Origin of the sequence: Synechococcus sp. RedBA-s (assembly GCF_024345495.1) — a bacterium.
Lineage (GTDB): Bacteria > Cyanobacteriota > Cyanobacteriia > PCC-6307 > Cyanobiaceae > Regnicoccus_A.
The window spans coordinates 1-55,028 of record NZ_JAGQBF010000002.1 but is presented as its reverse complement, the minus strand read 5'-3'; the positions used below and the strand labels follow the sequence as shown (position 1 = coordinate 55,028).

Sequence of the window (55,028 nt, the reverse complement as noted above, 5' to 3'; positions counted from 1 at the left end):
GGAGGGACTGCAGCACCAACACCGAGAGCGCTCCATCGAAGCTGGCTCCGGGGTCCAGATCCTCCACCGTGCTTTGCCGCCAGCTCAGGCCAGTGGCCGCTTCACCGAGACGCTGCTGGGCGGCCTTGAGCATCGCCTCGGAGGGATCGATCGCGCTCAGCCCCCAGTCGGGGCGCTGGGCCAGGGCCTCCACCAGCTCGGCTCCGGTGCCGCAGCCGGCCACCAGCACCTGGGCGCCGGCCTTGCCGGCCAGAGGTGAGGCCGCCAGCAGGGCGACACCCAGGCGGGCAAGGCTGGCGTAGCCGGGGATCAGCCCCTGCACCACCAGGTCGTAGCCGGAGAGTTCGCCGCTGTTCGCTGCAACCATGGCCCTGTGCGCTCTCGTTGTGATCGTAGGCAGCGGCGGTCCAGCGGCCGGACCAACAACCGTTGCAGGGCTGGAAAGCCACGACCCCCAGCCAGGTAAGTTGGTTCGCGTCAGTAGCCGATGCGACCCGTGCCCACCATCCGCTTCGATAATGAAGACCAGAAGGTTGGTTGCATCGAGGGGGCCAACCTTCGCCAGGCGGCCCTTGATGCCGGCATCAATCCCTACAAGGGTCTGAACAACTTCAACAATTGCGGCGGCCTGGGCCAGTGCGGCACCTGTGTTGTCGAAGTGCTCGAAGGTGCCAAGAACCTCTCGCCCCGCAGCGATGTCGAGCAGGTCTACCTCTCGGATCGCCCTGCCAACTTCCGCCTCAGCTGCCGCACCAGCGTCAACGGCGACGTCACCATTCGCACCCGGCCTGACGCCGCCGTGGGCAAGGGCTCCAACAGCCTGGTGGGTGCCCTTAAATCGCTGGTCGGCCGGAAGTGAGCCCGGCCGGCTCCTCCTCCGCCGGAGGTCGGCCGCTCCTTTACAGCTACGCGAAATGCTCCACCTGTCGCTCCGCCCTCCAGTGGCTGGCTGCTGAGGGTCTGGAGGTTGATCTCGTTGACATCACCGTGTCCCCCCCATCCCGGGAGCAGCTGGAGCAGGTCTGGGCCAGCCTGGTGAATCCCAGGCGGCTGTTCAACACCAGTGGTGCCAGCTACCGCGCCCTCGGTGCGGCTCAGGTGAAGGCCATGTCTGCAGCTGAGGCGATCACGGCCCTGGCCGCTGATGGTCGCCTGATCCGCCGACCCCTGCTGCTGGCTGAGGGCGTGGCGGTGCTCACGGGCTTTGATCCGGAGGCGTGGCGGCAGGCCCTGAAGCCTCTGCTGCCGGCGGCACCGTGAGCTGATCCAGCTCCCGGATCAGGGCATCGATGCCTGTGCGGTTGATCTGGGCCAGGTAGGTGAGCTTGAGTTCCTCCAGCAGGGCGCAGATCAGCTGCTGGCTGCGCTCCAGCACCGGACCGCGCTCAAGGGCTTCCGCCAGCTCGTCCCAGAAGCGATCGACGCAGTCGCGCAATAGGTCGATCTGGCGATTGTCCTTTCGCTGCAGCCTGGAGCCGGCGCCCCGCGAGAGCTCCATCACGCTCTCGACCATGCCGGCGGCCAGTTGCTGGGTCAGTTGCTGCTCCACCTGCAGCAGCAGTTGCAACTGGCGCAGCCCCGGCGGCACCGCCATCGACTGGAGCGATTGCTGCAGGGCATGGGCCAGGACAGCCTGCAGCTGGGGCGCGAGCCGAGGACCCACATCACTGAGCAGCAGTGGACCCCAGATCCGCAGCAGCTCCACCAGCTCCTGCTCGTCGTTGATCGAAACGCTCTGATGGCTGCGCAAGCGGCGAATCCGCTGGGACCACTGGGGCGAGCGGATCAACCCCTGGGCCCCGTCCATGAGCTGCAGGGCCAGCACCTCGAACAGCTCCACCGCCAGGAGGGCCACCACAGCCCGGCTGATCACGGCTCGCAGGGGCTCCATGTTCACCAGGCCACTGGTCTGAAGCCGCTCCACCACAGGGATCAGGCGCAGCAAGCGCCAGAACGGCATCAGCAGTGGCAGATCGGTCCAGCGGCGCAGCAGGGCATCCCCCCAGCTCAGGCCCGGCAGGCGGCGGCGCAGCCGTGCCGCCCGCAGCAGGATGTCCGCCAGGAAAACGCTTTGGAAGAGGATCAGATCAAAGCGCCAGAAATTGTCGGTGGGACGGCCGTTCTCATCGATCGAGCGCCAGTAGTTGGTGGCCACCAGAGGCAGAAGCTGCTGCTGCCAGAAGCGGCGCTCCTCGCTCCAGGGCTGGCGGCGCAACCAATCGTCGCCCAGGAGCTGTTGAACGGACTGTTTGGCCGAATCCTGGTCGGCGTGCTCGCGCAGCCGGTTCTTGATCTTCTCCAGCGTGCCGGAGCCACCCGAGGCAAGGAAAGGGTTGTCATCGATCATCTGATCGGTGAGCGCCACCTGACGTTGGCGCAGGTCGCTGGCTGTGGATCCCGCCAGCAGGGCGCGGTCCATCTCATCGAAGGCCTCCAGGTAGGCCTGGGTCTCCCGGTGGGCCTCGATTCCCTTGACCCGGTCGTAGTACGGCGTGATGTTGGGCAGGAAGCTGAGACGCAGCACCAGCGGTGCCGAGGGCAGTGGATAGAGGTTGCGCTGCAGCCAGAACGTGCGCAGGGGCACGTAGGTGATGTCGAAGCACACCCAGAGCAGGTTGAAGCTGGCCCAGAGGGCGACGAACTGATCCCAGCGATGCCCGAGGCGGAACGCGTCTGCCGAGGACCTCAGATGCCAGCGCGGCCGGACCATGGAGAACAGCGTCGATCGCCCCAGGGTAGGCAGGGGGTTCCCTCCGCTCCAGAGCTCTAAGGTGGCCGGCTCCAGCAGGTGTGCATTGAGCGCCGAGGACTCCCCAACACCGACCACGCCAGCGGGGGCTCCTGATCCCGCTCCGGAGAAGGGGCCCCAGCCGCAGGATCGCTCCAGCCAGGGACAGGAGAGTTCCTGGGCCTTCTGGCGCAGCGTGCTGCTCACCCTCGGGGTGGCCCTGGGCATCCGTCAGTTTCTGCTGGAGGCTCGCTTCATCCCCTCGGGCTCGATGTTGCCCGGCCTGCAGATCCAGGACAGGCTGCTGGTGGAAAAAATCAGCCTTCGCAGCCGCGCCCCCCGGCGGGGAGAAATCGTGGTCTTCCACTCCCCCTTCCACTTCGATCCAGCTCTGCAGGCCAATCGCAGATCCAACCCCCTGGGCTGCCTGCTGGTGAACCTTCCGGTGATCGGCTCAATCCCTGGGCTGCAGGAGCCCGCCTGCGATGCCTACATCAAACGGGTGGTGGCGGTCCCCGGCGACCGGGTGGTGGTGGACCCCCGCGGGCACGTCAGCATCAACGGCCAGGCCATCAGCGAGCCCTACGTCCAGAATTTCTGCCCTGTCGATAGCCAGGGGATCGGCCCCTGCCGCACCCTCGACACCGTGGTGCCACCCGGGGCGGTGCTGGCCCTTGGCGACAACCGCGCCAACAGCTGGGACGGTCGCTTCTGGCCCGGTGGTCCCTTCTTGCCCCGCAGCGAGATCATCGGCCGGGCCTTCTACCGCTTCTGGCCTCTGAACCGCACCGGCCCGCTGGGGGATCCAGACCCCCTCAGCGGGGCCCCAGCCAAAGTTCCGGCAACAGCCCCGTCGCCAGCACCCGTCCCCTGAGCTGCTCGCCCCTCAGGGGCTGGTTGGCGGCCCGGGAGGCGTAGGCATCGGCGCTGGGGATCCACTCCATCTCGGGGTCGAACAGCAGCCAGCGCCTGGAGCCAATTCGGAGCTCGGGCTCCTGGAGATCCAACAGCCGGGCCGGTCCCCAGCAGAGGGCCTGCCAGAGCGCCGTGGGGCTCCAGCCCTGGTCGCGCACCAGTTGCTGCCAGAGCAGCGGCAGCACGAAGCGGTGCCCTGCCAGGCCAGGCCGTCGTTGATCCAGGGGCAGCAACTGTTCTTCAGGATCGAGGGGCTGATGGTGCACCGCCACGGCGCTGATCACCCCGTCGGCCAGGGCCGCCACCAGGGCACGGCGATCCTCGGGGGTGCCCAGGGAAGGCACCAGCCGCCAGCCTTCAGCCAACGGATCGAGGCTGCCGCTGTCCGCCACCAGATGCCACCAGCAGACCGTGGCCATCGGCGCCGGATTGGCCGCACGCAGCAGCTTCACACCCGCGGCGGTGGAGAGATTCGCCAGGCAAAGGTTCACCCGGGGCAGGCAGGCCGCCAGGGCCAGCAGGTTCTGCAGCGGGATGGTTTCGCTCAGGGGTGGATCCAGGGGCCAACCGGCCCGTAGGGCCTCCACCCCCTCGCGCACGAAGCCGCCGTGATCCAGGCTGGCGTTGCGGGGGGCCAGCAGCACAGGGCGATCCGCGCATTCACCGATGCTCAACCCCCGCTCCAGCAGCGGCAACGGCGGCAGCTCCCCCTCCTCCGCCAGGCCGAGGGCACCGGCGGCCAGCAGGTCGGCATGGGCCGAGAGGTCCTCGCCGCGGCCGCCGAGGCTGAAGCTGCCCCACAGGGGTAGCTCGAAGGGGGGCGCCGCCGCCAGGCGCAGGCATTCGGGGCGATCACGCCAGTTGCGGGCCCGCGGCAGCAGCGCCACGGTGCCGTAGCCGGCCGCTGCGGCTGAGCGCACCAGGCTCTCGAGGGTTTCAGCGCGGCCGTCCTCAGGCTCCTCCAGAACGCTGTGGGGATCCACCAGCGCCGGTGCCAGCAGCCAGGAGCCCGCAGCCAGAGGGGCCAGGCCCAGGCGAGCCGCCCCCTCCCAGGCGCTGGCTCCAATGGCCGTGATCACGCCCTGCTCCAGCAGCACATCCGTGCGCAGCAGCGGCTGGTGGGGGCCCTGCAGCAGCTGAACATCCTTGAGCAGCTGGCCACCCTGCTGCAACGGGGCCGTCATCAGAGGGCGCCGGCGGCGGTGCGGTCGATCACGCCACCCAGGTGGGTGGTGAGGTTGAGGCAGGTCACCACCGGCAGGCCTCGATCGGCTTTCTCCGGCGCCGGCCAGTCGATCACACTCACGCCACCATTGCCCTGCTTGACCATCCAGATGTCGGCCGGAGTGAGGCCGAGGAGGGCACAGAGGATCGTCTTGTTGACGGCGTCATGGGCCACCACCAGGGCGGTCTCCACCGGCTCCAGACTCTCCGCCAGAGCACGCCAGCACGCCAAGGAGCGGTCCCAGACCTGCTGAAGGTTTTCTCCTTCAGGCATCTGCACGGTGTGGGGGGCAATTTTCCACTGCTGCAGCAACTCCCCCCACTGCTGGGAAATCTCCTCCTCCAGGCAGCCTTCCCACAGACCATGGCCGATCTCCACCAGGCCCTCCTGGCTGCTGAGCCTCACCCCGGGGTGGGCCGTGAGGATCGCTTCGGCGGTCTGGCGGGGCCGGGCCATCGAGCTGGTGAAGGCCTTTTGGATCGGCACCTCGCTGAGGAAGTCGGCCGCTGAATGGGCCTGGGCCAGACCATTGGCATTGAGGGGGATGTCGATCTGCCCCTGGAAACGGCCCTGGCGGTTCCAGTCGGTTTCGCCGTGGCGCACCAGCAGCAGCCGCGCCCCTGCTCCCTTCGGGGGAAGTCCAGCGCCGAGGTGAGTGATGACATTGAGCGATTCGATCTGCACCTGCACGCCGCCGCCCACCTGACGCTGCAGGTTGAACACCGAAAGGGAGGCGTTATCAAGACGCAGTCCTTGAAAGCGGCTGGCGGGGAGCCCCAGCAGCTGCAGCACCAGGCAGCGCAGGATGGCGCTGTGGGCCACCGCCAGCACCGTGATCAACCCATTTCCGGACTGATCGAGGTGTTCTCGCTCCAGGCGATTCAGCCAGCGGCGGGCCTGATCCATCAGCTCCGGGATCGGCCGGAAGCGACTGCCATCGGGGCGTTCCAGTTCCAACTGATCAGGAGCTTCCCTCCAGAGGCGATAGTCCTCGGGGAAACGTTCTTTCACCTCTGGGCCCAGCAGACCGCACCAGGGGGCCAGATCCACCTCAAGCAGATCGTCGTCGAGCTGGGCGCGATGGCCGCCCCCCTGGGCCTCCAGCAGCCGGGCGGCGGTGGCGGCCGCCCGGCTCAGGGGCGAGCAGTAGACAGCATCGAGGTGCAGGTCGGCGAGGGCTGCCCCGGTGAGACGGGCCTGGCTCTGACCCTCCTCAGTGAGCGAGGAGAGATCATCCCGGCCCTGAATGCGACGCTCGGTGTTGAAGCTGCTGAGTCCATGGCGGACGAGCAGGAGCCGAAGGGGCACGGGCCTGGAAACCGGAAGCGCCGCCATCGTATGGGAGGTGGCTCAGCAACACCCAGCCCGACGCACGGCCATCCGCCGCCACCAGTGCTCTGCGGGCACAGGGGAGAATCGGGCCATTGCGAGGAGTCGGGGTGGCAACAGCTGGGCGAGGACGGGCTGGGTCGCTGAAAGTGGGGCTGGCCATAGTCAGCCTGGTGCTGAGCCTGTTGCTCTGGCTCAACGGGCTGCTGGAGAGCCTGGACCGCCCATCGGTGGGCAACGATCTGGCCCGCCGCCAACTGGAGCTCAGTGCCCTGGCTTCCCCGGTGGTGCCACTCTCCCTGCAGCCGCTGCTGGTGGGAGCTGATCCGGAGGGCCTGCTGCTCGCGGAACTGGATCAGCAGGCCAAGGAGGGAGGCGACAGCACCACGGCCTCAACGACCACCAGGAGTGCCGGTGAGCGGGAGGCCAGGATCAGCCTGCTGGAGCGAGCCCTGCTGCAGCTGCGCCAGGGGCAGTCGGCTGCTGCCCGCCCCCTACTACTGCAATTGCAGCGGTTAGTTGGCACCGATGATCGGGACCTGATCGAGCAGCTGCTGCTGCTGCCCCAGGGCGGCAGCAGGCCCGCCGAGATCCAGGGGATGCTCGAAGACCCGCTGGTGCGCAGGCTCAGCTGTCAGCTGCTGTCGTCCGCCAGCGACTGCTCCCAGCCGGCCGCCGAGCGGCGGGCCCTGCTGCAGCTGCTGGGCATCAATCTGCTGCCCGCCCTGGCCCTGCTGGCCGGGCTGCTGCTGCTGCTGCGGGAAGGCTGGCGGCGCTGGCGAGGCCAGCAAGCCCCTCTGCCGGCCCTGGTCGGCCCTGACCTGGGGGTGATCGATGTGGTGCTGCTGATCGCTGGCGGTTTCGTGCTGCTGGGCGAAGTGCTCACCCCGGTGCTGCTGAGCCCCCTCCTGCAGGCGGCCCTCAAGGCGCTGGTGATCCAGCCGCCCGTCGCTGACGGCGTCACGGTGCTCAGCATGTACCTCGGCCTGATGGCGGCGCCGCTGCTGATCCTCTATGGGCTGCTGAGATCGGCAGGAGAGGCTCCGGAGGGGGGCTGGCTGCAGTTCCGCTGGCGGCCCCTGGGATCAGCCCTGCGTAAGGCGCTGAAGACTCTGCTGATCGTGCTGCCCCTGGTGTCGCTGGTGGGCTGGCTGCAGCAGCTGGTCTGGAGCGATGTCGGCGGCAGCAACCCCCTGCTGGAGCTGGTGCTGCGCAGCGGAAACGGCCTGACCCTGGCCTGTTTCGCCTTTACGGCGATCGTGTTGGCCCCGCTGTTTGAGGAGACCATCTTCCGCGGGGTGCTGCTGCCGGTGGTGGGCCGTGAGCTTGGTCCTGTGCCCGCTGTGTTGATCAGCAGTGCGGTCTTCGGCCTGGCCCACCTGAGCCTCGGGGAGTTCCCGCCCCTGTTCACCCTGGGCCTGGGGCTGGGCTGGCTGCGCCTCAGCAGTGGCCGGCTGAGCACCTGCGTGGGGCTCCACGCCCTCTGGAATGGACTCACCTTCACCAACCTGCTTTTGCTGGCTCGCTGATCGTCGCCTTGCTGCCCCTTGCGCCCCATGGTTCACTTGCGAAGATTCGTCAGGTCCCGATGGTTGCTGTTCCATCGCCCCAGCCCTTCTTCAAGCGCCGTTCGCTTGAACTGATCCAGGGCTCCTTTTCCGCCCGGCGCGTGCTGCGTCAGGCCCCGTGGCTGGCGGGTCTGCACAGAGTTTCCGACGGCCTGCTCGTGGCCGCTGGCCTGTCGATGGTGGGGCTCACCGCCCTCACCCTGCATTGGCAGGGTGAGTGGACCCGCAGTTTTGAGCAACTGGAGTCCACCCAGGTGCTGGAACACCGCCTGCAGGAATCCACGGCCGTGCTTGAGCAACACCACCTGACGGTCGCCCGCCGTCCGGGCCTGCTCGTGCCCACCAGCCTTCAGAGCCTGATCCACCTGCCCTCCCCCAGCCCCCAGGCTCCTGTGAGCCGGCCTAAGCCCACCACCGCCAAGATCCAGCCCAAGACGTTCAATCTGCAGTCCTTCGATCCCCGGGCGGTCGGCGTGGAACTCACTCGCATCAGCCTCAACTCCCAGATCGTTCGGGCCGGGTACTGAGGGTGGTGCGACGCTCCGCCACCGGTTCACCCCCCATCCGCCTGCATGGGGCCGAATTCAGCCCCACTGAGGTGGCCGATCATCGCAGCAGCCGGCGGAGGGTGGTCCAGCTGCAACCGGTGCCGGCAGGGCGTTTGCTCACCGTGTATCTCACCCTCTGCCTCGCCATGGTGGGTCTGGCGGGTCGGCTGGCCTGGCTGCAGGTGAAGGAGGGCGACCGGCTGCAGCAGCGGGCACGGGCGATCCAGACCCAGAAGACCAAACCAACCGGCAAGCGCCGGCCGATCGTGGATCGAAACGGCCGGTTGGTGGCCCTTGATGAGGAGCGTTTCACCCTCTGGGCCCATCCCCGCTATTTCAATTTCCCCGGGGACGATCCCAACTTGATCCGCAGCAGCTCCGAGACCGTCGACAAGCTCGCCAAAGTGCTGCTGGTGCCGGCGGCCGATCTGATGCGCACGATCGATGGCCGTAAAACTGGCGTCAAGCTCGCCTCCGACCTGGACCCCGAAACCGCCCACCGCCTTCGGGAGCTCGGCATCAGCGGCCTTGACCTGGATCCCTATCCCCAGCGGATCTACCCCCAGGGGTCGCTGTTCGCCAACGTGGTGGGTTTCCTCAACCTGGAACGGGTGGCCCAGGCGGGTCTGGAGCAGAGCCGAGACAAGGACCTGCGCCGCCAGGAGAGCGTGCGCAAACTGCGCCGTGGCGCTGATGGCACGCCGCTGCCCGATGGTCTCCAGGCCGGGGTGCTCTACACCGATGATCTGCGCCTGCAGCTCACCCTCGACGCCCGCCTGCAGCAGGTAGCCCAGCAGGCCCTGGCCAAACAGCTGAAGCAGTGGAAGGCCAAGCGTGGCTCGGCCATGGTGATGGATGTGCGCAACGGCGAAATGCTGGCGCTCACCTCCATGCCCAGCTACGAACCCAACAAATTCTGGAAGTTCTCCCCCGGCCTGTTTCGGGAATGGTCGGTGCAGGACCTCTACGAGCCCGGTTCCACCTTCAAGCCGATCAACCTGGCGATCGCCCTGCAGGAGAAAGCCATCAACCCCAATGGCACCGTCAACGACGTGGGCCAGCTCTCGATCGGCGGCTGGCCGATCTTCAACCACGACCGGCGGGCCAACGGCATTCTGGATTTCGCCACCGTGCTGCAGGTGTCGAGCAATGTGGGCATGGTGCAGGCCATGCGCCAGCTCAAACCCTCCATCTACTGGGAGTGGATGCGCCGCATCGGCATCGACACCATCCCTGACACGGACCTTCCCGGAGCTGTGGCGGGCGAGCTCAAGACCCGCGAGCAGTTCACCACCCAGCCGATTGAGCCGGCCACCGCGGCCTTCGGCCAGGGCTTCTCCCTGACCCCGCTCAAGTTGCTGCAGCTGCACGCCATGCTGGCCAATGGCGGGCGCCTGGTGAGCCCCCACATCACCCGTGGCCTGCGCTCCGGTGACAGCCTGGCCCCAGAACCGGCCGCCAACGGTCTGCAGCTGTTGCAACCCGCCGTCACCCAGCAGGTGATGGCCTGGCTCGAAACGGTGGTGGAGAAGGGCAGTGGCAAGGGCGTCCAGGTACCCGGCTACCGCATCGGCGGTAAAACGGGCACCGCCCAGAAAGCCCTCAATGGTGTCTACATCCCTGGGGCGCGGATCACCAGCTTCGTGGCCCACCTGCCGATCGATGACCCCCGCTACGTGGTGCTGGTGGTGGTGGATGAGCCCCAGGGGGGGAATGCCTACGGCTCCACCGTGGCGGTGCCGGTGGCCAAGGAGATCATCGAGGCCCTGCTGGTGCTGGAGAAGGTGCCCCCCAGCACCGGCAGGAAGCCGGCCAGCGCGCCAACGGTGCGGGGTTGAAAACGCCTTCGGTGGGTCCAGCGGGGCCTGGCTAGCCTCAGCCCAATCGCCGATGCCCGGGGACATGTCCAACCTGCTCGATCAACTCGCTGCCATCACGGTGGTCGTCGCTGACACCGGTGAACTGGAAGCGATCAAGCAGTTCACCCCCCGTGACGCCACCACCAACCCTTCGCTGATCCTGGCGGCCGCCCAGATTCCCCTCTACCAGGGGCTGATCGATGAATCGCTGACAGCCTCCCGCCAGGTGATCGGGGCCGACGCACCGGCTGAAGCGGTGGTGCTCGAAGCCCTCGATGAAATCTGTGTCACCTTCGGCAAGGAGATTCTCCAGATCGTCCCCGGTCGGGTGTCCACCGAGGTGGACGCCAGGCTCAGCTACGACACCGAGGCCACGATCGAGAAGGCCCGAAAGCTGATTGGTCTCTATGCCGAAGCCGGCATCGGCAAGGAGCGGGTGCTGATCAAGATGGCCTCCACCTGGGAGGGCATCAAGGCCGCAGAGGCCCTGGAGAAGGAGGGCATCCACTGCAATCTCACCCTGCTGTTCAGCTTCACCCAGGCGGTGGCCTGCGCCGAAGCGGGTGTCACCTTGATTTCACCTTTTGTGGGTCGCATTCTCGATTGGTACAAAAATGACACTGGCCGTGATCACTATCCCGGCCCTGAAGATCCCGGCGTGATCTCCGTCACCAAGATCTTCAACTACTACAAAACCTACGGCTACCGCACTGAAGTGATGGGAGCCAGCTTCCGCAACATCGAGGAGATCATCGAACTGGCCGGTTGCGACCTGCTCACGATTTCACCCAAGCTGCTTGATCAGCTGCGCCACACGGAAGCTCCCCTGCCGCGCAAGCTCGACCCCCTCAACCCGGCTGCCACCGAGGCCCAGTTCAGCCTCGATAGTTCCAGTTACATCACTGCCATGGCGGCTGATCGCATGGCCAGTGAAAAGCTCGATGAGGGCATTCGCGGCTTCAGCAAGGCGATCGAAACCCTGGAGGCCCAGTTGGCCCACCGTCTCGCCGAGCTGGAGGGCGAGGCCGCCTTCGCCCATGCCGCCCAGGAGATCTTCCTGCTCAACGACATGGATGGCGACGGCTGCATCACCCGCGAGGAGTGGCTGGGCAGTGATGCGGTCTTTGATGCCCTCGACACCGACCACGACGGCAGGCTCGTGCCCGAGGACGTGCGGGGCGGCCTGGGTGCCCCCCTGGCCCTGGCTGCCACCGCGGCCTGAACCCACCATTGCCATTGGCCTGATCCATGAATGCCCTCGACACCCTGCGCGCCCTGGCCACCCAGGGCGAGGTGCGTGAATTTGCCCCGGGTGATCCGATCTTCAAGGCCGGCGAATCCGGAGACTGCATGTTCGGCTTGCTCCAGGGCAGCGTCCAGCTCAGCTGGAATGGAGAGGCCGGCCACGAGCAGATCAAGGAAGGTGATGTCTTCGGCGCCGGCGCTCTGGTGACCTCTGATCACCGCCGCTATGGCAATGCCACGGCCATCAGTCCCTGCACGATCCTGGTGATGAACCGCGAGAAGTTCCTCTTTGCCATTCAGGAATCACCGATGTTCGCTATTGAACTGCTCAGTTCGATCGATCAACGCCTGCGCCAGCTCAAGGATTGCCTGCGCTAGCTCAACCACTTCTGCGCTAGCTCGACCCACGGTTGAACATCAGCCGGCGGATCACCCGCTGGGCGATGTCGCCATAGCCCAGTTCCCCTGAGAGGATCTGGGCGATGCGCCGTGGGGCGGTGGGCCGCTTCACCCCCAGTTGATACCCCACCCGGGGCAGGCGGTAGAACACCTGGGCGATGCGCCGTCCCCAGGCCATCGACTGGCCCCACTCCAGCCGCATGGCTTCGCTGTAGCCCGCCAGAGCCCTGGCTTCACCGCCCAGCCAGCGGTCGAGGGCTTCAGCGGCCCGGGTGCCGCTGAGCAGGGCGGGGCGCAGTCCTTCCGCCAGAAAGGGATCCACAAGCGAGGCCGCATCCCCCACCACCACGGCACCACCGTCATGGTGAAGCCGGTGATGCCCGTCCCAGACCCGCAGGGGAGAGATCCGCCGCTCACCGCTGTCCGGCGGCAGCCCGAAGCTGGGCAACAGGCGCGCCAGAATCGCCTCGGCCTCCAGCGGTTCGCGGCCGATGAAGCTGCCCACGCCGATGCTGAGACCTCCCTGGCGGGGGAAGGCCCAGCTGAAGCCGTGGCGCACCAGACCGAATTCAAAATGGGCCGTCTCAGGCTCCTGCACCTCACCCTCCACCTCCACCGACACAGCCGAGGCGTAGCGGGGCTGGGGCGATCCCAGACCCAGCCCCTGGCCAAAGCTGGAGCGGGCACCATCGGCGATCACCACCGCCCGGCTGCTGAGCGCGCCACCCGTCGTGGTGTGGATCCGCCATTGCTCCCCCTCCCGCGAGATCCGCTCCACGGCGGTGGCTTCGAGCAGATCAGCACCGCAGGCCACCGCCTGCCGGGCCAGAAGGTGATCCAGGCGGGAGCGGCGCACGATCCAGAACGGAGCCTCCCCTGGCAGCTCGGCGATCACCGGATCCTCCAGGCACCAGGTGAAGCGCACCTTGGTGATCACCCGATCCACGGCCGGACGGAGATCAAACGGGAACAGGGTCTGCACGGAGGCGGCCATGCCGCCGCCACAGGGCTTGGGCCTGGGCAGGCTGCGGGCGTCCAGCAGCCTCACCCGCCAGCCCCGGGCAGCCAGGTGATAGGCCGTCGAAGCTCCTGCCGCGCCGGCCCCCACCACGATCACATCGGCATCACAGGCTGGCCCATTGGCAGCGCTGGCCACGCTCACACCTTGAGGATGTCGGCTTCCTTCTCCACCAGGCTTTTCTCCAGTTCCACGACGTAGCGATCGGTGAGCTTCTGCACATTCTCCTGCTCATCGCGACTCTGATCCTCGGAGAGATCCCCGTCCTTCTCCTGCTTTTTGATCCTGTCGATGGCGTCGCGGCGGATGTTGCGCAGGGCCACCTTGCCATCTTCGGCGTAGCGGGAGGCGAGCTTGCAGAACTCCTTGCGCCGATCAGCGGTGAGCGGGGGGATGTTGATGCGAATCAGTCGGCCATCGTTGTTGGGGGTGAGTCCCAAATCACTCATGGAAATGGCCTTCTCGATCGCCGCCATGGCGCCGCCATCGAAGGGCTGGATCTGAATCGTCTGGGAATCGGGGGTGGAGAGATTCGCGAGGGAGCGCAGGGGCGTTTCAGCGCCGTAGTACTCGATGGAGATCTTATCGAGCAGGGAGGGATTGGCCCGCCCGGTGCGGATCGTGTTGAAGGTGCGCTGGGTGGCTTCCAGCGACTTGCGCATGCTGGCGTCGAGATCCATGGGCGTTGCGGGGAGTGTGCGGGGTCAGCCGGCAGGAACGATGCGGGTGCCGATCGGCTCGCCGGCGATGGCGCGGCCGATGTTGCCGGGCCCGAACAGGTCGAAGACCACGATCGGGATGGCGTTGTCCTTGCAGAGGGCGATGGCGGTGCTGTCCATGACGGCCAGTTCACCGCTGAGAACATCCTGAAAGGTGAGCTGGTCGTAGCGGACGGCGTCGGCGTGGCAGGCTGGATCCTTGTCATACACCCCGTCCACCTTGGTGGCCTTGAGCACCACGTCGGCGTTGATCTCGGCGGCACGCAGGGCGGCGGTGGTGTCGGTGGTGAAGAAGGGATTACCGCAGCCGGCGCCGAACACCACCACCCGTCCCTTCTCCAGATGGCGGATGGCCCGGCGGCGGATGTAGGGCTCAGCGATCTCCTGCATGGCGATGGCCGTCTGCACCCGGGTGGGAACCCCCGCCCGCTCCAGGGCGTCCTGAAGGGTGATGGCATTCATGACGGTGGCCAGCATGCCCACGTAGTCGGCGGTGGCCCGGTCCATGCCGGCCGAGGAGCCCTTGAGGCCGCGGAAGATGTTGCCTCCTCCCACCACGATGGCCAGCTCCCTGCCGGCGTTGACCACCGCTGAGACATCCGCCGCAATCGACTGGACGATGGCGGGATCAATGCCATAGCCCTGCTCCCCCATCAGCGCCTCGCCGCTGAGTTTGAGCAGAACGCGCTGGTAAGCCATCGGAATTCAGCGCACGGCGAACACAGTCGGCGGCAGAGTAGCAAGCACTCCCGCCAATGCCGAGCTGCGGCCGCTGTGCGTCAGAACTCGATGCCGGCCTGGGCTTTCACCCCCTGCTCGCGGAAGGGATGACGCACCAGCTTCATCTCGGTGACGAGATCAGCCCGATCCACCAGGCCCTGCGGCGCTCCCCGGCCGGTGAGGGCCACGTGGGTGAGCTCCGGGCGGAGATCGAGGCCCTCCAGCACCTGATCCAGCTCGAGATAGCCCAGCTTGAGGGCCACATTCACCTCATCGAGCACCACCAGCTTCCGTACGGGATCGGCGAGGTACTGCAACGAGCGCTGCCAGGCCTCCTGCACCAACTGGCGGTCCCGATCGCGGTCCTGGGTTTCCCAGGTGAAGCCCTCCCCGAGGGCATGCCAGGCCAGATCGTCGCCGAACAGCTGCAGGGCCCGGGCTTCCCCCGGCTGCCAGCCGCCCTTGATGAACTGGACCACCGCCACTCCTTCGCCGTGGCCCAGGGTGCGCAGCACCAGACCCAACGCGGCCGTGGTCTTGCCTTTGCCATCGCCGGTGAACACCAGCACCAGCCCCTTCTCCAGGCTGCGCTCGCCCACCCGCTGCTGCTGCACCTCCCGGCGCCGTTGCATGCGGCGGCGGTAGGCCTCGGCGTCGCGCTCGGGGGCCAGATCCCCGCCGGGGCCCAGCTCAGCGGCCGCCTGATCGAGCGGGTCAGCCACGGGAGGATTCGACATGGACGCGGAGCTCGGCAACCACCAGCCACTCTGACGCGCAGGTCCGCTCAGGGGGTGGGCCGCAGGCGGGCCAGGGCTGCATCGACGGCCTGCTGCTGATCCCGGCGGGTGATCCAGTGGTGATAGGTGCGGGTGTGAATCGCCACCGAGTGGCCCATCATCCGCGCCGCCACCGTGTCGGGCAGGCCGATGTGGATGGTGCGCACGGCCCAGGCATGGCGCAGGTCGTAGGGGGTGCAGGGCAGCTGGTAGCGGCGGAATTGTTCGGCCACCCGCCGCCCCACCTGCTGCAGAGTGGTGCGCCTCAGATCCGTGCAGACCTCAGGGAGCCGCTGGCCTGCCCCAGCGAGCAGGGCCAGATCAAAGCGATCCACCCAGTCTGGCTGGAAGGGCCAGACCTGATGCTCACCGGTCTTGGTGGTGGGCAGCACACGGATCACCCGGTCACCGCCGGGGGCCAGGGAGGAAAGATCGGCGAAGAACACCTCATGGTTGCGCAGGCCATAGGTGGCCATCAGGCCATACACCAGCCGCCAACGAGGGTTGGGAATGCGCTCCAACCACTCCAGCAGCTGGGCATCGCTGGGCAGGCGCCGGTACTGGGCCAGGTGTAGGCCATAGCCGCCGGCCCGCTCGCGCCAGTCGTCAGGCAGAGCCAGCTCCAACTGCCGGGCCAGGGCCGCCAGGGCGGTGCCGCACTGTTGGCGGCTGCGGCTGGCGGGGGGATAACCCTCCAGCACCTCTAGCAGCTGCTGGCTCTCCAGGGGCTCCCCCTGCTCCAGCCGTGCACGCAGCCGCCGCAGGTAGGGCTGGTAGGCGGCGCTCCAGGTGGTGCGGCTGCCGGCGGGATTGCGGCGGCGGCGGGGATCGCTGAAAAAGGCCTGCTCAAAAGCCTCCAGCCGCTCCAGCGCCGAAGCCGATGCACAATCCACCGGCCTGCCCCAGTCGGCCCAGTCGAAACGTTGCTGGCGCAGGGCCTGGTGCACTCGCTTCAACTCGCGCCGGGCCTGACTCAGTCCTGTGGGGTTGGCCTCCAGCCCCAGGCTGAGGCGCTGCACCCGCTGGGGACCGCCGCGGGGACAGGGCAGGGGGCCGCGCAGGGCCAGCCGCCCCCCCCTCCGCTCCAGGCGCAGGGCCAGGCCGCTGGCTGCCAGACGGGCATTCTCCTGGCTCAGCTCGGCATCGATGGCGGCAAGGGCAGGGGTCAGGGCAGCTGGAGCCGGTGGGCGCGCCGACGTTATCGATCGCTGCCGGCTACCGCCAGAGGGCACCAGCAGGGTTACGCTCTGAGCCAACCGATGGATCAGATCAGGTATGGCAAGGGTCGGCGTCTTGCTGCTGAACCTCGGCGGGCCTGAGCGAATCGAAGATGTCGGCCCTTTTCTCTACAACCTTTTCGCTGATCCGGAGATCATCCGGCTGCCCACGCCCCTGCTGCAGAAGCCTCTGGCCTGGCTGATCAGCACTCTGCGCAGCAACAAGTCGAAGGAGGCCTACCGAGCCATCGGCGGCGGCTCCCCCCTGCGCCGCATCACCGAGCAGCAGGCCCGCGAACTCCAGAGTGAACTGCGCCTGCGGGGGGTCCAGGCCACCACCTACGTGGCGATGCGCTACTGGCATCCGTTCACCGAATCCGCTGTGGGCGACATCAAGGCCGACTCGGTGGATGAGGTGGTGGTGCTGCCGCTCTATCCCCACTTCTCGATCAGCACCAGCGGTTCAAGCTTCCGTGAACTGCAGCGCCTGCGCCAGGCTGACCCCGCCTTCAGCAAGTTGCCGATCCGCTGCATTCGCAGCTGGTACGACCATCCCGGCTACGTGCTGGCGATGGCGGAGCTGGTTGCCGCCGGGGTGAGAAGCTGTCACAACCCCGCCTCCGCCCACGTCTTCTTCAGCGCCCACGGCGTGCCCAAGAGCTATGTGGAGGATGCCGGCGACCCCTATCAGCAAGAGATCGAAGCCTGCTCCATCTTGGTGATGGCCAAGCTGGAAGAGCTGCTCGGCCATGGCAACCCCTACACCCTGGCTTACCAGAGCCGGGTGGGTCCAGTGGAGTGGCTCAAGCCCTACACCGACGAAGCGCTGGTGCGGCTCGGTGAGGAGGGGGTCGAGGAGCTCGTGGTGGTGCCGATCAGCTTCGTGAGCGAACACATTGAGACCCTCGAGGAAATCGACATCGAGTACCGGGAGATCGCCACCGAAGCCGGCATCAGCAACTTCGTGCGCGTGCCCGCCCTCGACACCTACCCCACCTTCATCAAGGGGCTTGCGGATCTGGTGCAGCTGGCCCAGGCCGGCCCTGAGGTGAACCTGGATCAGGCCGCCTCCCTGCCCACCCAGATAAAGCTTTACCCCCAGGACAAGTGGGCCTGGGGCTGGAACAACAGCTCGGAAGTCTGGAACGGCCGCCTGGCCATGCTCGGCTTCTCCGCCTTCCTGCTGGAACTGTTGAGTGGCCGAGGTCCGCTTCATGCCCTCGGTCTCCTCTAAGCCCCTCAGTATCGTGGCCGGGCTGGTGGGACTGCCGCTGGCTCTGAGCCTCGATCTGGCGCTGGCTCCCCCACCGGCCCGCTCGGATCTGCGCTGGGCCCGGGGGGTGTTTCCCATCGTGCACTTCGCCGGATACACCAGCCATTTCGGTCGCCGCAACGGACCAGGTGGTGGCAGGGAGATGCATTCCGGTCTCGATATCGCCGCCCCCCTGGGTTCGCCGATCCGCAACTGGTGGGCCGGCACCGTGGTCGATGTCTTCCATGACGGCGGCTGTGGGGTGGGGCTGGTGATCCGCTCGGGGGAGTACGAGCATATGTACTGCCACCTGGCCGGGGCGGTGCGCGATGGTGCCTATGCCAGTGGCCGGGTGTTGCTGCGCCCCGGTCAGATGATTCGGGCCGGTCAGCTGATCGCCCACGTGGGCCTCAGCGGGCGCACCACGGGTCCGCACCTGCACTGGGGAATCCGCTATCGGGGCAGCTGGCTCGATCCCGGTTTGATCCTGCGGGCGATGGTGCGCGGCCGCAGGCTGCAGCCCTCACTGCCGCAACAGTTCTCCCAAGGTCGGAAGTGAGCTTCTACGCTGATGGTCTTCGTTGCGTGTGTTGCTCGCCACCGTGACCGTGACTACCGGGACTTCAGCCACTTCCAGCCCAGCCATCAGCACGGCTGCGCCTGTCTCAGCCGGCCCCACCGGCGTCAGCTCGATTCCCGCTGAGGCTGGGGACCAGGCGGTGCCGGGGCGGCTGAGCGGTGCTGATGCCCTGATGGATGCGCTCCATCGCCACGGCGTCACCGACGTGTTCGGCTACCCAGGCGGAGCGATCCTGCCCATCTACGACGCTCTGCACAAGGCCGAGAGCCGGGGCTGGTTGAAGCATGTGCTGGTTCGGCACGAACAGGGGGGCACCCACGCCGCCGACGCCTACGCCAGGGCCACCGGCCGGGTGGGGGTCTGCTTCGGCACCTCCGGGCCCGGCGCCACGAATCTGGTCACCGGCATCGCCACGGCCCAGATGGATTCGGTGCCGATGGTGGTGATCACCGGTCAGGTGCCCCGGGCCGCCATCGGCACCGACGCCTTCCAGGAAACCGACATCTTCGGCATCACCCTGCCGATCGTGAAGCACTCCTGGGTGGTGCGCGACCCTGCCGACATCGGCCGGATCGTGGCCGAGGCCTTCCTGATCGCCTCCACCGGCCGTCCCGGTCCGGTGTTGATCGATGTGCCCAAGGATGTGGGGCTCGAGGAGTTCGACTACACCCCGGTGGAGCCGGGCAGTTCGATCCCGGCGGGATTCCAGCTGCCCAGTGGTCCAGCCCCGGAGGCGATCGGCCAGGCGATCGAGCTGATCCGCCAGGCGCGCCGCCCACTGCTTTACGTGGGAGGCGGCGCCATCAGCTCCGGAGCCCACACCAGCCTGATTGCCCTGGCCGAGCGCTTCCAGCTGCCGGTCACCACCACCTTGATGGGCAAGGGCGCCTTCGATGAACGCCACCCCCTGGCGGTGGGAATGCTGGGGATGCACGGCACCGCCTACGCCAACTTCGCCGTCACCGAGTGCGATCTGCTGATCGCTACCGGCGCCCGTTTTGACGACCGGGTCACCGGACGGCTGGATAGTTTCGCCCCCCGCGCCCAGGTGATCCACATCGACATCGATGCGGCTGAAGTGGGCAAGAACCGCCTGCCTGAGGTGCCGATCGTTGCGGATGTGCGCCTGGCCCTCGAGGCCCTGCTGGCCGCCTCAGCAGGGGAGAGCGATCAGGGCCGCACCGCTCCCTGGCTGGAGCGCATCAACCGCTGGAAGCGCCATTACCCGTTGGTGATCCCCACCCCGGAGGGGGCCATCGCTCCCCAGGAGGTGGTGCTGGCCCTTCGCGATCTGGCTCCGGACGCCTTCGTCACCACCGATGTCGGGCAGCATCAGATGTGGGCCGCCCAGTATCTGAACAACCCACCCCGCCACTGGATCAGCAGCAGTGGCCTGGGCACCATGGGCTTCGGGCTGCCTGCGGCCATGGGGGTGCAGGTGGCCTTCCCCGCGGACCAGGTGATCTGCGTGGCCGGAGATGCCAGCATCCTGATGAACATCCAGGAGCTGGGCACCCTCTCCCAGTACGACCTGCCCGTGAAGGTGGTGATCCTCAACAACGGCTGGCAGGGGATGGTGAGGCAGTGGCAGGAGAGTTTTTACGGGGAGCGCTACTCCGCTTCGGAGATGACCCGTGGCATGCCTGATTTCCCCAGGCTGGCTGAGTCTTTCGGCATCAGGGGTGTGGGGATCAGCGAGCGGGAGAGCCTGCGCGAGCAGCTGGCCGAGGCCCTGGCCCATCCAGGCCCTGCCCTGATCGATGTGCGGGTGCGCCGCAACGAGAACTGCTACCCGATGGTGCCCCCCGGCGCCAGCAACGCTCAGATGGTGGGTCTCCCCAGCCACCCCGAGCTGGCGATCGACACCACCCGCCAATGCGGATCCTGTGGCTTCACCACAGAAAGCGCCCATTTCTTCTGTCCCAGTTGCGGCGCCAAGCTCTGAGTCCCCTGTCGCTGCTGTTGGCCTTGATCCTGGCGGTGGGCCTGCTGTTTGATCCCATGGCGGCCCAGCCCGCTGGCGCGGCGGAGGTGCTGCAGGTGCGCAGTGGTGTGCTGCTGCAGGTGGGTGATCAGAACCGCAGCTACCCGGTGCAGCTGGGCTGCATCAGCGTCACCCCCGAGCAATCCGCAGAGGCTGAACGCTGGCTGCGGAAGGAATTGCCCCGGCGCACGCGGGTGAACCTGCGGCCGCTGGGGTCGGCCGATGGGGTGCTGCTGGCCCGCGTTCAGGCGTTGCGGGGAGGGGATGATCTGGGCTCAGGCCTGATCCATGCCGGCTTGGCCCAACCCTTGCCCTCGCTGATTCGGCCCGAGGGTTGCCCCACCACCCCGGACGACTCCAGGGAGCCATGAGCCTGAACCGCACCGCCAAGGGAATCGTGCTGGTGCCCACCCTGCTGCTGGGGGGCGCCTTCCTCAGCGCGGCCCTCTGGAGCAGCGAGGGAGGTGCAGCCAACCGGCCCCTTGCCCTGGGAATTGCCGCGGTGCTGCTCTGCGGAGGTCTGCTCACCCAGCTGCTGCCAGAGGCAGCAGCTGAAGCCGCCGAGGACGGGGACGAGGAGGGACCGCAGTAGGCGGTCCTCAGCGCTTGGGTGCTACCGGCGGCGGCGCGCCGGCTGAGCCAGCCCCCTTGGCCCTTGACTGCTGCTCCACCAGGCGGAAGTACTCTGGTGTGGGATAGAAGGCATAGGTGTCCTTGGACTGCTTCACGATCTGATCCATCACGGCGCTGAGATCAGCGGCTTGGACCGTGAGCTTGTTGCGGTCGGGGATTGCCGCCATCGCCTTCTGCAACGAGGCGTAGTTGAAGAAGAAGAGCCCGCGCTCCCCCTGGGGTGTCTTGACGGTGATCAGCGGTTTGGTGAAGAACACGGGAACCGAAAGGCCCTGCTGGATCGCTTTCTGATCGAGGCCCTGTTTTGCCAGGAGGGTGCGGGCCTGGCTCAGATCGGACGGTGTGGGAATCACCGGTGAAAGCAGCTTCAGGCCCTTGAGGGTCTTGTTGAGCTCCTGCACCCGCTCCAGGGCCACATTCATGGGCATGGGCAGAACCCCCGCCTTGATCGTGGGGTTGACCTTCAGGAATGCCGCCAGTTCCTGTTCCGCCTTGACACGGTCGAGGTAGAGCGGCAATACCAGGGCTTTCTCCCGTTGCAATGGCAGCGGTACGCCTTTTGCATCGGCGAGCACGAACACCGGGATGACCGCCAGCTTTTTCATGGCCTCTTTCTGGGGAATGGCCAGCGCCGGCAGGGGCTGAAGCAGACCCATCAAGCCGCTGCAGCCCACGCCGATGCTGGTTAGCAGGGCCAGCAGTCGGCGGCGGCGGCCCAGGCCCCTGGGGCACACCGGCCCTGAGCTCAGTGGTGCAGTAGTGGTTGAGCTGGTGCGTGCGCTGGTCGGCGCGGTGATCGGGCCCGACATGCGTCCCTAGTGGAGAGATTCCAACCTAGGAACGAAGCTGCACGTAACCTCGCTGGTCTGGACGGTACTGGTCATGACCACTGGGGGACAGGCAAGCGGAGGGAATCCCCCCCCAGGGCGCGGATCGGGGTTGCCCCTATGGAGTGTGGGCGCGGGGTTGGCGGCGGTGCTGGTGGGGGTTCAGGGCCTGGCGGCCAGCAGCCCGTTCTCCCAGGACGTGTTGATGCTGCTGCCCAGTGAAGGGCTGCTGGCTGGGGTGGGGGATGGCCTGCGCCGCGGCTACGCACTGGCCATGGAGGAGACCCGGGCCTGCGGCGTGCGCCCCCCGAGCAAGGGACTGGGCTGGCTGCCGCCGGAGCAGGATCCAGAGGCTCTGTTGCAGGGCGTGCCGATGCCGGAGCTGCTAATCGCCCCTCCCGCTGCCAATTTGCTGCCCTTCGGCCGCCTGGCCCAGAGCCGTGAGGTGAACGTGCTGTTACCACTGCAGCGGGGCAATTCCTTGCGGCGGCTGCCCAGTCAGGTGGGGGCTGACAGGCTCTGGCCGGTGCTGCCCTCGCGCAGCCTCGAGGCCGATCGGCTGGCACGGGGTCTGCTGGAGGAGGGCAAGGGCAAGGTGATGGTGATCCATGACGGCGGCGCGGAGCAGGCGGCCCTGGCGGATCGCTTCGTGGAAACGATCAATGGCAGCGGCGGCTGGACCGTGGGTGCCACCAACGACCCGGAGGCGATTGTGGAGCCCACCAAGAAGCTGATGGCCCAGCTGCGCGATGACGTGAACTGGTACACCCCCTCCTCGCTGGTGGTGATGACAACCCCGGGCAGCCCACTGACGCAGGCCGTGGCCCAACTCGATCTGCCCACGGCCCTGACCCTGGTCTGGCCGTTTCCAGTGCGTGAACCCCTGCCCCTGGCCCAGCTGGGTGTCGATTCCCTCAGCCGCGGGCCGGGCTGGGATCGCTTCGAGGTGTCCTTCAAGAAACGCAACGGCTATTCCCCTGGGTTGGTGGAGGCCGCCGGCTTCGACACCGGCCAGCTGGTGTCGGTCGCTTCGGTCGCTGGGCAGATGTCGAGAACATGGTCGTTGGATTGGCTCGATGCCAAGGCCAAGCCCCTTGATCTCTGCCCTGCCCTCAAAGCCCGCCAAGCCGGCAAGCCGGTGGCCCTGCGGGGAGCGGCCAGCCGCCTCGACCTCTCACCCGGCATCCCTCCGGACGGAGAGCTGCGGCTAACGCCCCTGAAGGCAGACCCAGCCGCCAGCCGTTCCTAGCCTGGGTCTCTGCGCGACTCGATCGCCATGGACCCCAACCTCGGCGCCAACTCCAACGCCAGCACCAGCGCCTCCAGTCCAGCCGTGAGCGATCCCCCTTTGCTGAGGCGGTTCGAGGAGGTGGGCATTGCAGACATTGCTGAAGTGGGCGGCAAAAATGCCTCCCTGGGGGAAATGATCCGGGAGCTCACCAGCCAGGGCGTGAGGGTGCCCGGTGGCTTCGCCACCACCGCTGCCGCCTACCGCCTGTTTCTCAGGCTCAATGGCCTGGAGGCTCCGCTGAGGTCCATCCTGGGCCAGCTCGACAGTGGTGATCTCGCGGCGCTGCAGCAGGCCGGACAGCGCGCACGGAACCTGATCCTTGGCGCCCAGCTGCCAGTGGAGCTCGAGGCTGCCGTGACAGCGGCCTACGGCGAACTGGGGAGCGGTCCGGTGGCGGTGCGCTCCAGTGCCACGGCGGAGGATCTGCCCGATGCCAGTTTCGCCGGTCAGCAGGAGACCTACCTGAACGTGCGCGGTGTGACGGATCTGCTGGCCGCCTGCCGCCGCTGCTACAGCTCCCTGTTCACCGATCGGGCCATCTCCTACCGCCAGATCAACGGCTTCGATCACCTGCAGGTGGCCCTGTCGATCGGCGTGCAGCGAATGGTGCGCTCTGATCTGGGCGCCGCCGGGGTGATGTTCACGATCGACACCGAGACCGGCTTCCGCAACGCCGTGCTGCTCAATGCGGCCTACGGCCTGGGAGAGAACGTGGTGCAAGGGGCGGTGAATCCAGATGAACTGCTGCTGTTCAAACCCACCCTGCGCGAAGGCTATGCAGCGATCGTGAGCAAGCGCCTGGGCAGCAAGGCGATCCGCATGGTGTACGGCGAAGGCGGCACAGTCCGCAACGAACCCGTGCCGCTGCAGGAGCGCGGCCGTTATGCCATCAGCGATGAGGAGGCCCTCACCCTGGGCCGCTGGGCCTGTCTGATCGAGGCCCACTACAGCGCCCACCATGGAGCGGCCACACCGATGGACATCGAGTGGGCCCGCGACGGGGAGAGCGGTGAGCTGTTCATTCTTCAGGCCCGCCCTGAAACCGTTGAATCGAGACGATCGGGCTCGGTGCTCTGCCGCTGGCAGCTCAAGCCCCACCAGGCGGAACTGATCACCCACGGACGCGCCATCGGGGCCTCGATCAGCAGTGGCCGCGCCCGGGTGATCCTCAACCCCAGTGGCATCGATCGCTTTGAAGTGGGCGATCTGTTGGTGACCGAGCGCACCGATCCCGACTGGGAACCGATCCTCAAAAAAGCCCGGGGTGTGATCACCAACCAGGGGGGACGCACCTGCCATGCGGCGATCATTGCCCGCGAGATGGGCATCACGGCCGTGGTGGGCTGTGGCGACGCCACCGAGCGCATCCACGACGGCGAAGCGATCACCGTCAGCTGCGCCGAAGGCGAGGACGGCATGGTCTACCGGGGACTGCTGCGTTACGAGATGGAGGAGCAGAAACTGGAGCAGCTTCCGCCCACGCGCACCCGCATCCTGATGAACGTGGGCAACCCGGAGAAGGCCTTCCGTTTTGCGGCTATCCCCTGCGATGGCGTCGGTCTGGCCCGGTTGGAATTCATCATCGCCAACCACATCCGGGTGCACCCGATGGCGTTGCTGCAGCCCGAGCGGGTGAGCGATCCAGCCGAGCGGGAGGCCATCGCCACCCTCACCGCCGGCTACGACGACCCCACGGAGTACTACGTCGACCGGCTGGCCCAGGGCATGGCACGGATCGCGGCGGCCTTCCATCCCAGGCCGGTGGTGTTGCGCTTCTCCGATTTCAAGAGCAACGAATACGCCCGCCTGCTCGGTGGCCGGGCCTTTGAGCCCAGCGAAGCCAATCCGATGATTGGCTGGAGGGGAGCGGCCCGCTACACCTCCCCGGAATTCCGCTCAGCCTTCGGTCTGGAATGCCGTGCCCTGCTGAGGGTTCGCCGCCAGATGGGTCTGCGCAACACAATTCCGATGGTGCCCTTCTGCCGCACCCCGGAGGAAGGCAAGCGGGTGCTGGAGGAAATGGCCCGCCACGGCCTGGTGCGCGGCCAGGACGACCTCAAGGTGTATGTGATGTGTGAGCTGCCCAGCAACGTGATCGGCGTTGAGGCCTTCTCGGAGCACTTCGATGGTTTCTCGATCGGTACCAACGACCTCACCCAGCTCACCCTCGGCATCGACCGCGACTCCTCCCTGGTGGCGAATCTGTTCGATGAACGTCATCCGATCGTTCAGGAGATGATCCGCCTCGCCATTCACGGCGCCCACCGCTGCGGCCGCCCGATCGGCCTCTGCGGCCAGGCCCCCAGCGACTACCCCGAATTCGCCCGTTTTCTGGTGGAAGAATGCATCGATTCGATCAGCCTCAACCCCGATGCGGTGATCTCCACCCGCCTGGCGATTGCGGCGATCGAGGCCGAGCTGGCGGCGGCAGGCTGAGGGGTTGGCAGGCTGCCGAGGCTGCCCGCTGCAATCAGGCCGCGGAAGGCGCCGATAGGGTCAGTTTTCGCTGCGGGGCTCCCTCTCAGGCCCGACTGCCCGGCCGGAGGCCGCAAGCCCCCAGGATCAACCGTTTCAGGCCCCCACTGGCGAAGCGTTGCTCCCCAGGCTGGGCAGCGACCGGGAGCGGGGTCTGAGCGATGGGGAAGCGTCCCGGCGCATGGAGTGCTTCGGTCCCAACCAGATCACGGCGCTGCCGGGACGGCTGGCCTGGCTGCGTTTCCTCGAGCAGTTCCACAATCCACTGCTCTACAACCTGCTGATCACGGACCTGATCAAGCTCTGGATCGACTCCCTCGGCGAAGCACTGGTGATCTGGAACGTGACGCAAATCAATGCGGCGATCGGCTTCGTTCAGGAGGATCGGGCTGAGTCGGCGATCGCGGCGCTGGCGCAATCCGTCCGCACCGAGGTGGATGCGGTGCGGGCGGGCGGGAGCTGCGCCTGCCCTCCGAGCAACTGGTTGTCGCGGATCTGGTGCGCCTCAGCGCTGGCGCCTGGGTGCCCGCCGACTTGAGCCTGCTCCAGACGCGAGAACTTCGGCTGGATGAATCGGCGCTCACCGGCGAATCCCTGCCGGTGGCGATATCAACCCAGGCGGTTGCGGTAGAGGTGGCCCTGGGGGATCGCTGCCGGCCTGGGCCATGGGCTGGTGGTGGCCTGTCCCGGGGCCACCGAAGTGGGTCGGATCTCCTCGGTGCTGCGCCAGCACCAGAGCCTGAGCACCCCGCTGACGAGCAAGTTCCAGCGCTTCAGCCAGAGCCTGCTGAAGGTGATTCTGGTGCTGGCCGCCCTCACCTTTGCGGTGGGCATGATCCGGCAGCGGGGCTCCGCTGAGATGTTCGATGGGGCCGTGGAGCTGGCGGTGGGGGCGATCCCCGAGGAGCTGCGGCGATCGTGACCATCACCCTGGCGATCGGCGTCAGGCGCATGGCCCGGCGCAACGCGATCATCCGCAAGCTGCCTGCCGTGGAGACCCTCGGCAACACCACGGTGATCTGCTCCGACAAGACCGGCACCCTCAGCCAGAACCGGATGCTGGTTCAGGAGATCTATGCCGGCAGCGACCTGCTCAGGCTCGAGAGCCTCCGGGGCGAAACCCTACTGGCGGTGTTGCTCTGCAATGACGCCCGCCACGGCGAGGAGGAGGGGCTGGTGGGGGACCCCACGGAAACGGCCCTGCTGGTGGCGGCCCGTTCAGCGGGCCTGGGTGCCCAACGCAGCCTGCTGGAGCACCCCAGGTGCGACGCCATTCCCTTCGTGTCGGAGCGGCAGTTCATGGCCACCCTGCATGGCAGTGCCCGCATCCTGGTGAATGGCTCGGTGGAGGCCGTGCTGCCCCGTTTCCTGAGCCAGCTGGGAGCCAGCGGCCAGAACGAGCCCCTGATGCCACCGCCATTCACGGGGCGGCGGCCGCCATGGCGGGCCGCGGTCAGAGGGTGTTGGCCATTGCGGTGGGCCAGGACCAACCCCGGCCAGCCAATCTCGAGGACCAGCACGTGGCAGAGGGGCTGCAGTTCGTGGGTCTGCAGGGGATGCTTGATCCCCCCCGGCCGGAAGTGATCGCGGCCGTAGCGGCCTGCCGTGCCGCTGGCATCCGGGTGAAGAGGATCACCGGCGATCACCTGGATACAGCACTGGCGATCGCCACCCAGATCGGCCTGGGCCGAGGCCATGGCCCCCTGGAGTGCCTTGATGGCCTGGCCCTCGCGCTGCTGACGCCCGCTGAGCTGGCCCACCAGTTGGACCAGCTGGTTGTGTTCGCCGGGGTGGCTCCGGCCCAGAAACTGGAGCTGGTGCAGGCGCTGCAAACCAACGGCGAAATCGTGGCCATGACCGGTGATGGGGTCAACGACGCCCCGGCCCTGCAGCAGGCCGACATCGGTATCGCCATGGGCAGGGTTGGCACCGAGGTGGCCCGTGAGGCCGCCAACATGCTGCTCACCGACGACAACTTCGCCACGATCGAAGCCGCCGTGGAGGAGGGGCGGGCGGTTGACCTGAGCCTGGGCAAAGCACTGGCCTTCGAGCCCCGCTGCGACGGGTTGATGCTGCAGCCGCCTTCAACGGACTGATCAGTGGCAGCGCTGAAGCCGGCACCCAGTGGTTGTTGCTCAGCACTGCGGCGGCCTCGTCGCTGGTGCCGAACATCCCGCTGCTGGCCACGCTCACACCCGTGCTGCTGGAGAGCAGCCGCCAGGCGGGGCTGCTCTCAGCCGGTGAGGCGGTGCCCCAGGCTCTGTAGCCCAGCTTCTTCGCTCTGATGCTGGGCGGAACCCGGGGGGTAACGCGCTGATGCAGCTGGCCGCTTCGGCCCTGTGGTTGCAGCAGTGGCCAGCGCCAGCCGGCTGACTTGGGACCCTTGGTGGCGGCGGAGCCGATCAACCACGCTTAACGGAGTCATAGGCAACGCAACTTCATTAGGCCGCCCCTGGCGCACGGGAAACCCCTAAGGTTTTGCGACTCTCCCTCAAACCGCACAACGCGATGACCGTCCCCTTCTTCGAGACGGCCTGGTTGATTCCGCTCTACCCGTTACTCGGCGGTTTGTTCTCTTTTCTCTGGTCGCCTGGTCTGATCAGCCAGAGCGGACCGCGGCCAGCCGGGTATCTCAACCTGGTGATGAATTTTCTGGCGTTCAGCCATGGTCTGCTGGCCTGGATCGGCTGCTCCGGCCGCAGCCTCAGCTTCACCTGGACCTGGCTCTCCACAGCCGGACTCACCATCAATTTCGACGCGACGATTGATCGCAGCGTGTTGATTGCGATCACGATGATCTGCGGCGTTCATCTCCTGGCGCAGGTTTATGCGATCGGCTATCTGGAGATGGACTGGGGCTGGCCCCGCTTCTTCGGATCCCTAAATCTGTTTGAAGCCGGTCTCTGTGCCCTGGTTGTCACCGATTCGCTCTTCTTCTCCTATGTGGTGCTGGAGCTGCTCACCCTGGGCACCTATCTGATCGTCGGCACCTGGTACAACCAGTCGCTGGTGGTGAAGGGGGCCCGGGATGCCTTCCTGACCAAACGGGTGGGTGACCTGGTGCTGCTGGCCGGGGTGATCGCCCTGCTGCCTATGGCGGGCAGCTGGAACTTCAACGATCTGGCCGATTGGGCGGCCCAGGCCGAACCGTCGCCGGCCCTCACCTTGATCCTGCTGGCGCTGGTGGCCGGTCCGATGGGCAAGTGCGCCCAGATCCCCCTTCACCTCTGGCTGGATGAGGCGATGGAAGGGCCACTGCCCTCCACGATCCTGCGCAGTTCGGTGGTGGTGGCCGGTGGTGCCTGGGTGCTGTTGCGTCTGCATCCCCTGCTGGCCATCAGCCCCACCGCGCAGGCCTTCCTGGTGGTTGTGGGTGGCACCACGGCGCTGGTGGGTGCGCTCATCGCCCTGGCCCAGGTGGATATCAAGCGGGCCCTGTCGTTTCTGGTGAGCAGCTGGTTCGGCCTGCTGTTCATGGCCGTGGGCTGTGGCTCCGTGGATGCGGCCTGGCACATGCTGCTGATCTACCCCCTGCCGATGGCACTGATGCTCATGGCCGTGGGCACGGTGATCAGCAGCAACGTCACCCAGGACCTCACCCAGCTGGGTGGCCTCTGGTCGAGGCGACCGCTCACGGGCCTGGCCTTTCTCGTCGGTGCCGGCGGCATGGTGGCCCTGCCTCCACTGGCTGGGTTTGGAGCTCTCAACGAGCTGGCCGGTTCCTTGCTGGAGGGGTCCGCCCCATCGGCCCTGCTGGTGGTGGTGCTGCTGACCAACGGACTGATCAGCGCCTGCCTGGTGCGCATCTTCCGGCGGATCTGGGGTGGAACTCCGTCGGTGTTCACGGCCCGCTCGGCTGAGGTGCTCTGGCTGATGGTGTTGCCCACCATGGTGGGAGCGGGGATGGTGCTGCACCTGCCGGTGCTGCTGGCCCCTACGCCCTTCGGTGGCTTCAACTGGGGCCCCATGGCCCTGCCTCTGCTGGCCTCCACCTTGCTGGGGGGAGCGCTCACCTGGCAGCAGCTCCCTCACCCCCTCGATGGCCTGCAGCACTGGTTGGCTGCCGACCTGCATACCGAAACCTTCTACCGCCGAACCGTTGTCGGTCTGGTGGTGGTGCTGGCAGCGGCCAGCCGCTGGGTGGATCGTCGCCTGGTGGATGGCTTCAGCGACCGCAGCGGCGGTCTGACCATGGAGGGAGCCCGTCGACTCAGCTACAGCACCTCAGGTCGGGTACAGGGCTACGCGCTCACCGTGCTGATCGGCGTCCTGCTGATGGGGGCCTGGATCCTGGTGCGCCAGCCGGCCATGGCGCCGACCCTACTTCGTTTCTGAAGACCGTCTCCCCAGCCGTCAACTCCCATGCTGATTCTGCTCCTGTTACTTCCGCTGGCGGCTGCGCTGGCGATGATCGTCGCTCCTGCGGGGCCCTTGCCTCGCCGTCTGGCCCTTGGGATCCCCGGCCTTCAGCTGCTGCTGGTGGTCCGGATGGCACTTCAACCGGCCGCCGACCTGCGGCTGGAGTGGCTGCCCCAGCTGGGTCTCGATTTTCACCTGGGCCAGGACGGCCTCTCGCTGCCGCTGGTGGGTCTGACAGCCCTGCTCACCTTGATGACCGTTGCCGCCACCAGTCTGGAGATGCCAAGGGAGCGGCTGTTCTTCGCACTGGTCATGGCCACCAACCTGGGTCTGCAGGGGGCCCTGCTGGCCCGCAATGGCCTGCTGTTCGTGATCGCCTTCGAGCTGATCCTGATTCCCACAACCCTGCTGATCGCCATCTGGGGCCATCAGCTCAGCCGTCAGGCCGCCATTCGCTATCTGCTGTATGGCGCTGTGTCAGGGGTGGCCCTGCTGGCGGCGATGCTGGCCCTCGGCCTGCTCAATGCCAACGGCTTCAGCCTCGCCTACGACGACATGGCCACAGCAGCACTGCCTGAGGGTTCCAAGGTCTGGATCCTGGGGTTGCTGGTGCTGGCCTTTGGCCTGAAGCTGCCGGCGGTTCCTCTGCATGGCTGGCAGCCCCTGGCCTACAGCGAAGCCTCGTCACCGGTGGCGATGCTTCTGGCCGGTGCCGTCTCCAAGCTCGGGGCCTATGGCCTGCTGCGCTTCGGGGTGGGCTTCATGGGTGACACCTGGGAAGCGTGGGCACCGCTGATCGCCGTGGCGGGCACCGCCGGTGCGGTCTATGGAGCCCTCAATGCCATCGCCCAGACGGACATGCGCCGGCTGGTGGCCTACAGCTCCCTGGGGCACATGGGCCTGCTGCTGCTGGCGCTGGCGGCAGCCACCCCCCTGAGCCTGCAGGGGGCCGTCGCCCAGGTGTTGGCCCACGGGGTGATCTCCTCGCTGCTGTTCTGCGTCGTGGGCCTGATCGAAGCCAAGACTGGCACCACCGAGATCGCTGAACTCTCCGGCCTGCTTAATCCCCTGCGTGGTCTGCCCTTCACCCTGGGCCTGTTCCTGCTGGCCCTGATGGCCGCCGCAGGTCTGCCCGGCATGGTGGGCTTCGTGGCAGAGCTGGTGGTGTTCCAGGGCAGCTGGACCGTGTTCCCCCTGCCCACCCTCGGCTGCCTGTTCGCTTCTGGCCTCACGGCGGTGTATGCGGTTCGCCTGTTTAACCGGGTGGGCTTTGGCAAGCTCGATAACGCCAAGGCCTTCTATCCCGCCACCACCTGGAGTGAGCGGCTGCCGGCTCTGGTGCTCTCCGCCCTGGTGCTGATCGGGGGGCTCTGGCCGCCGCTCACCCTGGGCTGGAGTGAATCCGTCACCACTCCGCTGGCTCGCCACCAACCCCTGATCGCCTCTCTCCCCTCCAACCCCATCCTTCAGGAGCTCCCCTCATGACGGTGTTGACCCCGAAGCCCACGGTTCTGCCCCCCTCCACCCACCCCTTCGCTGAAGTGGTGCAGCGGCTGGAGGCGGGAGGTTCGATGCTGCCTGACAGCCCGGAGAACCTCAAGCAGATCATCGGCATCTACAAGGCCTACGCCGTGCCGATGGACTTCTACTGGCGAGATCTGCTCTATATCGCTGAGCGGGTGTTCCTCAACCCCCTGCCGGCCTTCAAGTATTTCCCCAGCCAGGAGTATCTCGATCTTCCCAATTCCTATGCCGGAGACAGCGCCGACTTGCGCATCTGGCGCGGCGAGGCCGGGGCTCACCCCGAGCTGCTGGAGTTCATGGAGAAGGGGGAGACGGGGCGGATGCCCAAGCTGCTCCACCACCTCTGGCACGACCGCATCAACATGGAGTTTGCGGAGGCCTGCATGGATGCCATGTTCTGGCACCAGGGCATGGGCGGACGCTTCTACGCGTACCTGGAGAGCGACACCTACAAGGCCAACGCCGATCGGGCCATCAAGGCCTATTTCAAGGGCAATCCCCTGATGCTGGGGCTGCACAAGCTGTTTCCGCAGATGTTCCTGGAGCAGGTGCGCAAGCTCAGTTACTACGCCAACCTCGGCCTGTTCTGGGAGGTGATGGCTCCGGTCTTCTTCGAGATGAGTGATATCTACGATGAAGGGGGATTTTCCGGTGTCCCTGCTGCCATGGACTTCCTGGTGAACGGCATCTTTGCGATTGCGGGCCGGCCGATCTATCACCACGTTTACATCAACGGAGAGTGCCTAGAAATTATCCCTAAATCCGAGGGGTTTACCTGGCTCTACGAAGCGGCTCTGCCCTATGTTGAGGCTGTATTTTACCGCACGGCACCCTTTCGCGGTACTAAATCGTATAACGCCCAGGCGGGGCAGGTGCCGGCCGAGCAGGCGGATTTCCACTACGGAATCCTCTATGCCGATGTCTTCCCTGTAGGCTCCGCAGGCATCCCACCCACCCTGCTGATGCAGGACATGGTGCATTTTCTGCCTCCCTATCTCAAGGAGATCTACCTCCAGCACCGCCGCGGTGAGGAGGATCAGCTGATTCAGCTGGGCATCACCTTCCAGCGCTCGATGTACAACGTGACCTCCGCGGTGATCCAGGCCCTCAGGGCCGCACTGTTCTATCCCCTCGATGACCCCGATCCTGAGCACCTCCTGGCCAACCGACGCTTCTTCGAGAGCCAGATGGATCGCTTCCTCCGGCCCGAAGCACGCCTGCGCGATGTCCAGAGCCAGGACTACCGCTGAGCTGATCATCCATTCCTCCGACCACCATCCCTGTGCCTGACATCCTTGACACCGCCCGTGCGGCCGGCTGTTTTCAGACCCTGTTGGCGGCCGTTGAAGCCGGAGGGTTGCTGGAGGCCCTGGCCAGCCCGGGCCCCTTCACCGTCTTCGCCCCAGTGGATGACGCCTTTGCGGCCCTGCCGGCCGGCACCGTCCAGACCCTGGTGCAGAATCCGCCGCAGCTGGCACGAATCCTCAAGTATCACGTGCTCTCTGGGCAGTACACCCGCGAGCAACTGCTCACCCAGGCGGAGTGGACCACCCTCGAGGGGGCGCCGCTGCCCATTCGCCGCGCCGATCCGTTTGAGGTGAAGAACGCCAGTGTGAATGCCGCCGATGTGGTCTGCGACAACGGCATTGTCCACGTGATCAACCGGGTGATGCTGCCGGGCTGAACCTCACTTTCAGAGTGGTGCGGCTCCCTGCATCAGCCAGAGTCCGTGCAGACCCTCCCAGACCAGATAGGCACTGATCAGCAGTGCCAGGACACCGACAAGCCATTCGCCGTGGTGCTCCATCCATCCCTCCAGGCGGCTAAGGGGCTCTCGGATACCACCTCCGGTGGCGATCCAGGCCAGGGGTGGCAGCAGTAGCAGGGAGCTGGCCAGCAGCACAAACACCCCGGTGAGTTCCAGATCCGTTCCCACCCCCGGCTGATTGATCAACAGCAATCCGGCTTCCTTGAGATAAAAGACTAGATTCTCGGGGGTGAGCAAGGCACTGGCCGCTCCAATCAGCACCAACATCGGAGTGCTGAAGTCGGGCAGCTGACTGATCAGACGCATCGCCATGCCCTGCTCGTCGATGGCAGCGGCAGGGGTGAGCTGATAAAGGCCAAGGCCCATCAACACGGCCGCACCCACCAGATCGATCATCACCTGCCCGCGTTCTCCATGGTTGAGACCCAGGGCAAGTCTGTCGCCCATCACCATCAGGGCCACGATCGCCAGTCCATTGGCACTGGTCCAGCCACTCACGAAGGCCAGGGCACGCCTGAGCGGTGTTTGTCCAAGCAGAAGCAGCACCACCACAGCAATATGCAGTGGACTGAAGGCGATGCCGAACCCGAACAGGGAGGACTGACTGAAGAGCGCTGCGGAGCTGAGGTGCTGAGCTGGGCCGAGCAGTTCAAGGCTTGACACTGGATCGCCAGTACCGACGTGATCTCGGAGACCGTAGTGGCCCGGCGATCCCCAGTGCGAGAGAGGGCCCTGGCTCAGAGGGCGATCGTGCCCGTTTCCGAGGTGCGGATGCGCACGGCCATCTCCACAGCGGTCACGAAGATCTTGCCGTCTCCGATCTCACCGGTGCGGGAGGGGCCAGCAATGGCTTCGATGGCCGCGTCCAGCTTGTCGTCGTCAACCACGACCTCCACTTTCACCTTATTGATGAATTCCACGGTGAATTCGGTGCCGCGATAACGCTCAACTTGCCCTTTTTGGCGGCCGAAGCCCCGGCAATCCGTGATGGTCATGCCGATAATGCCGGCATCGACAAGAGCCGTTTTGACATCGTCGAGCTTGACAGGACGGATGATGGCTTCAACCTTTTTCATGATGAAAGACAGTGGGATAGCAACGTGAATGTGATGGAAGCACGGACGAGGGTCTCCGATCGTGCGGGCAGACCTGCGAACAATGCGGGTCAGGCCCACTCTGCTCTGTAGCTGTCGAGACAGAATGCACGGCTACAGCCTGTTTGGGGTGAATCTGACGTTCCGCGCCGCTGCTGAGGCCATCTCCGTCCATTGCCGGGATGCCTGGGCATGACAGCTGGCGCCAGGCCCCCGAGTCTTGGGACCAGCAGCGCTCCGGCGCCTTCCCGGTCCCAGCCCGTGGCGACCACCAGCAACGATCACGAGCCTCCACGGGACTTCCTGTATGGGGATGACATCCCAACCCCCGCCCATGCCCGTGTGGATCGCCGCCAGGGGCATGCCGTGCTGCCCTGCGTGGCCCAGGGGGCGGTGGAGCAGCAGCAGGGCTGGCTGGGGGGCGATCAGATGATCGACAGCCTCGCCCTGGGGGAAAGCACACCCGGTCCCCTGATCATGGTGGTTCCCTTCCTGTCCTCCTTCCTGTTCTTTCTCGTGGGCGGTCCAGTGGTGGAGGCCAGCCGCGGTGAGCTGAGGCTGCAGGGTCCGCTCACGGCGATCATCCGCACCACCGCGGCGGTGCGGATGATCGCCAATCTGGCGCTGTTCTTCGCCGGCCATCTGCTCTGACCCCAGGGAGTCATCGGACCGTTCGACGCCCTGGCCCTGGCGCTGATCCTGCTGGCGGGCTGGTTGCTGATCGCCCGCCGCTGGTCGGTGCTCAGGCTGATCGCGGTGGCGGCCCTGGTGGGCGCTCTGGTCACACCCCTGCGAAGCTGAAAGGCCGTTCCTGAGGGTTCCGCACCATGGCTGCCCCCGCCAGGGAGCTGATCGCCGAGATCCTGCAACGCAGCGGCGAACACCTGGTGCTGGTGGCTTTGGCCATGGCCCTGGCCCTGGCCATCAGCGTGCCGGCCGGCCTCTGGATTCACGCGCGGCCCCGCTGGTCAGGCCTGGCGCTGGCCCTGGCGGGGATGGTCCAGACGATCCCCAGCCTGGCAATCTTCGGCCTGCTGATCACCGTGCCCGTTCTGGGGGGTATCGGACCCGTACCGGCGGTGGTGGCCCTGGTGCTCTATGCGCTGTTGCCACTGCTGCGCTCCATCGTCACCGGCCTGGCCGGCGTCCCAGAAGGGCTGCGCGAAGCCGGCCTAGCCCTTGGACTGAGCAAGGGAGAGGTGCTTCGCCATGTGGAGCTGCCCCTGGCTCTGCCGGTGATCGTGGCCGGGATCCGGGTGGCCACGGTGATCACTGTGGGGGTGGCCACGATCGCCGCCGCCATCGGCGGTGGCGGGCTGGGGGTGTTCATCTTCCGCGGCCTGGCCACGGTTAACAATGGTCAGATCCTGGCCGGTGCGCTACCGGCAGCGGGGCTGGCCCTGGCCGCTGATGCTGCCATCGGCCGGCTGCAGAGGCGCACACCCCGGCGCTGGCCCCTTCAGCCCTGGGGATCGGGCCGGCGCCGCGCCTGGCTGGCCGCCGCCCTCGCTGGCGGCCTGATATCCCTGGTGGCGGCGGCCCAGGTGGGACTGGGACCGTTCAGCGCCGACCCCGCCAACGGCGGGCGCATCACGATCGGATCCAAGAGCTTCACCGAGCAGATCCTCCTGGGCGAGTTGCTTGCCCAGCAGATTGAGCGCCACAGCACACTGCAGGTGGAGAGGCAATTCAGCCTGGGGGGAACGGCGATCTGCCAGGAGGCGGTCCGCAGCGGCCGCATTGCCGCCTATGTGGAGTACAGCGGCACCGCCTGGACGACGATCCTGAACCAATCGCCCCTGCAGGACGCCAGGACCGTGCTGGAGCGAACCCGGAAGCTTTACCGAGAGCGATTCGATCTGGTGGTGTTCCCTTCGCTCGGATTTGAGAACACCTTTGCCGTGCTAGTGCGCCAGGAGACGGCCCGGCGCCTCAGGCTGAACACGATCTCGGAGGCGGCGGTTCACAGTCCCGGCTGGCGGGCCGGATTTGGCTATGAATTCCTGAACAGGGCGGATGGCTACAGGGGCCTGGCCAGCAGCTACGGCCTGAGCTTTGCAGCCCGGCCGGTTTCGATGGACCTGGGCCTGGTCTACCGCGCCCTGGCCAACGGCCAGGTGGATCTGATCGCCGGAGATTCCACCAATGGCCTGATCACCAGCCTCCAGTTGAAGGCCCTGACCGACGATCGCCACTACTTCCCGCCCTACCAGGCCGTGCCGGTGGTCCATGGGGCCAGCCTGCGGCGATATCCCCAGATCGGCCCCGCCTTGAACAGTCTTGAGGGACAACTCAGCGCCCAGACCATGCAGAGACTGAACGCCCAGGTGGACCAGGACGGCGACACCGTGGGGATGGTGGTGCAGCGCTTCCTCGACGGAATCGAGGCCGGCGGACCCCGTTGAAGGCCGCTGGGCCCTCAGAGAATCTGCGCCAGGAACTGGCGGCTGCGCTCGTGCTGCGGGTTGGTGAAGAAGGTTTCCGGGGGCGCCTCCTCGACGATTTGCCCCTCTGACATCAGCACCACCCGGTGGGCCACCTCGCGGGCGAAGCCCATCTCGTGGGTCACCACCACCATGGTCATGCCGTCGGCGGCCAGTTTGCGCATCACCTCCAGCACCTCACCCACCATCTCCGGGTCCAGAGCACTGGTGGGCTCATCAAAGAGCAGGATGCGCGGCTCCATGCACAGTGAGCGGGCGATGGCCACCCGCTGCTGTTGGCCGCCCGAGAGCTGGCCCGGGTATTTACGGGCCTGCTCGGCAATGCCCACCCGCTCCAGCAGGGCCATGGCCTGGGCCTCCACCTCGCTGCGGCGGCGCTTACGCACCACCACCGGCGCCAGGCTGAGATTCTCCAGCACCGTAAGGTGGGGGAAGAGATTGAACTGCTGAAACACCATGCCGGTGTCGCAGCGGATCGCATCGATGTTGCGCAGGTCGTTGGAGAGGGCGATCCCATCGACGCTGATGCTGCCCTCCTGGAACTCCTCGAGGGCGTTGAAGGTGCGGATGAAGGTGCTCTTGCCAGAGCCCGAGGGGCCCATGATCACCACCACCTCCCCCTTCGACACGCTCAGGTCGACGCCGCGCAGGGCGTGAAAGCCATTGGGATACCACTTCTGCACCCCGCGGGCCTCGATCATCGGCTGGGTCGACGGCATGGTTCAGGCGGGGGAATGGGTGGGATCGAGGCGGCGTTCCAGGGCCCGGCTGCCCAGCCCGAGGGCCGCGCAGCAGCACCAGAACAGCACAGCAAGGGTTAGATAGACCTCGGCGTTCTTGCCCAGGAATTCGGGATTGGCCATCACGGTACGGGCGGTGCCAAGCAGATCGAGTAGGCCGATCAGCGACAGCAGGGTTGTGTCCTGCAGCAGCGAGATGAACTGCCCCACAGCGCCGGGCAGGGCAATGCGGAGGGCCTGGGGCAACACCACCCGCTGCAGTGCCTGGGGCATCGAGAGCCCCAGGGAACGGGCGGCCTCCAGCTGACCGGGGGGAACGGCGGAGAGGCCGGCGCGCACCGCCTCGGCCAGATAGGCCCCGCAGAAGAAGGTCAGCACCCAGGCGGCCCGCCAGACCCGATCCGGTGCCCAGCCGCCGGGGAGCATGTAGCCGAGGATGTTCTGGCCCAGGAACAGCAAGGTGATCAGCGGTGCTCCGCGGATGAACTCGATGTAGAGCACCGAGGCCCAGCGCAGCAACGGCAGGCTGCTGCGGCGCCCCAGGGCCACCACCACGCCGATTGGAAAGCTGAGCAGGATCGCGAAGCTGGCCATCAGCAAGGTGAGCAGCAGCCCGCCCCATTCCGACGGCGGCACCCGGGGAAGGCCCAGCCCACCGGCGATCAGCACCATGCCGAACAGGTAGAGCAGCGGCCAGCTCATGGGCACCAGCTTCACCAGCCGCGGAGGCCAGCTCCGCCCCCAGTGGCCAGCCAGCCAGCGCGTGGCCACCAGCAGGGCGGTGATCACCCACCAGCGCAGTTGCAGGGGAAGACCAAGGGCCAGAGCGGCCGGCAGCCAGGCAGCCAGGAAACCCAGCAGAGCCACCGCCAACCTGTCGTTGAACGGCCAGATCTCGCCGCTGCGATCCGCCCGGGGGAAGGCCCTCAGCAGCCCCCAGCTCACGCCGCTGAGGGCTGCCACCAGCACCACCAGCAGCCAGAGGCGCCACTGCTGCTGGATGGGGTAGCGCCCGATGGCGAACAGGGTGGTGTTGGCCTGGATCACGGCCCACTGGGCCTGACCGAGTGCCCAGCGCAGCAGCCCCACCGCCGCCGCCAGGATCACCATGATCAGCAGCACCGAAACCAGGCCGTCGGTCCGGCTGGCGAACAGTTCCTGCCGCAGGGCGCCGGCCCAGCTGGGCTGAACAGACTTCGGAGCCGGCCTGGCTGGGCGAAGGGGTGGGGTGCTTCCGGACTCCGGCCCGGGTTGGATGGAGGTCATCGGCTCAGCGCTCCCGGATCTGCACCAACTGATTCACGCCGTTCATCACGGCGGAGATCAGCAGATCGATGATCAGGTATGAGCCCAGAAGCAGCAGAAACACCTCCAGGGCCCGTCCGGTCTGGTTGAGGGTGGTTTCCGACACGGAGTACAGATCCACATACCCCACAGCCACCGCCAGCGAGGAGTTCTTGGCCAGGGAGATGTACTGGCTGTTCAGGCCCGGCACGATCACCCGCAGGGCCTGGGGCAGCACCACCGAGCGCATGCTGGCGCTCCAGTGCAGGCCCAGTGAGGTGGCCGCCTCCCACTGGCCCTTCGGCACCGAGGCAATGCCGCCCCGTACCACCTCGGCCACGAAGGCGCCGGTATAAGTGATCAGGCCGGTGAGCAGGGCTGTGAACTCCACCGAAAAGCGCAGCGGAGCCTGCCAGACCCCATTGACCAGCTCCGGGCCATGCCAGCTGAAGCCCTGGGCGAACCAGGCCAGATACAGCCCCGACTTGGAGAGCACGATCCCAGGCAGCTGAAAAGCGGCGGTGCCGTTGGGCAGGGCCAGAAACACAACGAAGTACCAAAACAGGAGCTGCAGCAGCAGGGGAATGTTGCGGATCACCTCCACGTACACCCGGGCCAGCCGCCGCAGCAGCCCATTGCCGCTGAAGGAGGCCATGCCCATGGCCGTGCCCAAAAGAGTGGCCCCCACCAGGCCCACGAGAATCACCCGCAGGCTGTTGACCAGACCCACCAGCAGGGCACGCCAGTAGGGCATTGAGGCATCGAAGGGGATCAGGCTCTCGGCCACATCGAAGCTGGCGGGCTGGCCCAGCCAGCGCCAGCTCAGCAGTAGCCCCGCCGCGGTGAGGTTGCGCACCAGGTTGCCCACCAGAAGCGCGATCACCAGGAGCAGGACGAGGCCCACCACCGCCTGGACGATCCAGGGCATGACCCGGCGGTCGCGCCACCAGGGGATTCGTTCGGGGGTGGCGCTCACAGGGGTGGCGCTCAACGGAAGGGTGGCGAATAGATCAGTCCACCCTGGGTCCAGAGGCGGTTCTCGGCGCGCTCTAGCTTGAGCGGGGAGCCGCTGCCGACATTGCGCTCAAAGAGTTCTCCATAGTTGCCAACCGCTGCGATCGCCTTGGGAACGAAGTCGGCCGGCAGACCCAGTTGCTTGCCGAAATCACCCTCCACCCCCAGGAAGCGGCGCAGGTCGGCCAGATTCTTGTTGGCCTTGGCTTCAGCCACCTTGGTGGCCACGTTGGCCTTGGTGATGCCCAGTTCCTCAGCCTGGAAGAGGGCGAAAACGGTCCAGCGCATGGCATCGGCCCAGGCGGGGTCGCCATTGACGCTGGCGGGGGTGAGCGGCTCCTTGCTCATCACCTCCGGCAGAAGGATGTGCTCATCGGGATTGGGGAAGCTGCTGCGCTTGGCTGCCAGCTGGGAGCGATCACTGGTGACGGCGACGCAACGGCCACCCAGGTAGGCCGCATAGGTCTGGTCGCCGGTCTGGAACTTGAGCGGGGTGTAGGCGATGCCCTGCTCCCGCATGCGATCGGCCAGGTTGAGTTCGGTGGTGGTGCCGCTCTCCACGCAGATCGGTTTGCCGTCCAGATCCTTGAGGGTCTTGGCTCCGCTGGCCACAGGCACCATCACCCCCTGACCGTCGTAGAAGGTGGTGGGCCCGAACGTAATACCGTTCCCGCCGGCTGAATCACGACTCAAGGTCATGGTGGTGTTACGGGCCAGCATGTCCACCTCACCGCTGGCCAGGGCCGCGAAGCGCTCACTGGAGTTGAGGTCTCGGTACTCCACCTTGGCCGGGTCGCCCAGCACAGCTGCCGCCACAGCGCGGCAGGTGTCGGCATCGAGCCCGCTGTAGGTGCCGTCGGGGCCGAGGAAGCTGAAGCCTGGCAGCTTCCCGTCCACACCGCAGACCAGCTTGTCGCGACCTCGGATGGTGGAGAGCTTCATGCTCTGAACACCGCCTCCGCTGCCACTGTCGTCGGCACAACCACTGAGGGTGAAGGCCAACAGCAAGGGCAGGGCGAGGAGCCAGCGGGGCGAGGGTTGCATCAACCGGAAGCAAAGCAGTGGGCGCAGTTTGCCAGCTCTGCCACGGACATGCCGCTAACCCGGGCTGATAATGGGATCTCTGCGGAATCGATGGGTGCCAGGCAGAGCCAGTTCCTCCTCCAGGCCATCCACCACCATCGGCACCAACCCCATCCGTGAGCTGTTGGAGCCCTTCCAGCAACGGCGGGGGCACGCTGCTGATGGCCCTGGTGCTGGGCCTGGACCGAGCCGTGAGCACGGAGGGGCAGGCGTTCTCCTTCCTGCAGAAGCTGTTCACATGCATTTCAGCCATTGCCACCGTGGGGCTGGATGTGGGGGTGACCGCCGAGCTGAATCGCTGGGGGCAACTGGTGCTGATGGTGGGTATGTTCGTGGGCCGGATCGGCATGCTGCTGCTGCTCTCGGCGATCTTTGGCAGGCCTCCCACGTCGCGGATCTTGTACCAGCATGAGGAGCTCTACTTCTGAGTCCGACCTCCCTTGAGCCGTCTGAGCTCTGGGGAGGTCGGCCGCCGGGGTTGAGGATGGATCTTCTGTGCGCGACAGCGGCTCCATGGCGGCCATTCCACGGCAACTGCTGATCCGCCGCCCCGACGACTGGCATGTGCATCTGCGCGATGGCGCCATGCTGCGGGCCGTGGCGCCGGAAACAGCCCGGGTCTTCCGGCGGGCGATCGTGATGCCCAACCTGCTGCCGCCGATCACCACTGCTGCTGCGGCAGCGGCCTACCGGGAGCGCATCCTCGCGGCGGTGGACGCCAGCACCGGCTTCGAGCCGCTGATGACGGCCTATCTCACCGACACGATCGCGGCGGCGGAGCTGGAGCGGGGCTTCGCCGAGGGGGTGTTCACGGCCGCCAAGCTCTACCCGGCCCGGGCCACCACCAACGCCGAGGCCGGGGTCAGTGATCTGGCCCACATCACCCCGGCGCTGGAGGCAATGGAGCGGATCGGCATGCCGCTGCTGATCCACGGGGAGGTGACCGACCCTGAGGTGGATGTCTTCGATCGCGAGGAGGTGTTCATCGAGCGCCACCTGGATCCCTTGCTGCGGCGACACCAGGGACTGAAGGTGGTGTTCGAGCACATCACCACCGCCGAAGCTGTGGCCTTCGTGGCAGCGGGGCCCCCTACCCTGGCCGCCACGATCACGCCCCACCACCTGCAGATCAACCGCAACGCCATGTTCCGGGGCGGGCTGCGGCCTGACGCCTACTGCCTGCCGGTGGCCAAGCGGGAATTGCACCGCATCGCCCTGCGCGGTGCCGCCACCTCAGGAGAGCCCCGCTTCTTTCTGGGCACTGATTCAGCGCCCCACTCGCGTCAGGCGAAGGAGTCGGCCTGCGGATGCGCCGGAATCTTCAATGCCCCCCATGCCCTTGAGAGCTACGCCCAGGTGTTCGAGCAGGAGGGCGCCTTGGAGCGGCTGGAGGCCTTTGCCTCGGAGTTCGGGCCCCGCTTCTACGGCCTGCCGCGCAACGAAGACAGGATCGAGCTGGTGCGCCAGCCCCTGGAGGTTCCCTTGATGATGGAACTGGGCGGCGCAGGGGAATCGCCCCAACCTCTGGTGCCGTTCCAGGCCGGAGAGACCCTGCCCTGGCAGATCAAGTCCGCAACCGATTGATCTGGCGAAGGGCCTCAGCCGATTGGGCTCAGGCGATCCGGTTCAGGGAATCATGCTGGTCTTGGCCGCAGGGTTGGGCACCAGTCCCAGGGCCCGGGCCAGGTGGGGCAGGCTGATGCCCTGAACGAACAGATTGACCACCACCACGATGAAGATGATGCTCTCGGCGTTCTGGCTGAGTTCGTCAACGATGGCGGGGTTGATGCCACGGATTCTGGGAATCGCCAGGCTGAGGTCATGGGCGAGGGCTAGGGGAACAGCGCCGCGCAGGCCGCACCACGACACCAGCAGTGATTCCTTGAAGCTGAAGGGTGAGAACGGCTGAAACATCAGCACACTGATGGGCCGTGCCACCAGCATCAGCCCCAGGGACGCAAGAACTCCGATCGGCAGGGCATCGATCAGATCAGGCGGATAGACCAGCAGACCGAAAACCAGGAAGATCGTGATCTCCGTCATCGTGTTGAAGGGGAGCAGCACCTCCTGAATCGTGATGTGATTGATCTCGGGCGAACGGTATATCGTGTTGGTGAGGAACAGCCCGGTCACGTAGATGGCAATGAAGCCAGAGCCCCCGAGCAGGGTGGCCGCTCCATAGACCACAAAGGCCACCGACATGGCCACCACCAACAGCTGGGACCGCTCCTCCACCAGCCAATTGACCACGAAGCGAGCCAGATAACCAAAGACAAACCCCACCACCAGCCCTGCACCGATCTGCTGCAGAAATAACCTGATCTGGGTGAGTACTGTGCTCTCCAGGCTGGAGGGGCCTGCGGTGGCACCAGCGCTCACGCAGATGCCCACCACCAGCCCGTAGAAGAGCAGGGCGGAAGGATCATTCACCGAGGATTCAAATTCCAGCAGGTGCTGCAGCCGCAGTGGCACCTGGCGTCGCACCGAGCGCAGCACGCTCAGGGTGGCCCCCGCGTCGGTGGAGCCCAGGCAGGCGGCGATCAGCATTGCGGCGCCGATCGGGATGGCTTCCACGCCCCCCAGGGTGAGGGAGCTGGCCCCGGGGGAGGCCAGGAACCAGATCACCCCACCCAGCAGCAATGAGGACACCACCACCCCGCCGATGGCAAGGATGATCCCGTATTCCAAAAATCCCCGGATTGCCGCCAGATCAGTCTTGAGCCCGGCGTAGAAGAGCAGCAGGGCCAGGCCCAGTAACTGAAAGTTCGCCGCCTGGGCCTGGGTGATGTTGAGGCTGCTGACATTGATCGAGAGACCCAGCAGCAGCACCCCGAGGATGGCTGGAATGCCGATCTTCGGCGAGAATCGACTGATGGTCAGAGTGCCAAGAAACAGAACTCCGATGAACAACAGATGCGTCTGAATGGGAAAATCCAGTGCATTGGCCTGCTCCGTCGATGCGGCGGCCAGGATCGGGGTGAGGGGTGGGGCCAGAGTTTGGACAAGAAGCATCCGCGAATCAACGGCAGGGCAGGGTGGATTGGGTGTGGGCCGCCAGCAGATCGGCCTGCTCCTGACTGAGGCGATTGGCCGTACGCAGGGCGCTGGTGATGCGCTCGATGCCCACCACCGCATGGCAGGCGTAGCCCTGGGCCTCCAGACGGGCAACGGCCTGGCCGCCGTGGTCGATGAACACCACCACGTCGCGCACCTTCAGGCCAGATGACTCCAGCTTGGCGATGCCCTCCAGCACGCTGCCGCCGGTGATCAGGATGTCATCGACCACCACGACGGTTTCGCCCTCCTCGAAATCCCCCTCGATCAGGCGCCGGGCCCCGTGGGCCTTGACCTCCTTGCGCGGGTAGATCAAGGGCACATGCAATTGCAGCGACAGTCCCGTGGCCGTGGGCAGGGATCCATAGGGAATGCCGGCGATGCGGTCGAATTGCAGCTGGGCCAGGGGCTGGGCATAGGCATGCAGCACCCGGTGGAACAAGTTGGGATCGGAGATGATCCGCCGGAGATCGATGTAGTAATTGAAGACCGCACCGGAGGCCTGCACGTACTCTCCGAAGAGCAGGCAGCCAATGTCGAACAGATCCACCAGCAACTCATCAAGCCGCTGGTCGTCCAGGCGCTGATCTTCGAGCCGCCCCAGCTCAAGGACCTCGGCGGCGGTGGGAGCGCTGGAAGTCGTCGCTGCTGTCGCCCCTGCAGCCGCTGATCCGCCGCGGGGAGCCGGCAGCCAGAGATCACAGCGATCGGCCGTGCCGCCGTCCCAGTTCGCCCGCATGGTCTCGATCTGCTGGCGCAGGGCCCTGGTGCCCGCCGCCATGCCCTCCTCCACCAGCAGGTGTTGGGGGAGCGGCAGTAGTAGGCCATCGGCTGAACTGTTCAGGCCCGCCTGCAGCAGGGCCTCCAGGCGCTCTTCCTCTCCCCAGAGGCTGCGCAGGATCAGGAAACGCTCCGGGGCCTCCCGCCGCACCCGCGCCAGCACCGCCGGATCGCTGGTGCCCACCTCCAGCAGCAGGTGCTCCGGGGTGCCCCAGAGCTGGGTCTCCCGCACAATCGTGATGTAGAGCGGGTCGTCTTCGTTGGGGTGGTGCTGCACCACCCGGGCGCCGGGATTGGAGCTGTGGCAGGTGAGCACCACAGCCCGATCGGGATAGAGCAGAAAGGGCGCGGCGATGTCCTGCCCAGCCAGCGGCGAGAGGGTGACCGCATCGGCACCGAGGTCGCGGAACAGATAGTGGGCCATGGCTGAGGAGCTGTTCAGATCGCCATGCTTTGCATCGATGATCAGCGGCAGCTCCAGCGGCACCAGCTCGCGCACCTCCCGCAGCAACTCCAGGCCGATGGGCCCGAGGGCCTGGTAGAAGCCCAGGCTCGGCTTGTAGGCGCAGACGCTGTCGGAGGTGGCTTCGATCACCGCCTTGATCCAGCGGCGGGCCTGGGCCAGGAACGACCCGCTGCCGGCGTTATGGCGCGTCCAGGTCTGCAGCATCTCCGGGTTGGGATCCAAGCCGGTGATCAGCAGCGACTGGCGGCTGGCCATCGCTTCGGTGAGTTTGACGAAAAAGCTCATGGCGCCTGCCCCTTGGCCAGCATGGCAGTGCAAGCCACCCCCGTCCGCTCAGCCCCGCGCCAGGTGGTTCATGCGGCTGATCAGGCTGGAGGGAATCTCCTTCGGGCAGACGGCGGAGCACTCCAGCTGGTTGCCGCAGGCGCCAAAGCCCTCCGCCGCCATCTGCTCGCGCATGCGCAGGGAGCGCTGCTGGGCCTCGGGCTGACCCTGGGGCAGCAGCTCGAGGTGGGCCAGCTTGGCCGCCACGAACAGGCTGGCCGAGGCATTGGGACAGGCCGCCACGCAGGCGCCGCAGCCGATGCAGCTGGCGGCATCAAAGGCCTGGGCGGCCTGCTCCCGAGCCACGGACAGGGCATTGGCCTCCGGCGCGCTGCCGATGTTGATCGACACATACCCCCCGGCCATCAGCAGCCGATCGAGGGCGGAACGGTCCACCACCAGGTCCTGGATCAGGGGGAAGGCACGGGCCCGCCAGGGCTCGAGGGTGAGGCTCTGGCCATCGCTGAATTCGCGCAGGTAGAGCTGGCAGAGGGCGGTGCCGCTGCGCGGCCCGTGGGCCTGGCCGTTGATCAGGAAGCCGCAGGACCCGCAGATGCCCTCGCGGCAGTCGTGGTCGAAGGACACCGGCCGCTCGCCCGCCAGCAGCAGCTGTTGATTGAGCCGATCGAGGGCCTCCAGCAGGGAGAGATCGGGGCTCAGGTCCGTGAGCGGATAGCTGAGAAAGCGCCCGCCCGGCTCATCCTGACGCTGTCGCCAGATCCTCAGGCGCAGGCTGAGGCTGCTGGGGGCGCTCATCGGTAACTCCGGGCCGTGGGGCTGATCGCCTGGAACTGCAGCGGTTCCTGATGGCGGATCGGTGCTCCATCCGGCCGCCACTTCCAGGCGGCGATGTGGCTGAACGCGTCGTCGCGGCGCAGGGCCTCCCCGCTCTCGCTCTGGTGTTCCTCACGGAAATGGGCTCCACACGACTCCTCCCGCGCCAGGGCATCGCGCAACATCAGATCCGCAAGCTCGAGGTAATCCTGCAACTGCAGGGCCTTCTCCAGCTCGGGATCCAGGGGTGTGCCGGGATCGACCAGCAGCAGATCCTGATCGAAGCTGGCCCGCAGGGCCGCCACCTCCTCGAGGCCTGAGCGCAGCCCCTGGGCCGAGCGGCTGATGCCGCAGCTCTCGATCAGCAGGCCCCCCAGCTGACGGCGCAGGTCTTCAGCTGGCTGGCGGCCACCGATGGAACGCAGGGCGGCGATGCGCTGGCGCACGCCCTCCACGGCCTCGCGGCAAGCGGGATGGTGTTCGTCGAGCTCGGGGTGGGGCTGCTGGGCCAGCCAGGCCGGCACCGTGGCCGGGGCGATGAACAGCCCATCGGCGAGGCCCTGCATCAGGGCGCTGGCCCCCAGGCGGTTGGCGCCGTGCTCGGAGAAATTCGCCTCGCCGAGCACGAACAGCCCCGGGATCGTGCTCATCAGGTGGTAGTCCACCCACAGACCCCCCATCGTGTAATGGGGAGCGGGATAGATGCGCATCGGCTCCCGGTAGGGATCGCTGCCGCTGATGCGCTCATACATGGCAAACAGATTGCCGTAGCGCTCTTGGATCACCCCGCGGCCCACGCGCTCGATCGCCTCCTGGAAATCCAGATAGATCGAGCGGCCGCCGGGCCCCACCCCATGGCCGGCCACGCAGAGTTCGCGGGCGCGCCTGGAGGCCACATCGCGGGGCACCATGTTCCCGTAGCTGGGGTAGAGCCGCTCCAGGAAGTAATCCCGTTCCGCCTCGGGTACCTGGTCGGGGCGCCGCTGGTCCCCCGGCCTCCGCGGCAGCCAGACCCGCCCGTCGTTGCGCAGGCTCTCGCTCATCAAGGTGAGCTTGCTCTGGTCGGGGTCGCCGCTGGGGATGCAGGTGGGGTGGATCTGGGTGAAGCAGGGATTCGCCATCAGGGCGCCGCGGCGGTGAGCGCGCCAGAGGGCGCTGGCGTTGGAGCGCACCGCGTTGGTGGAGCGATGGAAGACGTTGCTGTAGCCACCGCTGGCCAGCAGCACGGCATGGGCCGTGTGGGTTTCGAGGGCACCACTGAGCCGGTGACGGCAGATGGCGCCGCGGGCCACACCATCGAGGCAGATCAGATCCAGCAGGTCGCGCTGGGGGCAGAGCTCCACCCGACCCGCCGCCACCTGGCGCAGCAGGGCCTGAACCACGCCGTAGAGGAGCTGCTGGCCCGTCTGGCCGCGGGCGTAGAAGGTGCGGCTCACCTGGGAGCCTCCGAAACTGCGGTTGCAGAGGCTGCCGCCGTACTCGCGGGCGAAGGGCACCCCCAGGGCCACGCACTGGTCGATGATCGATCCACTGATCTCAGCCAGCCGGTGGCAGCCGGCCTCCCGGGCGCGGAAATCTCCGCCGCGCACGGTGTCGCGAAACAGGCGCTCAACGCTGTCGCCGTCGTTCTGATAGTTGCGGGCGGCGTTGATGCCACCCTGGGCCGCCACGGAATGGGCCCGCCTGGGGCTGTCGTGGTAGGTGACCAGCCTCACCTGATAGCCCTGCTCGGCCAGACTTGCGGCGGCCGAGGCGCCCGCCAGGCCACTGCCCACCACCAGCACCCGGAAGTGGCGCCGGTTGGCGGGCGCCACCAGCGGCAGGTCCTGGCGTCGCCGGCTCCAGGCCTCAGCCAGCGGACCCGTGGGCAGCTGGGGATCGAGCCGCATCAGAGCCCAGCCCCCGCCACGGCACCTGCGGAGCGCAGCGCCAGGGGCAGCAGGGCGAAGCCAGCACCGAGCACGGCCGCTAGGGAGCGGCTGGCCAGCCGCAACCCCTTGGCGTTGCTCTCGTCGAGCCAGCCCAGGCTGCGGCTGAGGCTCTCGGCCCCGTGGAGCAGGTGCAGGCCTAGGGCCACTCCGGCCAGCACGTAGAGGACAAGGGCCCAGGGGGAGGCCAGCGCCAGGGCTAGGGCCTGGCGCTCCAGTCCATCGCCTGGCCGGTGCCAGCGCAACTGGGTGAGGTGCACCACCAGAAACAGCAGCAGCAGGCCACCACTGACGGGGGCCATGCGGCCAGAGAGGGCCGCCAAGGGCTGCCCACGCTTGCTGCGCCACTGGCTGTAGGGCACCCCCCCCCGGGCCCGGTGGTTCGCGATCAGGTGCCGAACGCTGAACCCCAGGTGAGCGAGGGCGGCCAGTGCCAGGCTGATTTCCAGGGGCAGCAGCCAGGGGGCGTGATGCAGGGCTGTGGAGTAGCTCTCGAACGCCGCTGGGTTCAGCACCGACAGGCCAGCCCCCAGTCCATGGGCCAGCACGAACAGCATCAGAATCGATGCCGTGATCGGAATCGCCTGGACCATGCCAGTGCCTGACCTCCAGTCCACGCCAAATGTCAGGCAGATTCTATCGAGACAGACCCGGCCCCCAGCACCGACCCCTCTGTTGAAGGGCGCCACGCCGATCGAGCTGGAGGGCCAGGCGATCCGGCTCAAGGCCCAGTCGAAGCCCAGCGGCCTCGGCAAGGTGTTGCTCTTCAACGACGACGGCTCCATCCCCGCCGACAATCCCTTCCGCTCGGATCGAGGTACTGATCCAGCGCTGTGGAGCCTGGGTCATCGCACCATTCAGGGTCTGGCCTACGACCCGCTGCAGGGGCGGATCTGGCCCAGCGAGCACAGCGCCCGTGGCGGCGAAGCGCTCAATCCGCTGATGGCGGTGGGCAGCGGCAGGGCCGTGGCTGCCTGAAATGGCAACCTGTTCGCCGGCGGACTCTTGTCGGGCGATGTGCGCCGCATCGAGCTGGGTCCCAGCGGGGAGGTGCTGAAGCAGAGCAGCCTGTCGGTGGGGCAACGGGTGCGGGATGGGGCCCTGATTCGGCTGGAGCCCGCGGGCGCCGCTTTGCCTACATTGCCAACAGGGTTGCGGCAGACAAGGTGAACGAGACCGCAGGTGATGGTTCGGCCCGCTCCTACCCGGTTCCCGCCGATGAGGCCCTGCGGCTGCGGGAACTGCAGCGCCATCAGCTGCTCGATCAGGCGGGTGACCATCACTTCGATCGGATCGTCAAGCTGGCGAGCGCCATCTTCGACATGCCCATCGCCCTGATCTCCCTGGTGGACCACAACCGCCAGTGGTTTCTCTCCAGGGAGGGGCTGGAGGTGAGCGAGACCCCACGGGAGGTGGCCTTCTGCGCCCACACCATCGCCAGCGACGAGGTGATGGTGGTGCCCGATGCCCTCAACGACGAGCGCTTCAGCGGCAACCCCCTGGTGGTCTCCGGTCCAGGCATCCGCTTCTACGCGGGCGCTCCCCTGCGCACCAAGGACGGCCACAACCTCGGCACCCTCTGCGTGATCGATCAGAAACCGAGGGAGTTCAGCCCGGAGCAGGTCCAGCAGTTGCGCCTGCTCGCCGAAGTGGTGATGCGCGAGATCGAATGGCGCCACGACTCCAGCCTCTGCCCCGTGACGGGACTCTCCAACCGCGGCGCTCTGTTCAGCGTGGGGCAATGGGAGATGGAGGACGCGCGCGCTGCGGCAGAACCCATGGCCCTGATCTGCCTCGACATCGACAACTTTCGTCAGATCAACAACCGCTGGGGGCATCCCGCCGGCGACCAGGTGCTGCTTGATTTCAGCCACCTCTGCAAGGGGTTTCTGCGCGAGCAGGACTTCATCGCCCGCCTCGGGGATGAGGAGTTCGTGATCCTGCTGATCGATCAAGGCGGCGATGCGGCTCTGCAGCTGGCCGAGCGGATTCGCCAGGCCACCAGTCGCATGGGCGGTGTGTTCTCGCGCTCCGGATACCACCTCAGCGTCAGCGGTGGCGTCTCAGCACTGGGCCACGACGACACCGACTTCGGCGACCTGGTGCAGCGAGCCGAGCGAGCCCTGGAGCTGGCCAAGACCAACGGACGCAACCAGATCGCGTCCGTACTCGGTTCATGACGGCATGCGACCGCTCCAACCATGGAGGGCACGCTGGGGTTAAGGTAATTCAGTCAGGCTGAAGCCGGCGAGCCGCGCAGCTCGCACAGAGCCTGATCCAGCACCGCGCCACTCCCTTTGCTTCCCGGGGTGGCCATCAGGTTCCCAACGCCATCCGCTACGCCGGTCCCTTCAGGATCTGCGGGTGACGCCCGGTGCAGAAACCATATCCAGATCACACGTTGTTCCCATGACCTTCATCCTGTCCCAGGCGGACGTTGCATCCGCCGACCGCTCCAGCCGCCGCACGGCCCCAGCCTCCCAGCATCAGACTCCTCCCAGCTGGGAGGATCTGCTCGGTCGCCGCTGATCCAACCAGCGGCCCTCCTGAGATTGCGTCACCACCGGCATGCTGTTCGAGATTCACCATTCCATCCGCTTCCGCTATGAGCGGCCGGTGTTTCTCGAGCCGATGACCGTCCGGCTCAGTCCACGCCAGGACGTGACGCAGCGGTTGATCTCCCATGCGTTGACGGTGACGGAGGCTCCGGCAGGCCACAGCCTGATTCTCGAGCCAGATGGCACCGACGCCAGAGTGCTCTGGTTCAGCGACAAGCGCGAGCGCCTGCACCTGCAGGTGAGCTCGGTGGTGGAGACCCTGCGCTGCAATCCCTTCGACTGGATCCTCACCCACCCACAGGCCCAGAGGCTGCCGGCGGCCTACCCCGCTGCCGAGGCTGGGTCCCTGGCTCCCAGCCTCTCCACACCGGGCTCCAGCGATCCCGGTTCCAATCCTGTGGGCGCCTGGGCCGCTGGCCTTGCTGCCGAGGTGGAGCATTCCACCCCTGACTTTCTGATGCGGCTGGCCGATGACATTCACCACGGCTTTCACCACATCGGCCGCCTCGATGGCGAACCCTTCAGCCCGGAGGAGACTCTCTCGGGCCGCACCGGGGCCTGCCGTGACACGGCGATGCTCTACGTGATGGCCTGCCGCAGCCAGGGGCTGGCGGCACGCTTCGTCAGCGGCTACTCGATGCATCACCCGCCGGAGGTGAGCGAGCACGAACTGCACGCCTGGGCGGAGGTGTACCTGCCGGGCGGTGGCTGGCGGGGCTACGACCCCAGCCTGGGGCTGGCGGTGGCCGATGGCCATGTGGCCCTGGCGGCTTCGCCCGACCACCTGATGGCCGCTCCCACCACCGGCACCTACCGCGGCACCGATGTGGGCTCGCAGCTGAGCTACACCATTGAGCTCAAGGTCTCCGGTCCAGGCTCCGAAGCCGGCGAAGCGGCGGCATAGCCTCCGTAGGGGGTGGCCGGTGGCACTGCGCTGATGGCATCGAGTTTGGCGGCCAGCACCGCATCCGCCCGGGTGAGGCCATCCACCTTGTGGGTGAAGATCACGGCCTCCGCCCGACCCCAGCCCAGGGAGAAATCGGCGTGGTGACCCGCCGCCTCACAGACCGCCCCGGCCCGGTTGATCCAGTCGAGTGCCGATTGAAAATCAGGAAATGACCATGGCTTGTGGAGGTGATGGTGGTCGACCAGCTGCCAGCCGCTCAGGCTGGGCATGAGGGCGTCCAGCTCCTCGCTGGTGAGGATGGGGGCACCATCGCGGCAGGGTACGCAGCGCTCGTTGCTCAGATCCATGGCCGTTCTGATCGGCCCCCAAGTCTGCCAAAAAAGATGGAACCACGCCTCACTAGGTATTTCTCCTCAGTAAGGGGGCTGATTGTGGTTCACTCCAGTGACGATATCTTTCAACCATTGCCTGCATGCGTTCACAAATCCATTCTTCCCAGGCGGGAATGGACTGACTGCCTGAAGATCAAGGCGAAAGCTTCGTCAAGCCAGGCCAGCAGCAGCCCCAACGGAGGTTTAGGCTGATGTGTATCCGTGAGCCGCTGTATGCCGGATCGATCTCGGCCCACGGATGATCTGATCGACCCTGCATCCAGACCAGGATCCAATCCCCTTGAAAACCGGTTCTGAATGGCCATGACTGAAGCAGCCTCCCTGACGGTCGGCGAGCTTGAGGCGAACTATCACCTCTATTGCAAAGCCATGAAAATGTTGATCATGGAGGAGAGAACCTCCCAGGAAATTCAACGCACAGTGTGCTGGAGCCGCCTGGAGACACTCCACAATTGTCTGCCCAGCATGTATAAAGCCCCCGACTATCTCTTCACCCTGCTGCGGCGTGAGTATCTGCAGAAGAAGGAAGCAAAGTAGTTCTCCTCCAGCCTCCGGCTTGTCAGCACCACAGCCCCGAACGGATGACCCTTGGAGCCCCCAGCACACTTCAGCTGACGTTGCACGGCTTCAGGGCGGGCCCCTTCCTCAGCGTCGTGTTGCTGGCGGTGATGACCCTCAAGAGCGGCCCTGCCGCTGCCCAGGCCGAAACGCCACAACCCGCAGAGGCACCCCAAGCGGCCGACATTCCGGCCAAGGTTTTCGTTCCTGAAGCGGCTGATGCCCTCACCGCCAAAGAAAAGGAACTGCTGGAGCAGATCCGTCGTCTGAAGGCCCCCCGCTGGCGCAGCTTCGGGGCCTGCAAATACGACTGGACCAGCTGGCGCTTGAGTGCCAAGGGTGTTCGCACCACCATGTTCCGCTGCGGTGATCCGCCGATCACGGGCAATGTGGCAGTGTTCTGCTCCAGCCTACGCATCAGTCGTCAGGTCGCCGAGGCCCAGTGGGAGTCGTGGCGGCTGCCGTTGAGCCTGGGCGAATCGGCAGCCACAGGCGGTGAAGACCTGATGGTGGCCAATCTCTGCGCCAATGCCAAACCAGCTCCCAATGCCAGCAAAGAAGCTCCGGCCCAGCCCGGCGCAGTCAGCAAGCCCGCAGCCCCACCAGCGGCTAAACCTGTTGTACAGCCTGCGGTCAAGTCCGCGCCCAAGCCTAAGCCTTCGACCTGAAGCCCAAAGACCTCACTAATGGCGGGGGTGTTGGCCTGGTGACAGCCGATAGAGACGGGACTGCAATCCTCTCGGTCATTTGAAACTCGGGGTTCGACGGGTTCATGCATTGACATGCTGATGTTGGGCGCTTGGTTTCAGGCGTGGCTTGACCTCTTTGGAGAAGATCCCGATCACTTCGCACCGAGCCATTTGAAAGGTACAGAGGGCTTGAAAATCCCAGAGATCTCACCCGCAATCGCCTGGCCTTGCTCAATGCGGATCATCTGCGGTGCTGTTCCCACAGACAGGTCAACCTTGCTCATGTCGATCCAGGAGACGGCGGGAAAAATCACAGACTCGAAATAGTAGATCTTGGCCTTCTGATCTGCCACGGTTCGCCACAGGGTCATGGCGATATTGGGCTTATTGGGATTCGACATGCCAAGCGGAACGCTCATGGCGCGCATCTGCGAAAAGACTGAAGCCAGTGCCAGTTCCGGTTCTTTGTACTTGGGCGAAGATTTGAGGTTATAGCTCAAGCGCACAAAGCGATCGGCAGCACTGATCGTGCCTGGAAGAAAGTTGTTGCCACCGAGCTGCTCCCAGTAGGCGTTCAGCGCGAGCTGCTGATCAAAGGTTGGCGAGTTCGTCATCACCTGGTATTGCGGGCCGTGATGAATGACCAGCTTGCCTTTGATGTATTCAAAAATCGCCGAGTCGCCCGATGCATCAGAAATGGAGAGATGAAGGCCGGCTGCCTTGCCATTGGGCAGTGGCGGGGCAATGATGGCGAAGGGCGAAGTGGCCATGGCAGCCACCGCTTCTTTCACCGTGGCGTAGTTGTCGAGCATGTACTGCGCCCAGGCTCCCACCGAAAGGGTGGGTTTTCCTGATCGCGCACCATCGCCGAAATCTGCCTCATTAAGATAGAGCAAATTGGCAACAAATCCTTTATCATTCATTCCATCTGCTGTTCCAACGTCATAGAATGACGTGGCCAGTGAGCCGTGCTTGGAGGTCCACTGGATCGGCTTGGAGCCCGCCCCTCCATTACGTTTCATCCCTTTCGGGAACACCCAGAGCGCCGTAGCGGCCGTGGGGTCTGCCCAGTCCATGGTGCGTCCAGTGATGAAGCTCTGACGCCCTGTTTCGTAGAGAACACGGGAGCAGGCCTGAACATCACGCACAGACGCCAGCGCTAAAGCGGCAACGGTGATTGCGGCCATGGCGGCTTGTGTGGTGATCCATGACTGGGATGACTTCATCGTGGCTGGCTCACGCCTGTACTGGGCGCTGAAGGAATGGTCATGGTATTCCTGGCAAGATCAGCAGGTGATGTCACTGCAGTGATTGTATCCAGCTGTTGGAAGTTCTGTGCCTCAACTCGTCACGGGGCCTCACGGCATCATGTCGGCTGCCTCAGAGTCACTAAGCCAGGAGCCCCCTCTTGGCACGACCACCGAAGGGTAGAAAACGGTTGCTCGCAGGACGAGCTGATCCAGGTCTGAGCCTGACTGCCCGACACATCTCAGCCGAGACGGTCATGCGACAGCCAGCAGTTGGGACTGGCGTGGCGGTGGCGGCAGCTCAATCCGTGTGAACCAGGGCTCTTTCTGCCGTCGCAGCACGCCGCGACTGGGGATGCAGGGCCCCAGCTCTCGCAGCGGGATCGGTATCCAGGCCAGCAGAGTTCTGCCGGCGTGGACCACAGCCTGTTGCAGCCACTGCAGGCCGATCCGCACAAAGCTCAGGACCCGCTGCCAGTGGGGATCGACGCTGCGGCGCTGGCCGGCCAGGCTCACGGCGAATCCCTGAAGACTGCTCACCAGCCCGGCGATCATCCAGCCCAGCAGCACCAGGTGGCGCTGGTCGCAGAAGGCGCTGTGTTGACGCAGGAGGCCGATCAGCTCACGATGGAGCCGGGTCTGGGGATCCACTGGGGATTGGATTGGTTTCGCAGCCCCAAGCTCCCATGGCTCCCTGCCCACCCCATTGACTGAGACGCATGCTGTTGCAAGG

57 protein-coding genes and 2 pseudogenes (1 of these 59 running past the window's edge) are annotated in these 55,028 nt (G+C 66.3%); 35 read left to right on the top strand and 24 right to left on the bottom strand.

What is annotated here, in order from left to right; genetic code table 11:
- A protein-coding gene (locus tag KBY67_RS01175; protein ID WP_255107740.1) for a class I SAM-dependent methyltransferase crosses the window boundary here: on the bottom strand, window positions 1-367 show its 5' portion. The gene continues 317 nt to the left of window position 1, outside the view; the window shows 367 of its 684 coding nt (coding positions 1-367); it begins with the start codon at window positions 365-367; the stop codon falls past the left edge of the window.
- Window positions 368-496: 129 nt separating this feature from the next.
- Between KBY67_RS01175 and KBY67_RS01170 the strand changes: the two genes are divergently transcribed.
- Together KBY67_RS01170 and KBY67_RS01165 are read left to right on the top strand one after the other, a co-directional pair.
- Window positions 497-859, top strand: coding sequence for a 2Fe-2S iron-sulfur cluster-binding protein (locus KBY67_RS01170; protein ID WP_255107932.1), 363 nt, complete (start codon window positions 497-499; stop codon window positions 857-859).
- Window positions 856-1,260 (top strand): Spx/MgsR family RNA polymerase-binding regulatory protein, encoded by a 405-nt coding sequence (locus KBY67_RS01165; RefSeq protein ID WP_255107737.1) that lies wholly within the window; start codon window positions 856-858, stop codon window positions 1,258-1,260. Before KBY67_RS01170 ends, KBY67_RS01165 begins: the two co-directional genes overlap by 4 nt.
- Here the strand turns inward: KBY67_RS01165 and KBY67_RS01160 are convergent.
- Window positions 1,196-2,710 (bottom strand): hypothetical protein, encoded by a 1,515-nt coding sequence (locus KBY67_RS01160; protein ID WP_255107930.1) that lies wholly within the window; start codon window positions 2,708-2,710, stop codon window positions 1,196-1,198. The two genes, KBY67_RS01165 and KBY67_RS01160, sit on opposite strands and share 65 nt — an antisense overlap.
- Window positions 2,711-2,924: 214 nt before the next feature.
- Between KBY67_RS01160 and lepB the strand changes: the two genes are divergently transcribed.
- Window positions 2,925-3,602, top strand: coding sequence for a signal peptidase I (gene lepB, locus KBY67_RS01155; protein WP_255107735.1), 678 nt, complete (start codon window positions 2,925-2,927; stop codon window positions 3,600-3,602).
- Here the strand turns inward: lepB and KBY67_RS01150 are convergent.
- Both KBY67_RS01150 and KBY67_RS01145 read right to left on the bottom strand, forming a co-directional pair.
- Window positions 3,544-4,827 (bottom strand): dihydroorotase, encoded by a 1,284-nt coding sequence (locus KBY67_RS01150; protein ID WP_255107733.1) that lies wholly within the window; start codon window positions 4,825-4,827, stop codon window positions 3,544-3,546. The two genes, lepB and KBY67_RS01150, sit on opposite strands and share 59 nt — an antisense overlap.
- A complete protein-coding gene (locus KBY67_RS01145; RefSeq protein WP_255107731.1) occupies window positions 4,827-6,176 on the bottom strand; it encodes a histidine phosphatase family protein in 1,350 nt (449 codons plus the stop codon). The genes KBY67_RS01150 and KBY67_RS01145 overlap by 1 nt, the downstream gene beginning before the upstream one ends.
- 194 nt (window positions 6,177-6,370) lie before the next feature.
- On the opposite strand from KBY67_RS01145, the gene KBY67_RS01140 reads away from it, so the two are divergent.
- From KBY67_RS01140 to KBY67_RS01120, 5 genes are all read left to right on the top strand, one after another.
- Entirely contained in the window at window positions 6,371-7,726 is a 1,356-nt protein-coding gene (locus tag KBY67_RS01140) for a CPBP family intramembrane glutamic endopeptidase (RefSeq protein ID WP_255107728.1), read from the top strand.
- 59 nt (window positions 7,727-7,785) lie between these two features.
- Window positions 7,786-8,292 (top strand): hypothetical protein, encoded by a 507-nt coding sequence (locus tag KBY67_RS01135; RefSeq protein WP_255107726.1) that lies wholly within the window; start codon window positions 7,786-7,788, stop codon window positions 8,290-8,292.
- A gap of 35 nt (window positions 8,293-8,327) precedes the next feature.
- Window positions 8,328-10,151 (top strand): peptidoglycan D,D-transpeptidase FtsI family protein, encoded by a 1,824-nt coding sequence (locus KBY67_RS01130; RefSeq protein WP_399213685.1) that lies wholly within the window; start codon window positions 8,328-8,330, stop codon window positions 10,149-10,151.
- A 64-nt stretch (window positions 10,152-10,215) separates the two neighbouring features.
- A complete protein-coding gene (locus KBY67_RS01125; RefSeq protein ID WP_255107722.1) occupies window positions 10,216-11,394 on the top strand; it encodes a transaldolase in 1,179 nt (392 codons plus the stop codon).
- A 26-nt stretch (window positions 11,395-11,420) separates the two neighbouring features.
- Complete coding sequence (locus KBY67_RS01120) at window positions 11,421-11,795, top strand: Crp/Fnr family transcriptional regulator (protein WP_255107721.1); 375 nt, start codon at window positions 11,421-11,423, stop codon at window positions 11,793-11,795.
- A gap of 16 nt (window positions 11,796-11,811) precedes the next feature.
- Here KBY67_RS01120 and KBY67_RS01115 read toward each other — a convergent pair whose 3' ends face one another.
- The 5 genes from KBY67_RS01115 to KBY67_RS01095 all read right to left on the bottom strand — a co-directional run bounded on the left by KBY67_RS01115 (window position 11,812) and on the right by KBY67_RS01095 (window position 16,185).
- Complete coding sequence (locus tag KBY67_RS01115) at window positions 11,812-12,972, bottom strand: geranylgeranyl reductase family protein (protein ID WP_255107718.1); 1,161 nt, start codon at window positions 12,970-12,972, stop codon at window positions 11,812-11,814.
- A 2-nt stretch (window positions 12,973-12,974) separates the two neighbouring features.
- Window positions 12,975-13,514 carry a ribosome recycling factor gene (gene frr / locus KBY67_RS01110; RefSeq protein ID WP_255107716.1) on the bottom strand — a complete coding sequence of 180 codons (540 nt, stop codon included), beginning with the start codon at window positions 13,512-13,514 and terminating at the stop codon, window positions 12,975-12,977.
- A gap of 24 nt (window positions 13,515-13,538) precedes the next feature.
- Window positions 13,539-14,252, bottom strand: coding sequence for a UMP kinase (gene pyrH / locus KBY67_RS01105; protein ID WP_255107714.1), 714 nt, complete (start codon window positions 14,250-14,252; stop codon window positions 13,539-13,541).
- An 80-nt stretch (window positions 14,253-14,332) separates the two neighbouring features.
- Window positions 14,333-15,010: a cob(I)yrinic acid a,c-diamide adenosyltransferase gene (gene cobO, locus KBY67_RS01100; RefSeq protein WP_255107711.1), complete on the bottom strand. Its 678-nt coding sequence runs from the start codon at window positions 15,008-15,010 to the stop codon at window positions 14,333-14,335.
- A 47-nt stretch (window positions 15,011-15,057) separates the two neighbouring features.
- Window positions 15,058-16,185 carry a site-specific integrase gene (locus tag KBY67_RS01095; RefSeq protein ID WP_255107919.1) on the bottom strand — a complete coding sequence of 376 codons (1,128 nt, stop codon included), beginning with the start codon at window positions 16,183-16,185 and terminating at the stop codon, window positions 15,058-15,060.
- A gap of 139 nt (window positions 16,186-16,324) precedes the next feature.
- On the opposite strand from KBY67_RS01095, the gene hemH reads away from it, so the two are divergent.
- The 5 genes from hemH to KBY67_RS01070 all read left to right on the top strand — a co-directional run bounded on the left by hemH (window position 16,325) and on the right by KBY67_RS01070 (window position 20,674).
- Window positions 16,325-17,500, top strand: a complete 1,176-nt coding sequence (gene hemH / locus KBY67_RS01090) for a ferrochelatase (RefSeq protein WP_255107708.1) — start codon at window positions 16,325-16,327, stop codon at window positions 17,498-17,500.
- On the top strand, window positions 17,481-18,077 hold the full coding sequence (locus KBY67_RS01085; protein WP_255107705.1) for a M23 family metallopeptidase: 597 nt from the start codon (window positions 17,481-17,483) through the stop codon (window positions 18,075-18,077). Before hemH ends, KBY67_RS01085 begins: the two co-directional genes overlap by 20 nt.
- A gap of 193 nt (window positions 18,078-18,270) precedes the next feature.
- Window positions 18,271-20,043 (top strand): biosynthetic-type acetolactate synthase large subunit, encoded by a 1,773-nt coding sequence (gene ilvB, locus KBY67_RS01080; RefSeq protein WP_399213682.1) that lies wholly within the window; start codon window positions 18,271-18,273, stop codon window positions 20,041-20,043.
- Entirely contained in the window at window positions 20,025-20,453 is a 429-nt protein-coding gene (locus tag KBY67_RS01075; protein ID WP_315855535.1) for a hypothetical protein, read from the top strand. Before ilvB ends, KBY67_RS01075 begins: the two co-directional genes overlap by 19 nt.
- Window positions 20,450-20,674, top strand: a complete 225-nt coding sequence (locus tag KBY67_RS01070) for a GIVxVP protein (RefSeq protein WP_255107702.1) — start codon at window positions 20,450-20,452, stop codon at window positions 20,672-20,674. The genes KBY67_RS01075 and KBY67_RS01070 overlap by 4 nt, the downstream gene beginning before the upstream one ends.
- A gap of 7 nt (window positions 20,675-20,681) precedes the next feature.
- Here KBY67_RS01070 and KBY67_RS01065 read toward each other — a convergent pair whose 3' ends face one another.
- The gene (locus KBY67_RS01065; protein ID WP_255107700.1) at window positions 20,682-21,449 is read right to left on the bottom strand and encodes a Tic22 family protein; all 768 of its coding nucleotides are present in this window, start codon (window positions 21,447-21,449) and stop codon (window positions 20,682-20,684) included.
- Window positions 21,450-21,654: 205 nt separating this feature from the next.
- Between KBY67_RS01065 and KBY67_RS01060 the strand changes: the two genes are divergently transcribed.
- The 12 genes and pseudogenes from KBY67_RS01060 (at window position 21,655) to KBY67_RS01005 (ending at window position 32,875) form a co-directional block, all read left to right on the top strand.
- The gene (locus tag KBY67_RS01060) at window positions 21,655-22,791 is read left to right on the top strand and encodes a histidine kinase (RefSeq protein WP_255107698.1); all 1,137 of its coding nucleotides are present in this window, start codon (window positions 21,655-21,657) and stop codon (window positions 22,789-22,791) included.
- A 27-nt stretch (window positions 22,792-22,818) separates the two neighbouring features.
- Entirely contained in the window at window positions 22,819-25,269 is a 2,451-nt protein-coding gene (gene ppsA / locus KBY67_RS01055; protein ID WP_255107696.1) for a phosphoenolpyruvate synthase, read from the top strand.
- Between the two features lie 157 nt (window positions 25,270-25,426).
- Window positions 25,427-25,534, top strand: a pseudogene (locus KBY67_RS01050) (cation-transporting P-type ATPase); the annotation flags it as partial.
- A 272-nt stretch (window positions 25,535-25,806) separates the two neighbouring features.
- Window positions 25,807-25,866, top strand: a pseudogene (locus KBY67_RS01045) (hypothetical protein); the annotation flags it as partial.
- A gap of 115 nt (window positions 25,867-25,981) precedes the next feature.
- Window positions 25,982-26,230: a hypothetical protein gene (locus tag KBY67_RS01040; protein ID WP_255107694.1), complete on the top strand. Its 249-nt coding sequence runs from the start codon at window positions 25,982-25,984 to the stop codon at window positions 26,228-26,230.
- Window positions 26,227-26,892: a hypothetical protein gene (locus KBY67_RS01035; protein ID WP_255107692.1), complete on the top strand. Its 666-nt coding sequence runs from the start codon at window positions 26,227-26,229 to the stop codon at window positions 26,890-26,892. Before KBY67_RS01040 ends, KBY67_RS01035 begins: the two co-directional genes overlap by 4 nt.
- Window positions 26,865-27,404, top strand: a complete 540-nt coding sequence (locus KBY67_RS01030) for an HAD-IC family P-type ATPase (RefSeq protein ID WP_255107691.1) — start codon at window positions 26,865-26,867, stop codon at window positions 27,402-27,404. The genes KBY67_RS01035 and KBY67_RS01030 overlap by 28 nt, the downstream gene beginning before the upstream one ends.
- 32 nt (window positions 27,405-27,436) lie before the next feature.
- Window positions 27,437-27,574, top strand: coding sequence for a hypothetical protein (locus KBY67_RS01025; RefSeq protein ID WP_255107689.1), 138 nt, complete (start codon window positions 27,437-27,439; stop codon window positions 27,572-27,574).
- A gap of 242 nt (window positions 27,575-27,816) precedes the next feature.
- Window positions 27,817-29,643, top strand: coding sequence for an NAD(P)H-quinone oxidoreductase subunit F (locus tag KBY67_RS01020; RefSeq protein ID WP_255107687.1), 1,827 nt, complete (start codon window positions 27,817-27,819; stop codon window positions 29,641-29,643).
- Between the two features lie 27 nt (window positions 29,644-29,670).
- Window positions 29,671-31,152, top strand: coding sequence for an NADH-quinone oxidoreductase subunit M (locus KBY67_RS01015; RefSeq protein ID WP_255107685.1), 1,482 nt, complete (start codon window positions 29,671-29,673; stop codon window positions 31,150-31,152).
- Window positions 31,149-32,441 (top strand): CO2 hydration protein, encoded by a 1,293-nt coding sequence (locus tag KBY67_RS01010; RefSeq protein WP_255107682.1) that lies wholly within the window; start codon window positions 31,149-31,151, stop codon window positions 32,439-32,441. The genes KBY67_RS01015 and KBY67_RS01010 overlap by 4 nt, the downstream gene beginning before the upstream one ends.
- A 32-nt stretch (window positions 32,442-32,473) precedes the next feature.
- Window positions 32,474-32,875, top strand: a complete 402-nt coding sequence (locus KBY67_RS01005) for a fasciclin domain-containing protein (RefSeq protein WP_255107680.1) — start codon at window positions 32,474-32,476, stop codon at window positions 32,873-32,875.
- Window positions 32,876-32,884: 9 nt separating this feature from the next.
- Here KBY67_RS01005 and KBY67_RS01000 read toward each other — a convergent pair whose 3' ends face one another.
- Window positions 32,885-33,622 (bottom strand): GAP family protein, encoded by a 738-nt coding sequence (locus tag KBY67_RS01000; protein WP_255107678.1) that lies wholly within the window; start codon window positions 33,620-33,622, stop codon window positions 32,885-32,887.
- 74 nt (window positions 33,623-33,696) lie between these two features.
- Window positions 33,697-34,035, bottom strand: a complete 339-nt coding sequence (locus KBY67_RS00995; protein ID WP_255107676.1) for a P-II family nitrogen regulator — start codon at window positions 34,033-34,035, stop codon at window positions 33,697-33,699.
- A 279-nt stretch (window positions 34,036-34,314) separates the two neighbouring features.
- On the opposite strand from KBY67_RS00995, the gene KBY67_RS00990 reads away from it, so the two are divergent.
- The gene (locus KBY67_RS00990) at window positions 34,315-34,704 is read left to right on the top strand and encodes a chromate transporter (protein WP_255107674.1); all 390 of its coding nucleotides are present in this window, start codon (window positions 34,315-34,317) and stop codon (window positions 34,702-34,704) included.
- Window positions 34,705-34,880: 176 nt separating this feature from the next.
- Window positions 34,881-36,458, top strand: coding sequence for a glycine betaine ABC transporter substrate-binding protein (locus KBY67_RS00985; RefSeq protein ID WP_255107672.1), 1,578 nt, complete (start codon window positions 34,881-34,883; stop codon window positions 36,456-36,458).
- A 14-nt stretch (window positions 36,459-36,472) separates the two neighbouring features.
- Here KBY67_RS00985 and KBY67_RS00980 read toward each other — a convergent pair whose 3' ends face one another.
- From KBY67_RS00980 to KBY67_RS00965, 4 genes are read right to left on the bottom strand one after another with little or no spacing between them, the layout of a single operon-like run.
- Window positions 36,473-37,216: an amino acid ABC transporter ATP-binding protein gene (locus KBY67_RS00980; RefSeq protein ID WP_315855534.1), complete on the bottom strand. Its 744-nt coding sequence runs from the start codon at window positions 37,214-37,216 to the stop codon at window positions 36,473-36,475.
- Window positions 37,217-37,219: 3 nt separating this feature from the next.
- Entirely contained in the window at window positions 37,220-38,503 is a 1,284-nt protein-coding gene (locus KBY67_RS00975; protein WP_255107670.1) for an amino acid ABC transporter permease, read from the bottom strand.
- 4 nt (window positions 38,504-38,507) lie between these two features.
- Window positions 38,508-39,449: an ABC transporter permease subunit gene (locus KBY67_RS00970; protein ID WP_255107906.1), complete on the bottom strand. Its 942-nt coding sequence runs from the start codon at window positions 39,447-39,449 to the stop codon at window positions 38,508-38,510.
- A 59-nt stretch (window positions 39,450-39,508) separates the two neighbouring features.
- Window positions 39,509-40,579: an amino acid ABC transporter substrate-binding protein gene (locus KBY67_RS00965; protein ID WP_255107667.1), complete on the bottom strand. Its 1,071-nt coding sequence runs from the start codon at window positions 40,577-40,579 to the stop codon at window positions 39,509-39,511.
- 155 nt (window positions 40,580-40,734) lie between these two features.
- Here KBY67_RS00965 and KBY67_RS00960 point away from each other — a divergent pair, with 155 nt between their 5' ends.
- Together KBY67_RS00960 and pyrC are read left to right on the top strand one after the other, a co-directional pair.
- Complete coding sequence (locus KBY67_RS00960; protein WP_399213643.1) at window positions 40,735-41,046, top strand: potassium transporter TrkG; 312 nt, start codon at window positions 40,735-40,737, stop codon at window positions 41,044-41,046.
- A gap of 85 nt (window positions 41,047-41,131) precedes the next feature.
- A complete protein-coding gene (gene pyrC / locus KBY67_RS00955; protein WP_255107665.1) occupies window positions 41,132-42,202 on the top strand; it encodes a dihydroorotase in 1,071 nt (356 codons plus the stop codon).
- Between the two features lie 42 nt (window positions 42,203-42,244).
- Here the strand turns inward: pyrC and KBY67_RS00950 are convergent, their stop codons facing one another.
- Genes KBY67_RS00950 through KBY67_RS00930 form a run of 5 tightly spaced genes read right to left on the bottom strand, consistent with a single transcriptional unit; the run spans window position 42,245 to window position 48,537 of the window.
- Window positions 42,245-43,630: a cation:proton antiporter gene (locus tag KBY67_RS00950; protein ID WP_255107664.1), complete on the bottom strand. Its 1,386-nt coding sequence runs from the start codon at window positions 43,628-43,630 to the stop codon at window positions 42,245-42,247.
- Window positions 43,631-43,637: 7 nt separating this feature from the next.
- The gene (locus KBY67_RS00945; protein WP_255107662.1) at window positions 43,638-45,203 is read right to left on the bottom strand and encodes a bifunctional orotidine-5'-phosphate decarboxylase/orotate phosphoribosyltransferase; all 1,566 of its coding nucleotides are present in this window, start codon (window positions 45,201-45,203) and stop codon (window positions 43,638-43,640) included.
- Between the two features lie 48 nt (window positions 45,204-45,251).
- Window positions 45,252-45,998, bottom strand: coding sequence for a succinate dehydrogenase/fumarate reductase iron-sulfur subunit (locus KBY67_RS00940; protein ID WP_255107660.1), 747 nt, complete (start codon window positions 45,996-45,998; stop codon window positions 45,252-45,254).
- A complete protein-coding gene (locus KBY67_RS00935; RefSeq protein WP_255107658.1) occupies window positions 45,995-47,905 on the bottom strand; it encodes a fumarate reductase/succinate dehydrogenase flavoprotein subunit in 1,911 nt (636 codons plus the stop codon). Before KBY67_RS00935 ends, KBY67_RS00940 begins: the two co-directional genes overlap by 4 nt.
- On the bottom strand, window positions 47,905-48,537 hold the full coding sequence (locus KBY67_RS00930) for a succinate dehydrogenase (RefSeq protein WP_255107657.1): 633 nt from the start codon (window positions 48,535-48,537) through the stop codon (window positions 47,905-47,907). The genes KBY67_RS00935 and KBY67_RS00930 overlap by 1 nt, the downstream gene beginning before the upstream one ends.
- Before the next feature lie 82 nt (window positions 48,538-48,619).
- On the opposite strand from KBY67_RS00930, the gene KBY67_RS00925 reads away from it, so the two are divergent.
- The 3 genes from KBY67_RS00925 (at window position 48,620) to KBY67_RS00915 (ending at window position 51,406) form a co-directional block, all read left to right on the top strand.
- A complete protein-coding gene (locus tag KBY67_RS00925) occupies window positions 48,620-48,922 on the top strand; it encodes a PQQ-dependent sugar dehydrogenase (RefSeq protein WP_255107655.1) in 303 nt (100 codons plus the stop codon).
- A gap of 188 nt (window positions 48,923-49,110) precedes the next feature.
- The gene (locus KBY67_RS00920) at window positions 49,111-50,124 is read left to right on the top strand and encodes a sensor domain-containing diguanylate cyclase (protein ID WP_255107652.1); all 1,014 of its coding nucleotides are present in this window, start codon (window positions 49,111-49,113) and stop codon (window positions 50,122-50,124) included.
- 388 nt (window positions 50,125-50,512) lie between these two features.
- The gene (locus tag KBY67_RS00915; protein ID WP_255107649.1) at window positions 50,513-51,406 is read left to right on the top strand and encodes a transglutaminase family protein; all 894 of its coding nucleotides are present in this window, start codon (window positions 50,513-50,515) and stop codon (window positions 51,404-51,406) included.
- Here the strand turns inward: KBY67_RS00915 and KBY67_RS00910 are convergent.
- Window positions 51,346-51,756: a 4a-hydroxytetrahydrobiopterin dehydratase gene (locus KBY67_RS00910; protein ID WP_255107646.1), complete on the bottom strand. Its 411-nt coding sequence runs from the start codon at window positions 51,754-51,756 to the stop codon at window positions 51,346-51,348. The two genes, KBY67_RS00915 and KBY67_RS00910, sit on opposite strands and share 61 nt — an antisense overlap.
- Window positions 51,757-52,098: 342 nt before the next feature.
- Here KBY67_RS00910 and KBY67_RS00905 point away from each other — a divergent pair, with 342 nt between their 5' ends.
- Together KBY67_RS00905 and KBY67_RS00900 are read left to right on the top strand one after the other, a co-directional pair.
- Window positions 52,099-52,338 (top strand): DUF3136 domain-containing protein, encoded by a 240-nt coding sequence (locus KBY67_RS00905; RefSeq protein ID WP_255107643.1) that lies wholly within the window; start codon window positions 52,099-52,101, stop codon window positions 52,336-52,338.
- A 44-nt stretch (window positions 52,339-52,382) separates the two neighbouring features.
- The gene (locus KBY67_RS00900) at window positions 52,383-53,027 is read left to right on the top strand and encodes a hypothetical protein (protein ID WP_255107640.1); all 645 of its coding nucleotides are present in this window, start codon (window positions 52,383-52,385) and stop codon (window positions 53,025-53,027) included.
- 173 nt (window positions 53,028-53,200) lie between these two features.
- Here the strand turns inward: KBY67_RS00900 and KBY67_RS00895 are convergent, their stop codons facing one another.
- Window positions 53,201-54,235 (bottom strand): linear amide C-N hydrolase, encoded by a 1,035-nt coding sequence (locus KBY67_RS00895; protein WP_255107637.1) that lies wholly within the window; start codon window positions 54,233-54,235, stop codon window positions 53,201-53,203.
- Between KBY67_RS00895 and KBY67_RS00890 the strand changes: the two genes are divergently transcribed.
- Complete coding sequence (locus tag KBY67_RS00890) at window positions 54,234-54,359, top strand: hypothetical protein (protein ID WP_255107636.1); 126 nt, start codon at window positions 54,234-54,236, stop codon at window positions 54,357-54,359. The two genes, KBY67_RS00895 and KBY67_RS00890, sit on opposite strands and share 2 nt — an antisense overlap.
- 191 nt (window positions 54,360-54,550) lie before the next feature.
- Here KBY67_RS00890 and KBY67_RS00885 read toward each other — a convergent pair whose 3' ends face one another.
- Window positions 54,551-54,946, bottom strand: coding sequence for a hypothetical protein (locus tag KBY67_RS00885; RefSeq protein ID WP_255107634.1), 396 nt, complete (start codon window positions 54,944-54,946; stop codon window positions 54,551-54,553).
- Window positions 54,947-55,028: the final 82 nt, after the last annotated feature.

What these genes read in the sequence shown, in the direction of transcription:
- KBY67_RS01125 (WP_255107722.1), top strand. Translation starts at nt 10,216, where the DNA reads ATGTCCAACCTGCTCGATCAACTCGCTGCCATCACGGTGGTCGTCGCT.
- KBY67_RS00930 (WP_255107657.1), bottom strand. Translation starts at nt 48,537, where the DNA reads ATGGTCCAGGCGATTCCGATCACGGCATCGATTCTGATGCTGTTCGTG.
- KBY67_RS01085 (WP_255107705.1), top strand. Translation starts at nt 17,481, where the DNA reads ATGCCCTCGGTCTCCTCTAAGCCCCTCAGTATCGTGGCCGGGCTGGTG.
- KBY67_RS01160 (WP_255107930.1), bottom strand. Translation starts at nt 2,710, where the DNA reads ATGGTCCGGCCGCGCTGGCATCTGAGGTCCTCGGCAGACGCGTTCCGC.
- KBY67_RS00935 (WP_255107658.1), bottom strand. Translation starts at nt 47,905, where the DNA reads ATGCGGCTCGATCCCCAGCTGCCCACGGGTCCGCTGGCTGAGGCCTGG.
- KBY67_RS00945 (WP_255107662.1), bottom strand. Translation starts at nt 45,203, where the DNA reads ATGAGCTTTTTCGTCAAACTCACCGAAGCGATGGCCAGCCGCCAGTCG.
- KBY67_RS00970 (WP_255107906.1), bottom strand. Translation starts at nt 39,449, where the DNA reads ATGCCCTGGATCGTCCAGGCGGTGGTGGGCCTCGTCCTGCTCCTGGTG.
- frr (WP_255107716.1), bottom strand. Translation starts at nt 13,514, where the DNA reads ATGGATCTCGACGCCAGCATGCGCAAGTCGCTGGAAGCCACCCAGCGC.
- KBY67_RS00900 (WP_255107640.1), top strand. Translation starts at nt 52,383, where the DNA reads ATGACCCTTGGAGCCCCCAGCACACTTCAGCTGACGTTGCACGGCTTC.
- KBY67_RS01135 (WP_255107726.1), top strand. Translation starts at nt 7,786, where the DNA reads ATGGTTGCTGTTCCATCGCCCCAGCCCTTCTTCAAGCGCCGTTCGCTT.
- KBY67_RS00985 (WP_255107672.1), top strand. Translation starts at nt 34,881, where the DNA reads ATGGCTGCCCCCGCCAGGGAGCTGATCGCCGAGATCCTGCAACGCAGC.
- KBY67_RS01120 (WP_255107721.1), top strand. Translation starts at nt 11,421, where the DNA reads ATGAATGCCCTCGACACCCTGCGCGCCCTGGCCACCCAGGGCGAGGTG.
- pyrC (WP_255107665.1), top strand. Translation starts at nt 41,132, where the DNA reads ATGGCGGCCATTCCACGGCAACTGCTGATCCGCCGCCCCGACGACTGG.
- KBY67_RS01030 (WP_255107691.1), top strand. Translation starts at nt 26,865, where the DNA reads ATGCTTGATCCCCCCCGGCCGGAAGTGATCGCGGCCGTAGCGGCCTGC.
- hemH (WP_255107708.1), top strand. Translation starts at nt 16,325, where the DNA reads ATGGCAAGGGTCGGCGTCTTGCTGCTGAACCTCGGCGGGCCTGAGCGA.
- KBY67_RS00950 (WP_255107664.1), bottom strand. Translation starts at nt 43,630, where the DNA reads ATGCTTCTTGTCCAAACTCTGGCCCCACCCCTCACCCCGATCCTGGCC.
- KBY67_RS01150 (WP_255107733.1), bottom strand. Translation starts at nt 4,827, where the DNA reads ATGACGGCCCCGTTGCAGCAGGGTGGCCAGCTGCTCAAGGATGTTCAG.
- ppsA (WP_255107696.1), top strand. Translation starts at nt 22,819, where the DNA reads ATGGACCCCAACCTCGGCGCCAACTCCAACGCCAGCACCAGCGCCTCC.
- KBY67_RS00980 (WP_315855534.1), bottom strand. Translation starts at nt 37,216, where the DNA reads ATGCCGTCGACCCAGCCGATGATCGAGGCCCGCGGGGTGCAGAAGTGG.
- pyrH (WP_255107714.1), bottom strand. Translation starts at nt 14,252, where the DNA reads ATGGCTTACCAGCGCGTTCTGCTCAAACTCAGCGGCGAGGCGCTGATG.
- KBY67_RS00890 (WP_255107636.1), top strand. Translation starts at nt 54,234, where the DNA reads ATGGCGGCTTGTGTGGTGATCCATGACTGGGATGACTTCATCGTGGCT.
- KBY67_RS00915 (WP_255107649.1), top strand. Translation starts at nt 50,513, where the DNA reads ATGCTGTTCGAGATTCACCATTCCATCCGCTTCCGCTATGAGCGGCCG.
- KBY67_RS00905 (WP_255107643.1), top strand. Translation starts at nt 52,099, where the DNA reads ATGGCCATGACTGAAGCAGCCTCCCTGACGGTCGGCGAGCTTGAGGCG.
- cobO (WP_255107711.1), bottom strand. Translation starts at nt 15,010, where the DNA reads ATGTCGAATCCTCCCGTGGCTGACCCGCTCGATCAGGCGGCCGCTGAG.
- KBY67_RS01010 (WP_255107682.1), top strand. Translation starts at nt 31,149, where the DNA reads ATGACGGTGTTGACCCCGAAGCCCACGGTTCTGCCCCCCTCCACCCAC.
- KBY67_RS01070 (WP_255107702.1), top strand. Translation starts at nt 20,450, where the DNA reads ATGAGCCTGAACCGCACCGCCAAGGGAATCGTGCTGGTGCCCACCCTG.
- KBY67_RS00975 (WP_255107670.1), bottom strand. Translation starts at nt 38,503, where the DNA reads ATGACCTCCATCCAACCCGGGCCGGAGTCCGGAAGCACCCCACCCCTT.
- KBY67_RS01020 (WP_255107687.1), top strand. Translation starts at nt 27,817, where the DNA reads ATGACCGTCCCCTTCTTCGAGACGGCCTGGTTGATTCCGCTCTACCCG.
- KBY67_RS00940 (WP_255107660.1), bottom strand. Translation starts at nt 45,998, where the DNA reads ATGAGCGCCCCCAGCAGCCTCAGCCTGCGCCTGAGGATCTGGCGACAG.
- KBY67_RS00995 (WP_255107676.1), bottom strand. Translation starts at nt 34,035, where the DNA reads ATGAAAAAGGTTGAAGCCATCATCCGTCCTGTCAAGCTCGACGATGTC.
- KBY67_RS00910 (WP_255107646.1), bottom strand. Translation starts at nt 51,756, where the DNA reads ATGGATCTGAGCAACGAGCGCTGCGTACCCTGCCGCGATGGTGCCCCC.
- KBY67_RS01015 (WP_255107685.1), top strand. Translation starts at nt 29,671, where the DNA reads ATGCTGATTCTGCTCCTGTTACTTCCGCTGGCGGCTGCGCTGGCGATG.
- KBY67_RS00895 (WP_255107637.1), bottom strand. Translation starts at nt 54,235, where the DNA reads ATGGCCGCAATCACCGTTGCCGCTTTAGCGCTGGCGTCTGTGCGTGAT.
- KBY67_RS00965 (WP_255107667.1), bottom strand. Translation starts at nt 40,579, where the DNA reads ATGCAACCCTCGCCCCGCTGGCTCCTCGCCCTGCCCTTGCTGTTGGCC.
- ilvB (WP_399213682.1), top strand. Translation starts at nt 18,271, where the DNA reads ATGGATGCGCTCCATCGCCACGGCGTCACCGACGTGTTCGGCTACCCA.